The organism is Dyella sp. BiH032 (assembly GCF_031954525.1).
Lineage (GTDB): Bacteria > Pseudomonadota > Gammaproteobacteria > Xanthomonadales > Rhodanobacteraceae > Dyella_D.
Window position 1 is genome coordinate 1533997 of the sequence record NZ_CP134867.1, and the last position, 54456, is coordinate 1588452.

Genomic DNA, 54456 nt, shown 5'->3' on the forward strand with positions numbered 1-54456 from the left:
CACGTGCCAGCCCTGGCGTTCGGCATAGCGCGCGTACATGCGGAAGATGTCGCCGGCGAAGATCGCCGCTTCATCGCCGCCGGCACCTGCGCGCACCTCCAGGAAGAGGTTGGCTTCGTCGCGCGGGTCGCGGGGGAGCAGCAGGATCTGCAATGCGCCGTCGAGTTCGGCGAGGCGGCCTTCCAGCCGCGCCACGTCATCGGCGGCCAGTTCGCGCATGTCCGGATCGGCCAGCATGGCGCGCGATTCGGCCAGCTCGCGTTCGGCCTGGTCATGTTCGCGCAGCGCCGTGGCCAGCGGCTCGAGCTGGGCGTACTCGCGCGAGAGGTCGCGGAAGCGCGCGCCGTCGGCGAGCACATCCGGCTGGGCCAGCAGCAGGCCGACTTCTTCGTGGCGTTCGGCGAGGGAAGCGAGTTTGTGGCGGATGGATGGCGTCATCGGAACGGGAAGGCGAGTGACCGGAGCGTGGCCTGAGGCCGGTGTGGGGCGGGGGCGGGCCCGCTAGGCTCCGGTATTCGGGTCCTTCTCGTCCAGCCCGTAGAGGCGACCGGCTGCGTGCAGCAGATCCATGTCGCCGGCGAGCGCGGCCTCGCGCAGGCGGGCGCTGGGGTGGTGCAGCAGCTTGTTGGTGAGCGTATTGGCGAGGAAGGCCAGGGCCTCGTCCGGCGATTTGCCGCGGGCCAGCATGGCGCGCGCCTTCTCCAATACTTCGTCGCGGTAGGTTTCCGCATGCTGGCGCATGTCCACGGCCGGGTTGCGCAACGTGAGCGCGCGGCGCCAGGCCATGTAGCGTTCCACCTGCAGGTCGATGATGGCGTCGGCCTCGCGGGCGGCGGCTTCGCGCGAGCGGCGGTTGTCGTCGATCACCTGGCGCAGGTCGTCGATGCCATACAGATAGACGTCTTCCAGCTCACCCACGGCCGGCTCGATGTCGCGCGGCACCGCGATATCCACCATGAACATCGGCTTGCGGCGGCGTGCGCCGATGGCTTTCTCCACCATCGGGCGCGTGACGATCGGTTGGCGGGCCGCCGTGGACGAAATGACGATATCGGCTTCCGCCAGGTGCTGGGGCAGGTCGTGCAGGCCAATGGCGTAGCCGCCGTGGCGGCTGGCCAGTTCCTGGGCGTTTTCCAGCGTGCGGTTGGCGACGATGAGCCGCCGGACCTGCTTGTCGGCCAGGTGGCGCGCGGCCAGTTCGATGGTGTCGCCGGCGCCGACGAGCAGCACGCAGGCCTGCTTGAGGTCGGCAAAGACCTGTTCGGCCAGGCGCACGGCGGTGAATGCCACCGACACGGTATGCGCGCCGATGCGCGTATCGGTGCGCACGCGCTTGGCCACGGCGAAGGTGTGCTGGAGCAGGCGGTCCATCGGCGCGCGCAGGGCCTGTGCGTCGCGCGCGAGCTGATACGCGTCCTTCACCTGGCCGAGGATCTGCGGTTCGCCCAGCACCATCGAGTCCAGGCCGGTCGCCACGCGGAACATGTGGCGGACGGCGTCGTCCTCGTCATGGCGGTAGAGGAACTCGTCGAGCCTGCCGGGAGTCAGCTGATGGTGTCGCCCGAGCCATGCCTGGGGCACGCCTTCGGCGCCGGCGGCGACGCTGACGTAAAGCTCGGTGCGGTTGCAGGTGGAAAGGATCATCGCCTCTTCCACGCCGGGCTCGCGGGTCAGCTCCTGCAAGGCGTGTTCGGCGCTCGACGCGTCGAACGCCACTTGCTCTCGCAACTGGACCGGCGCTGTGAGGTGATTGAGCCCTAGGGCGATCAGCGGCATGGTGAGAGGCGTTTGGAAGCGGCAGGCACCCGGCGGCGTACACTAGCCGCGGCACCGGCCGTTCCCCAGGCGACGACGGCTGTAAATGACGGATGAACGGAGAATAGTGTGCTGAGCAGGTTGGCCAAGTTCAAGCAACTGCGGCATTTTGCGGTTTATGGGGTGGTTCTGGCGACAGTCGCCGGCTGTGCCACCGTGACCCCGGGACGCGAGGCCGCCAAGCCGGCGCCGGCGCAGCCCCTGGACCACCTGACCGTGGTCACGCCGGATGCGGACCACGACCTGACGGCCCAACTGCTGGCCGGAGAGATGGCGATCGCGCGCAGCGACCTCAAGGCCGCGGCCGAAGCCTATGGCAAGGCCATGCGTCTCAGTGCCGACCCCCGCGTCGCCGGGCAGGCCGCTGAGCTCGCGACCGCCCTGCACGATAGTCAGCTCGCGGACCAGGCCATCGAGCGCTGGCAGCAGCTCGGCGCCAAGCCGGCCGACCTCGCCATGGCCCGGGCCCAGGTGGCCCTGGACCAGGGCAATACCGAGGAAGCCCGCAGGCAGCTCGAAAAGCTCGTGTCCAGCGGCGACCCCGATGCCTGGCGCCAGTTCGGCCGCGCCCTGCTGGGCAGCCGCGACTCGGCCGTGGCCGCGCAACTGCTCGAATCGCTGGCCACGCCGCAACGCCTGCCGGCCGATCCGCAGGCCTGGCTGGCCATGAGCGAACTGGGCGACAAACTGGGCCGGCATGCTTATGCGCAGCAGCTGGCCGATGCGGCGATCAAGCGCTTTAACAGCGCAGAAACCTACGCTTGGGCCGGCCAGTTGAAGTACCGCAACGGCGACCGCGCCGGCGCGCAGGCCCTGTTCCAGAAGGCGCTCGGGCGCGAGCCGAAGAATGTCGGGTTGCGGCTGGCGTACGCGACGCTGCTGGGGCAGACCGGCGATTACGCGGCCGCGTCCAAGGTGCTCGACGGCGGTCCGCAGAACGCGGACACCTACAGCCTGCGCGCGACCCTGGCCGCGCGCGCCAACGACACCAAGGCGATCGGCCGCATCTACGCCCAACTGCAGCGCGCGCCGCATGACGTGCGCGACTCCAATGCGTTCCTCCTGGGCACGCTGGCCGAGATGCTCGACAAGGACGACGAGGCCCTGGACTGGTACAGCCAGGTGGCCGACGAAGACGAGCATGCCTTCGATGCCGACCTGCGCAGTGCCGTGTTGCTGCACAAGATGGGGCGCACGCCGGAGTCGCACGAACTGCTGTCGCAGATGCAGACCGATTACCTCGATCAGCCGGCGCAGCTGCGCCGCGCCTATGAGGTCGATGCCAGCCTGTACATGAACGAGCAGAAGTTCGCTCAGGCCGAGGCCGCGTTCAGTCGAGCTCTCCAGGTGGTGCCGGACGATCCGCAGCTGCTGTACGGACGCGGCCTGGCGTATGCCGAAACCGGCCAGATCGACAAGGCAGTGGCCGACTTCCGTCGCCTGTTGCAGATCAAGCCGGACGATATCGATGCCACCAATGCCCTGGGCTACACGCTGGCCGATGCCAATCGCGACCTTCCCGAGGCGGAGCGCCTGATCCAGACGGCGCGCGCGGCCAAGCCGGACGACCCGGCCATCGCCGACTCCTGGGGCTGGCTGCAGTATCGATTGGGCCACCTCGATCAGGCGGAGCAAACGCTGCGCGCCGCCTGGCAGACGCGCAAGGACGCCGACGTCGGCGTCCACCTTGGCGAGGTGCTGTGGAAGCAGGGCCGCCAGGCCGACGCGAAGCGCCTGTTCGACGAGGTGCGCCGTATCGATCCCCAGAGCGAAACGCTCCGCGACACGCTGAAGCGGTTGAGTCCATGAAGGCATGTCTGCGCATCCTCGCGGCGGCCTTGCCGCTGCTGCTTGCCGCCTGCGTGCCTGCGCCGGTGGTCCGGGTCAAGGGCGATGCCGCACTCCTGCAGGAGCAGGAAGCCCGGGAACGCCTGCTGTCGGGCGCCGATCACTGGGTCCTGCAAGGCAAGCTCGGGGTGTCCGACGGCAAGGACGGCGGCAGTGGCACGCTCAACTGGTCCCAGGATGGCGAGCGCTACGAGTTCACCGTTCGTTCGCCGGTGGTCGGCAAGAGCTTCCGGCTGAGCGGCGGGCCGGAAGGCGCGTTGCTGGAAGGGTTGGACGGCGGGCCGCTGCGCGGGCCGGATGCCGAATCCCTGATGTCGAAGGCATTGGGTTGGGAGGTGCCGCTGCGCGATCTGCGCGCCTGGGTGCTGGGCCTGCGCGCCGATGGCGGCCCGGCCGAACTCAGCTTCGGCGCGGATCGCTTGCCGTCGCTGCTGCAGCAGGACGGCTGGAGCGTCGATTACCGCGAGTGGGATGCCGTCCGGCAGCCGCCTGTTCCCAAGAAGGTCTTCGCAGAGAAGCCGCCGTACCGGGTGCGGTTGTCGATCGAGTCTTGGGCGTTCCAGTGAAATCCCGCCGCGGCTGCTTGGGGTAGGCTTTGCCGCCCCGCGGCCGCACGGCTGCCAGCCGGAACCGACATGAGCTATCACATCGCCCGCGCCGAACCCGGGCAGGCCGAGGCGCTCTGCGCCATCGAGCGCGCCGCCATGGAGCTGTTCCGGGGGCACCGCGCCTGGCCGTTCTATGCCCGGGTGACCATGCCGCCTGAGGCGGTGCGGATGGGCATCGAGCGCGGGCTGGTCTGGGTGGCATGCGATGACGCCTCCGGGGCGCCAGTGGGTTTCGTGTGGCTGGACACCGAGAGCGGCGTCGACATCGGGGTGGCGGAGATCGACGTGCTGCCGGCCTGGGGGCGCAGGGGCATCGGCGCGGCGCTGCTGGAGCACGCCTGCGCCTGGGCCCGTGCCGCGGGCTACCGGCGGATCACGCTGGGTACCCTGGGCGATGTGCCCTGGAATGCGCCGTTCTATGCGAAGCATGGCTTCGTTGAGGTGGACAAGCGCGAGCCGGCTTTCGCCTTCGCACGCGATCGCGATCGGGAGAACGGCTTTCCCGACGACCTGCGGGTATTCATGAGCCGCCCGTTGCCGCCGCCCGGCGCAGCGGACTGGACGGTCTGGCCGGCGCCGGCCAAGTTGAACCTGTTCCTGCGCATCACCGGGCGGCGCCCGGACGGATATCACGAGCTGCAGACGGTCTTCCGGCTGCTCGATTGGGGCGACGAGATCCGGTTGCGGGTCCGGAATGACGGCGAGATCCGCCGGCCGACCGAGGTGCCGGGCGTGCCGGAGGAGGCCGACCTGGTCGTTCGCGCCGCGCGCCTGCTACAGCCGCATGCGCCGGCGGGCGCCGGCGTGGACATCGAGGTGGAGAAGCGCATCCCCATGGGCGGCGGCCTGGGTGGCGGCAGCTCGGATGCGGCCTCGGTGCTGGTGGCGCTCGACCACCTCTGGGGTACGGGCCTGCCGGAGGACGAGCTGGCCGAGCTGGGGCGGCGCCTTGGCGCGGATGTCCCGGTGTTCGTCCGGGGACGCTCGGCCTGGGCCGAAGGCGTGGGGGAGCGGCTGCAGCCGATCGCGTTACCTAGGCGTTGGTACGTGGTAGTGGATCCGCACGAGCACGTGCCTACCGCGGCGCTTTTTCAAGCGTCTGAATTGACACGAAATGCTCCGCCAGCCACAATTTCGTCCTTTGCTTCGGGCGAAACAGCCGAAAACGTCTTCGAGCCGGTCGTACGCACGCGCCATCCACGGGTCGCTGCAGCGTTGGATTGGCTCGGTCGGTTCGGCCAGGCGAGGCTTTCCGGCAGCGGCGGTTGCGTGTTCCTCGAAACACGGTCGCCGGACCGCGCGGAAGCCGTAGCCGAGCAGTGCCCGCCGGAATTCACGGCCTGTGTGGCCGCCGGCGTGGCGCTTTCCCCGTTGCAGGAGGCACTGGCGCGCCACCGCGGCGGCGCCTGAGCCGGAAGGTCGGATTCCGTGCGGCGGCGAAAGCGGCCGGTCGGAGCCAAAGAACACACTGGGGCGTCGCCAAGCTGGTTAAGGCACGGGATTTTGATTCCCGCATGCGTAGGTTCGAATCCTACCGCCCCAGCCATTGATAACGAGATGGCCAAAGGCTCACCGCAATGACCGTGGACACGTCCACCCCGATGCTCTTCACCGGTAACGCGCATCGCGCCTTGGCCGAAGATGTGGCCCAGCGGCTGGGCGTGCCGCTAGGCAAGGCGCTGGTCGGTCGCTTCAGCGACGGCGAGACGCAGATCGAGATCGAGGAGAACGTCCGTCGGCAGGAAGTGTTCGTGATCCAGCCGACGGGCGCGCCGAGCGCGGAGAACCTGTTCGAGCTGCTGACCCTGGTGGACGCGCTCAAGCGCGCCTCGGCGGCCAGCGTGACGGCGGTGATGCCTTACTTCGGCTACGCCCGGCAGGATCGTCGCCCGCGTTCGGCGCGTGTGCCGATCACGGCCAAGATGGTCGCCAAGATGATCGGCACCATCGGCGTGGACCGCGTGCTCACGGTGGACCTGCACGCGGACCAGATCCAAGGCTTCTTCGACATTCCGGTGGACAACGTCTATGCCTCGCCGCTGCTGCTGGCGGACATCTGGCGCAACCACTCGATGGACAACCTGATTGTGGTGAGCCCGGACGTCGGCGGCGTGGTGCGCGCCCGCGCGCTGGCCAAGCGGCTGGACGATGCGGACCTGGCGATCATCGACAAGCGCCGCCCGAAGGCCAACGTGGCCACGGTGATGAACATCATCGGCGACGTCGATGGCAAGACCTGCGTGCTGGTCGATGACATTGTCGATACCGCCGGCACCCTGTGCGCCGCTGCGGCAGCGCTCAAGGAGCGCGGCGCGCGCAAGGTGGTGGCGTACTGCGTGCATCCGGTGCTGTCCGGCGCCGCCATCAGCAACATCGAAGGCTCCCAGCTCGACCAGCTGGTCGTCACCAACACCTTGCCGCTGCGCCCGGAAGCCCAGGCCTGCGCCAAGATCCGCCAGCTGTCGGTGGCCGAGCTGCTGGCGGAGACCATCCGCCGCATCGCGTTCGGCGAATCGGTCAGCTCGCTTTACGTGGATTGATTGGACGGGGATCGGGGACAGAGAAATAGAGAATCGGACAAGCCAAAGCGCAACCTCGATTCCCTATTCCCTATTCCCTATTCCCTATTCACTCGAAAGTTTCCGGCTCCCTTGGTCGCGAGGGAGTCAACCCAGCCGCCGCGAGGCGGATCACAACCTGAAGTAGGAATCGCCAACATGGCACAGATTCATGAAATCAAGGCCGAGAGCCGCAAGGACGAGGGGAAAGGTGCGAGCCGCCGCCTGCGTCGTGCGGACTTCGTGCCGGCCGTCGTCTACGGCGCGGGCCAGCCCCCGCAGAGCATCCAGATCTTCCACAACACCATCCTGCTTGCCGCCAAGAACGAGTGGTTCTTCTCCTCGGTGCTCGACTTGAACATCGATGGCAAGGTGCAGAAGGTGCTGGTGCGCGATTGGCAGAAGCATCCGTTCAAGCAGCAGATGCTGCACATGGACTTCCTGCGCATCAATGAGAACGAGGCCGTTCGCGTCAACGTTCCGCTGCACTTCCTGAACCAGGAGAAGTCCCCGGCCGGCAAGACCTCCGGCGTGGTGATCTCGCACAACCTGACCGAAGTGGAAGTGTCCTGCCTGCCGAAGGACCTGCCGGAGTTCATCGAGCTCGACCTGGCTGCACTGAAGCCGGGCGAGATCGTGCACCTGTCGCAGCTGAAGCTGCCGAAGGGCGTGGAAATCCCGGCCCTGCACCTGGGTGCCGATCACGACATCGCCGTGGTCACTGCCAACACGGTGAAGGAAGAAGTCGAAGAGGCTCCGGCCGAAGGCGAGGCCGCCCCGGCCGAGGCCAGCAAGGACGCCAAGAAGTAAGTCGCACGTCCGCCCGCGCCTTCCCGGTGCGGGCGGACGCCGCGTGCTTGCCGGCTATCCATGGCGGGTCTGCGCCTCATTGTCGGACTGGGTAACCCTGGTGCCGAATATCTCCGAACCCGGCACAACGCCGGGTTCTGGTTTGTTGACGCCCTGGCAGCGGCGCAAGGCGAGCGCTGGGGCTTCGACGGCAAGCTGCACGGCGAAACCTGCAAGGTGCGCATCGGCGGCGAGCCGGTATGGCTGCTCAAGCCTGCCACCTTCATGAACAAGAGCGGCATCGCCGTGGCTTCGGCGCTGCGCTACTACAAGATCGAGCCGGCCGAATGCCTGGTCGCCCACGACGAGCTGGACCTGGATCCCGGCATCGTGCGGCTGAAGTTCGACGGCGGCCATGGCGGACAGAACGGCCTGCGCGACATCATTGCCCACCTCGGGCATGCCAAGTTCCACCGCCTGCGCGTCGGCATCGGCCACCCGGGGCACAAGGACAAGGTGACGCCCTGGGTGCTCGGTCGCCCGTCCGCCAAGGACGAGGATGCCATCCTGGACGGCGTCGGGCGCGCGCTGGACGTGCTGCCGCTGGCCGTGTCCGGCCAGTTCGACAAGGCCATGCAACAGTTGCATACGCCGGCCAGGTAAGGCCGCAGGGCCTGGCTCCAGGCCTTACAATCTCCCGTTTCCATTCCCCAATCGCGGATCTTCCATGGGCATCAAATGCGGCATCGTCGGCCTGCCTAACGTCGGCAAGTCCACCCTGTTCAACGCGCTGACCAAGGCGGGCATCGCCGCTGCCAACTTCCCGTTCTGCACCATCGAGCCGAACGTGGGCGTCGTGCCGGTGCCGGACCAGCGCCTGCAGGCGCTGTCGGACATCGTCAATCCGCAGAAGGTCATTCCCACGGCGGTGGAGTTCGTGGATATCGCGGGCCTGGTCGCGGGCGCTTCGAAGGGCGAGGGGTTGGGTAACAAGTTCCTCGCGCACATCCGCGAGGTCGATGCGATCGCCCACGTGGTGCGCTGCTTCGAGCACAGCGACATCGTGCACGTGGCAGGCAAGGTCGATCCGATCGCCGACATCGACACCATCGACACCGAGCTAGCCCTGGCCGACCTGGATTCGGTGGAAAAGGCGCTGAACCGCGCCGAGCGCGCTGCCAAGGCGAACGACAAAGAGGCGCTGGCCAAGAAGCCGGTGCTGCAGAAGCTTGCCGCTGGCCTCAATGAGGGCAAGACCGCACGCAGCCTGGGGCTGGACGAGGAGGAGAAGGCGCTGGTGCGCGACCTGTTCCTGCTCACCCTCAAGCCGCTGATGTACATCGCGAACGTTCGCGAAGACGGCTTCGAGAACAACCCGCACCTGGACGCCGTGCGGGCTCGCGCGATGGATGAAGGTGCGGAGGTCGTGCCGGTCTGTGCGGCCATCGAAGAGGAGCTCTCGCAGCTCGACGACGCCGACCGCGACGAATTCCTGAAGGATCTGGGGCTGGAAGAGCCGGGCCTGAACCGGGTGATCCGAGCGGGCTACAAGCTGCTCAATCTGCAGACCTATTTCACGGCGGGTGTGAAGGAAGTCCGTGCGTGGACGATCAAGCGCGGCTTCACGGCGCCGCAGGCGGCTGGTGTGATCCATACCGACTTCGAGCGCGGATTCATTCGTGCCGAAACCGTCTCCTACGACGATTTCATCCAGTACAAGGGCGAGGCGGGCGCCGCGGCTGCCGGCCGGCTCCGCAAGGAAGGTAAGGATTACATCGTCAAGGATGGCGATGTGCTGCACTTCCTGTTTAACGTCTGACGCGGCCAGCTGGCTGGGCTGGCTCAGGGGCGGCGGCACCGACGGGTAGCCGCCGCTTTTTTGTGCCTGCCGACAGGGCACCTCGCGGTGGCAGACTGCGGCTCCATGTGCGGAGAGGGGTGGGCAAATGTCCGGAAGGGCTGGTGCGCTGCGCTTGCGGTTGGGGCGTCCCCAGGACGCTGCGGCTATCGGGGTGCTGGTCAGGCGGGTGGCGCGTCGATGGGTGCTGCCGGACCAGCCCCAGTCAGCCGGACGGGCGTTGCTGAAAAGGCTCGGCGCTCGGGCAATTCGTGCGCGAATGGAGGAGGGACAGCGCTTTCATCTGGCCTATATGGGGATGACGCTGGTCGGCGTTGCCGCCATGCGGGATGACTGCCATCTCGTCCAGCTTTTTGTCGGGACGCGACATCAGGGGCAGGGCATTGGGCGCAGGCTTTGGATGTGCGCCATGCGCGACGCCGTGCGGCGTGCGGGAACCCGGCGCTTTACCTTGAACGCGTCGCGGTGCGCCGTACCCATCTACCTGCAACTTGGCTTTTCGCCCGTCGGTGCCGAGCGTCCCTCGCCTGGCGGCATGCTGACCACACCTATGGTGTTTACGCGAGGTGGCAGCCGGCACTGGCGCCGGAGTGGGCATAATGAGCGCCCCTGAACCGTCGGAGTGCCCATGCCAGGCCTGCAGCACGAAGTGAACTTCCGTTTCCTCGCCCAGCCGACCGATGTGAATTTCGGCGGCAAGGTCCACGGCGGTATGGCGATGAAATGGATCGATCAGGCGGGCTATGCCTGCGCCGTGGCTTGGAGCGGAGCGTATTGCGTTACCGCGTCGGTAAGCGGCATCCAGTTCGTCGCGCCGATCCTCATCGGCGACCTGGTGACGGTGCGCGCGCGCCTGATTCATACGGGACGTTCGAGCATGCACATGGCGGTCGACGTCCTGGCGCGCGACCTGCGCAAGGGGGAGCATCGCCTGGCAACGAGTTGCGTGATGGTGTTCGTGGCCCTGGATAGCCCGGACGGCAAGCCCACGCCCGTGCCCACATGGGAACCCCGCAACGACGCAGAACGCCAGCTTCAGGCTCAGGCAAAGCGATTGATGGATCTATCCAAGGAGATGGAGCAGCTCATCGACGCCGGACATGTTTCGGATGCCTGAGCGCTCTCGCGCCATAGCGTAAAATGCGCGCTTTCGATGCGTAGATTTTCGGTGTTCAGGTGTTGACAGATCGAGGCCTGATACACACAATAGCCGTTCTTTGTTGGAGGGATACCCAAGCGGCCAACGGGGGCAGACTGTAAATCTGCTGGCTTACGCCTTCGGTGGTTCGAATCCACCTCCCTCCACCAGACGAGTTCCGCGCAGGGCGGGAGTAGTTCAATGGTAGAACCTCAGCCTTCCAAGCTGATGGTGCGGGTTCGATTCCCGTCTCCCGCTCCATTGATCTCGTTCTGGGTGATTCGTGCTCATGTAGCTCAGTCGGTAGAGCACTTCCTTGGTAAGGAAGAGGTCGCTGGTTCGATTCCAGTCATGAGCACCACTTCGCTGGTCTCCGCGGTTATCGCCTTCCTTTTTTTCTTTATCTGACTCCATCGGGGTTTAGCGCGTATGGCAAAGGGTAAGTTCGAACGCACCAAGCCGCACGTCAACGTGGGCACGATTGGCCACGTGGACCACGGCAAGACGACGCTGACGGCGGCGCTGACGAAGGTGGGTGCTGAGCGTTTCGGCGGCGAGTTCAAGGCGTACGACGCGATTGACGCGGCGCCGGAAGAGAAGGCACGTGGCATCACGATCTCGACGGCGCACGTGGAATACGAATCGCCGACGCGCCATTACGCGCACGTGGACTGCCCGGGCCACGCCGACTACGTGAAGAACATGATCACGGGTGCGGCGCAGATGGACGGCGCGATTCTGGTGTGCTCGGCCGCTGACGGCCCGATGCCGCAGACGCGTGAACACATCCTGCTGTCGCGCCAGGTCGGCGTGCCGTACATCGTGGTCTTCCTGAACAAGGCGGACATGGTGGACGACAAGGAGCTGCTCGAGCTGGTCGAGATGGAAGTGCGCGAGCTGCTGTCGAAGTACGAGTTCCCGGGCGACGACACCCCGATCATCGTGGGTTCGGCGCGTGCGGCGCTGGAAGGCGACCAGTCGGACATTGGCGTGCCGGCGATCATCAAGCTGGTGGAAGCGCTGGACACGTACATTCCGGAGCCGGTGCGTACGCTGGACAAGCCGTTCCTGATGCCGGTGGAAGACGTGTTCTCGATCTCGGGCCGTGGCACGGTGGTGACCGGTCGCGTGGAGACGGGCATCATCAAGGTGGGCGAGGAAATCGAGATCGTCGGTATCCGTCCGACGACCAAGACGACCGTGACCGGCGTGGAGATGTTCCGCAAGCTGCTGGATCAGGGCCAGGCGGGCGACAACGTGGGTCTGCTGCTGCGCGGCACGAAGCGTGACGACGTGGAGCGTGGCCAGGTGCTGGCCAAGCCGGGTTCGATCACGCCGCACACGGAGTTCGAGGCCGAGGTGTACGTGCTGTCGAAGGACGAGGGTGGCCGTCATACGCCGTTCTTCAAGGGTTACCGCCCGCAGTTCTACTTCCGCACCACCGACGTGACCGGCGCGATCGAGCTGCCGGAAGGCGTGGAGATGGTGATGCCGGGTGACAACGTGAAGATGAAGGTCACCCTGATCGCGCCGATCGCGATGACGGACGGCCTGCGCTTCGCGATCCGCGAAGGTGGCCGCACCGTCGGTGCCGGCGTCGTCGCCAAGATCACCAAGTAAGTAGTACGATTGGAAGTCGCCCGCTGCGCGGGCTGCGGGATATGGGAGGAGGGATTCCTTCCTCTCGTGATGCGAAGGCGTCATCTCGCGGCACGCAAGCGTGCGGCTTCATCGATTTCATCAAACGTACGCCAGTAGCTCAATTGGCAGAGCAGCGGTCTCCAAAACCGCAGGTTGGGGGTTCGAGTCCCTCCTGGCGTGCCACCTTCCCGAGGACCTAAGACGGGTGGCGAGTGACAACGGGGGCTTCGGGGCCCGGTTGTCTGCTCCTATCCGATCGCTGCGCATGAATACCAAGGCAGAACAGCCCAAGGGTGCCAACGTCAAGGAGGCGGGTGCCGCCGACATCGCCAAACTGGTGCTGGCCGCGCTGGTGCTGGTTGGTGGCGTTTTCGCCTATTCCTGGTTCAGCAACGACGCTAACGTCCCTTCCTCGGTCCGCCTGATCGGCGTGCTGGTCGCTCTCGTGGTGGCGCTGGCCATCGCGGCGACGACCGCCCTGGGGCGCCGGGTGCGCAGTTTCCTGGGCGAGTCTCAGTTCGAAATGCGCAAGGTGGTCTGGCCGGCGCGTGATGAGACGCTGAAGACCACCGGCATCATCATCGTCGTGGTGATCGTTCTTTCGCTGCTGCTTGGCGTGATCGATCTCATCCTCAAGTCGGTCGTGCTCGACTGGCTGCTCAAGCTAGGTTCGTGAGGTCAAGGGCATGAGCAAGCGTTGGTATGTAGTACACGCCTATTCGGGCTTCGAAAATCAGGTTCGCAAGTCGCTCGTCGAGCGCATCCAGCGAGCCGGTATGGAAGAGAAGTTCGGCGAGGTGTTGGTGCCTACCGAGGAAGTGATCGAAATGCGCGGTGGACAGAAGCGCCGCAGCGATCGCAAGTTCTTCCCCGGCTACGTGCTGGTCCAGATCGAGACCGATACCGAGGGCAAGGCACCTCGCATCGACGACGAGTGCTGGCATCTCGTGAAGGAGACGCCCAAGGTCATGGGCTTTATCGGCGGTACGGCCGATCGTCCCTTGCCCATCCGCGACAGCGAAGCCGATGCCATTCTTAGCCGCGTCCGCGAGGGTGTGGAGAAGCCGAAGCCCAAAGTTCTGTTTGAGCCGGGTGAAATGGTTCGCGTCACTGACGGTCCGTTTAACGACTTCAACGGCGTGGTCGAGGAAGTCAACTACGAGAAGAGCCGGCTGCGCGTCGCGGTCCTGATCTTCGGTCGCTCGACCCCGGTCGAGCTGGAATTCGGACAGGTCGAGAAGGCCTGATCCCTGGCCCCGGCACGGGGCTTGCTTAAAATTTGATCGCTCCTTAAACTATGCGGTTCACGCCGGGCGTCTGGCTCGGCGTGTCCGTTTTTCAGGGTCCGCTGGAGCGCGGGCTTCCCCACATCCATGGAACGTGCACTGCGAGGAGCCGCAAGGCGCTCGAACTCGCGAGGAAAATCCAATGGCAAAGAAAGTCGTCGGTTATATCAAGCTGCAGGTCAAGGCCGGCCAGGCCAACCCGTCGCCGCCGGTGGGCCCCGCCCTCGGTCAGCGCGGCCTGAATATCATGGAATTCTGCAAGGCGTTCAATGCCGCCACGCAGAAGATGGAGCCGGGTCTGCCGATTCCCGTGATCATCACGGCTTATTCGGACCGTAGCTTCACCTTTATCACCAAGACCCCGCCGGCCTCCGTGCTCATCAAGAAGGTCACGGGTGTCGCCAAGGGTTCGTCCAAGCCGAACACCGACAAGGTCGGCAAGATCACCCGCAAGCAGCTGGAAGACGTTGCGAAGCAGAAGGAGCCGGATCTGACGGCTGCTGATCTGGACGCTGCGGTGCGCACCATTGCCGGTAGCGCGCGCAGCATGGGCCTGGTGGTGGAGGGCTAAGACATGGCAAAGCTCACGAAGCGTATGAAGGCCGCCCAGGCGGCAGTGCAGCCGGGCAAAGTGTATGGCCTGGAAGAAGCCCTGAAGATCGTCAAGGACAACGCCAAGGCCAAGTTCGCCGAGTCGGTGGACGTGGCGGTGCGTCTGGGCATCGATGCGAAGAAGTCCGACCAGGGTGTGCGCGGCTCCTCGCTGCTGCCGCATGGCACCGGCAAGACCATCAAGGTCGCCGTGTTCGTGCCCGCCGGTGAGAAGGCTGAAGCCGCCAAGGCTGCCGGCGCCGATGCCGTCGGCATGGACGACCTGGCCGAGCGCATGCAGGCGGGTGAACTCGACTTCGGTCGTGTGATCGCCACGCCGGACGCCATGCGCGTGGTCGGTAAGCTGGGTCAGCTGCTTGGCCCCCGTGGCCTGATGCCGAATCCGAAGGACGGCTCGGTCACGGCCGACGTCGTTACCGCGGTGAAGAACGCCAAGGCGGGCCAGGTGAAGTTCCGCAACGACAAGGCGGGCATCATCCACGCCACCATTGGCAAGGCCAACTTCGAGGCCGCGCAGCTCGCCGACAACCTCAATGCGTTGATCGCCGACCTGCTGAAGGCCAAGCCGGCCACGGCGAAGGGCCAGTATCTGCAGAAGGTCGCCCTGTCCAGCACCATGGGCGTGGGCGTTCCGGTCGATACCGCCTCCCTGGCGGCCTCGGCCAAGTAAGTCATTAGTCCCGTGCCGGTACGTCCGGCACGGGCATGTTTTTGAGGGCAGGCATCGGTCGACGATCGGTTGCCGCCGTCAAAGACCGCAGGCGCAATCAGCGCGCGACGACGACGAGCAGGGAGCTCGTATTGGCAAGGAACCGCCGTCGTCGCTAGCGGGGTCGCTTAATCGGGTTCCTGGCGAATCTGGCCTGCGTAGATGGTGCTGCCTTCTGGAATGATTCTGTTCTGGAATGGCCAACACCCGGGGCTTTCCGGCCCCCGACGTCAAGGACGGCGTCGCCCAGGACCGCCGGCGGCAGGAGCCGCAAGCGGAGTTCAATTGGAGGAGTGCAATGGCTCTCAATCTGTCTCAGAAGCAAGAAGTAGTCGCCGAACTGGCAGAGATCGCCGCGAAGGCTCACTCCTTGGTCGCCGCCGAGTACGCGGGCACCACGGTCGAACAGATGACCGCGATGCGCAAGAAGGCCCGCGAAACCGGCGTGTATCTGAAGGTCGTCAAGAACACGCTCGCTTCGCGAGCCGTGGCTGGTACTGAGTTCGAGGTCGTCAAGGACGCCCTGACCGGTCCGCTGCTGTATGCGTTCTCGACCGAGGAGCCCGGTGCTGCCGGGCGCCTGATCAAGGAATTCGCCAAGAGCAACGAGAAGCTCAAGGCCAAGGTGGTCTCCGTGGAAGGCAAGCTGTTTCCGGCCGCCCACGTGGACGTGCTGGCCTCGCTTCCGACTCGCGAAGAAGCTCTCGCCATGCTGGCCCGTGTGCTGGCCGAGCCCGCCGCCATGTTCGCCCGTGCTGTCAAGGCCGTGGCCGACAAGCAGGGTGGCGGCGAAGCGGCGGCCCCGGCTCCGGCCGAAGCTTGATCGCCCAGTTCGACGCTTTTTCACACTGAATCTATTTCCAGAGGTAAATCAACATGTCCCTGACCAACGAACAGATCGTTGAAGCCGTCGCCGCCAAGTCGCTCATGGAAGTGATGGAGCTGGTGAAGGCCATCGAAGAGAAGTTTGGCGTGTCCGCCGCTGCCCCGGTCATGATGGCCGCCGGCCCGGCCGCCGCTGGCCCGGCTGCCGAAGCGCAGACCGAGTTCGACGTCATCCTGAAGAGCGCCGGCGAGAAGAAGGTCGACGTGATCAAGGCTGTCCGCGCGATCACCGGCCTGGGCCTGAAGGAAGCCAAGGACCTCACCGAGGCCGGTGGCGTTCTGAAGGAGCAGGTCTCGAAGGACGACGCCGAGAAGTTCAAGAAGGATCTGGAAGCCGTCGGCGCCACGGTCGAACTGAAGTAATCGGCGCTCTTGCGCGCCGTCAGTTTGACCTAGCGTCAAGCAAGCCTGGGAGCGAAAGCTCCCGGGCTTTGCCTGCTTTAGCAGGCGAGGGAGAGGAATGGAGCATGGAGAGTCGGAAAACCGGGCTGCTGTGCCGCTTTGACGAATCTCTATCCTCGATTCCTTGAATCCAAGCATTTTCCATTCAGCCGGTGTGTGCACCACCGGCGTCACTGCGAACCGAGGCGGTACCCACCATGACCTACTCGTTTACCGAGAAGAAGCGCATCCGCAAGGATTTCGGCAAGCGTCCCCCTGTACTGGGCGTGCCGAACCTGCTGACCATCCAGACCGATTCCTATCGAGAGTTCCTCCAGGAATTCGTCGCTCCGAAGCAGCGCGACGATAAGGGTCTGCACGCCGCGCTGAAGTCGGTCTTTCCGATCGTCAGCTATTCCGGCAACGCGGCGCTGGAGTACGTCGACTATCGTCTGGGCGAACCCGCGTTCGATGAGCGCGAATGCCGCAACCGCGGCATGACCTTCGGCGCGCCGTTGCGCGTGACCGTGCGCCTGGTCATCTATGACAAGGACAGCCCGGCTTCCAAGAAGGCCGTCAAGTATGTGAAGGAGCAGGAGGTCTACATGGGCGAGATTCCGCTCATGACCGAGACCGGCACCTTCATCATCAACGGCACCGAACGCGTTATCGTTTCCCAGCTGCATCGTTCGCCGGGCGTGTTCTTCGACCATGATCGCGGCAAGACGCACAGCTCAGGCAAGCTGCTGTTCTCCGCCCGCGTGATTCCCTACCGTGGTTCGTGGCTGGACTTCGAGTTCGACCCGAAGGACGCGCTGTACACCCGTATCGACCGTCGCCGCAAGCTGCCGGTGACGGTACTGCTGCGCGCGCTCGGTTACACGAACGAGGAGATGCTGAGCATCTTCTTCGAGCACAATGTGTTCCATCTGGGCAAGAAGGGCGGCACCACGCTGGAGCTGGTCGCTGAGCGCCTTCGCGGCGAGACGCTGACCTTTGACCTGGTCGTGGGCGACAAGGTGCTGGTCGAGGCTGGCAAGCGCATCACCGCACGCCATGTGCGCCAGCTGGCGGCCGAGAACATCACGGCGCTCGAAGTGCCGGATGACTATCCGGTCGGCCGTATCCTGGCCGTGGACATCGTCGATTCGAAGACGGGCGAGCTGCTTGCTTCCGCCAATGACGAGATCACCGCAGAGCAGCTGGAGAACTTCCGCAAGGCGGGCATCGAGACGGTGCCGACGCTGTACGTGAACGATCTGGATCGCGGTGCGTACATCTCGCACACCCTGCGCATCGACAACACCAAGACGCAGCTCGAAGCGCTGGTGGAAATCTACCGCATGATGCGCCCGGGCGAGCCGCCGACGAAGGACGCGGCGCAGAACTTGTTCTATAACCTGTTCTTCACTTTCGACCGTTACGACCTGTCGGCGGTCGGCCGTATGAAGTTCAATCGCCGCGTGGGCCGCAAGGAAATCGTCGGCCCGGGCGTGCTGTACGACTTCAAGTACTTCGGCGAGCGCAAGGAAGAGGAAGCCCAGGCTCTGGTGCAGTCGCAGGGTGACAGCTCCGACATCCTGGACGTGCTGAAGGTGCTGATCGATATCAAGAACGGCCATGGCACCGTGGACGACATCGACCACCTCGGCAATCGCCGCGTGCGTTCGGTGGGCGAAATGGCGGAGAACACCTTCCGCATCGGCCTCGTGCGCGTCGAGCGCGCAGTGCGCGAACGTCTGTCGCTCGCCGAGTCCGAAGGGTTGACTCCGCAGGAACTGATCAACGCCAAGCCCGTGGCGGCTGCGGTGAAGGAGTTCTTCGGATCTTCGCAGCTCAGCCAGTTCATGGATCAGAACAATCCGCTGTCCGAAGTGACTCACAAGCGCCGCGTCTCGGCCCTGGGGCCGGGCGGTCTGACGCGCGAGCGCGCGGGCTTCGAAGTCCGCGACGTGCACCCGACGCATTACGGTCGCGTCTGCACCATCGAAACGCCGGAAGGTCCGAACATCGGTCTGATCAACTCGCTGGCCGTGTACGCCCGCACCAACGAGTACGGCTTCCTCGAGACGCCGTACCGCAAGGTCGAGAACGGCAAGGTCACCGACAAGGTGGACTACTTGTCGGCGATCGAGGAGGGCGACCATGTGATCGCCCAGGCGAACTCGCCGCTCAACAAGGACGGCAGCTTCGTCGAAGATTTCGTGTCGTGCCGCTTCCGTGGCGAATCCGAGCTGCGCCCTGCCTCGGACATCGGCTACATGGACGTCTCGCCGATGCAGACCGTGTCGGTCGCGGCGGCGCTGGTGCCGTTCCTCGAGCACGATGATGCGAACCGCGCGCTGATGGGCGCGAACATGCAGCGCCAGGCGGTGCCGACGCTGCGCTCGCAGACGCCGCTGGTGGGCACTGGCATCGAGCGCGCTGTGGCGCGTGACTCGGGCGTCATCGTCACGGCCAAGCGCGGTGGCGTGATCGATCAGGTTGATGCCGGCCGTATCGTGGTGCGCGTAAACGAGAAGGAAGTCGGTGACAACGATGCCGGCGTCGACATCTACACGCTGACCAAGTACACGCGCTCCAACCAGAACACCAACCTCAACCAGCGCCCGCTGGTGAACGTCGGCGACGTGGTGGCGAAGGGCGACACGCTGGCCGACGGTTCGTCGACCGACCTGGGCGAGCTCGCGCTCGGCCAGAACATGCTGATCGCCTTCATGCCGTGGAACGGCTACAACTTCGAAGACTCGATCCTGCTCTCCGAGCGTGTCGTTCAGGAAGATCGCTACACCTCGATCCATATCGAGGAGCTGGCCTGCATTGCGCGCGACACGAAGCTGGGCGCCGAGGAAATCACGGCGGACATCCCGAACGTGGGCGAGCAGGCGCTGGCGCGCCTGGACGAGTCCGGCATCGTGTACATCGGCGCCGAGGTGAAGGCTGGCGACATCCTGGTCGGCAAGGTCACGCCGAAGGGCGAAAGCCAGCTGACGCCGGAAGAAAAGCTGCTGCGCGCGATCTTCGGCGAGAAGGCGTCGGACGTTAAGGACAGCTCGCTGCGCGTGCCGCCTGGCATGGACGGCACGGTCATCGACGTGCAGGTCTTCACCCGCGACGGTATCGAGAAAGACAAGCGCGCCAAGCAGATCGAAGAAATGGAAGTCAAGCGGATCCGCAAGGACCTTGATGACCAGTTCCGCATCCTGGAAGGCGCCATCTACAACCGTATGCGTACGCAGCTGGTCGGCAAAGTCGCCAACAGCGGCCCGGGCGGTCTCAAGCGCGGTACGGAGATCAACGACGCCTATCTCGATGGGCTCAAGAAGGACGACTGGTTCAAGATCAACGTCAAGGACGAGGACGTCACTGAGTTCCTCGAGCGCGCGGCTGATCAGATCAAGCGCCACAAGGAAGAGTTCGACAAGCGCTTCAAGGAGAAGCAGGGCAAGATCACCCAGGGTGACGACCTCGCGCCGGGCGTGCTGAAGATGGTCAAGGTCTTCCTGGCCGTGAAGCGTCGCATCCAGCCGGGCGACAAGATGGCCGGCCGTCACGGTAACAAGGGTGTAGTGTCCAACGTGGTGCCGGTCGAAGACATGCCGTTCATGGCGGACGGCACCTCGGTCGACATCGTGCTGAACCCGCTGGGCGTACCGTCGCGTATGAACATCGGTCAGATTCTGGAAGTGCACCTTGGCTGGGCTGCAAAGGGCCTGGGCAAGAAGATCCAGAAGATGCTCGAAGCTCAGGCCAAGGTGGCGCAGATCCGCGAGTTCCTCGACCAGATCTACAACCATCATGTCGCTGGCGCCGTACAGCACGTTGACCTCAAGTCGCTGACGGACGAGGAAATCCTCACCCTGGCGAACAATCTGCAGGAAGGCGTGCCCATGGCTACGCCGGTGTTCGACGGCGCGGAAGAGGCTGAGCTGAAGGCAATGCTGCGGCTTGCGGATCTGCCCGAGTCGGGCCAGACCACGCTGTTCGACGGCCGTACCGGCGAAGCATTCGATCGCCCGGTGACCGTGGGCTATATGCACTACCTGAAGCTGAACCACCTGGTCGACGACAAGATGCACGCGCGCTCCACGGGTCCTTACTCGCTCGTCACCCAGCAGCCGCTGGGCGGCAAGGCGCAGTTCGGCGGTCAGCGTTTCGGCGAAATGGAAGTCTGGGCGCTCGAGGCCTACGGCGCGGCTTACACCCTGCAGGAAATGTTGACGGTGAAGTCCGACGACGTGCAGGGCCGTAATCAGATGTACAAGAACATCGTCGACGGCAACCACGAGATGGCGGCGGGCATGCCGGAGTCCTTCAACGTGCTCGTGAAGGAAATCCGCTCGCTCGGTATCGACATCGACCTGGAAGAGATCAAGTAACCCACGGGTTACAGGAGCTTATGCAATGAAAGATTTGCTCAATCTGTTCAACCAGCAGCGCACGACGCCGGACTTCGATTCGATCAAGATCGCGTTGGCGTCGCCGGAGCTGATCCGTTCCTGGTCGTACGGTGAGGTCAAGAAGCCCGAGACCATCAACTACCGCACCTTCAAGCCGGAGCGCGACGGCCTGTTCTGTGCCGCCATCTTCGGTCCCGTGAAGGACTACGAGTGCCTGTGCGGCAAGTACAAGCGCATGAAGCATCGCGGCGTGGTCTGCGAGAAGTGCGGCACGGAAGTGACGCTGGCCAAGGTGCGCCGCGAGCGCATGGGCCACATCGAACTGGCTAGCCCGACCGCGCATATCTGGTTCCTCAAGTCGCTGCCGTCCCGCATCGGCCTGATGCTGGACATGACGCTGCGTGACATCGAGCGCATCCTGTATTTCGAGGCTTTCGTGGTGATCGACCCGGGCCTGACCGCGCTGGAGCGCGGCCAGCTGCTCAGCGAGGACCAGTACCTCGAAGCGGTTGAGGAGCACGGCGACGAGTTCGACGCGCGCATGGGCGCCGAGGCGGTGTACGAGCTGTTGAAGTCGCTCGACCTGCCGGGCGAAGTGGTGCGTCTGAAGGAAGAGATCGCTTCTACCAATTCCGAGACCAAGCTCAAGCGCCTCACCAAGCGCGTGAAGCTGATCGAGGCGTTCCTGGAGTCTGGCAACCGTCCGGAGTGGATGGTGCTGACTGTGCTGCCCGTGCTGCCGCCGGACCTGCGCCCGCTGGTCCCGCTGGACGGTGGCCGCTTCGCGACCTCCGACCTCAATGACCTGTACCGCCGCGTCATCAACCGTAACAACCGCCTGAAGCGTCTGCTCGAGCTCAATGCGCCCGACATTATCGTGCGCAACGAGAAGCGCATGCTGCAGGAGTCGGTCGATGCGCTGCTCGACAACGGCCGCCGCGGCCGTGCCATTACCGGCACGAACAAGCGCGCGCTGAAGTCGCTGGCCGACATGATCAAGGGCAAGCAGGGCCGCTTCCGCCAGAACCTGCTCGGCAAGCGCGTGGACTACTCCGGTCGTTCGGTGATCGTGGTGGGCCCGACGCTGCGTCTGCATCAGTGCGGCCTGCCCAAGAAGATGGCGCTTGAGCTGTTCAAGCCCTTCATCTTCGCCAAGCTGCAGGCACGCGGCGAAGCGACCACCATCAAGGCTGCCAAGAAGCTGGTCGAGCGCGAAGAATCGCAGGTGTGGGACATTCTCGAGGACGTGATCCGCGAGCATCCCGTGCTGCTCAATCGTGCGCCGACGCTGCACCGCCTGGGCATCCAGGCGTTCGAGCCGGTGCTGATCGAAGGCAAGGCGATTCAGCTGCATCCGTTGGTTTGTACCGCGTTCAACGCGGACTTCGACGGTGACCAGATGGCTGTGCACGTCCCGCTGTCCATCGAGGCACAGCTGGAAGCCCGTGCCTTGATGATGTCGTCGAACAACATCCTGTCGCCTGCCAACGGTGAACCGATCATCGTGCCGACCCAGGACGTGGTGCTGGGCCTGTACTACATGACCCGCGAGCTCGTGAATGCGAAGGGCACCGGCATGGTGTTCTCCAGCATCTCCGAGGTGCGTCGCGCCTATGACAACCGTGCAGTCGAGCTGCACGCGAAGGTCAAGGTGCGCATGAAGCAGGCGCATATTGCCGAGGACGGTACGCGCAGCAGCTCCTTGTCCCTGGTCGATACGACCGTGGGGCGTGCGCTGCTGGCCGAGATTCTCCCCGAGGGGCTGCCGTTCACGCTGGCCAACACCGAGCTGACCAAGAAGGCCATCTCGCGCCTGATCAACTCCAGCTACCGCCTGCTGGGCCTGAAGGACACCGTGGTCTTCGCGGACAAGCTGATGTACACCGGCTTCCGCTTCGCCACCCGCGCCGGTATCTCGATCGGCATCGATGACATGATCATCCCGGCTGAGAAGAAGGGCATCCTGGAAGAGGCCGAGAAGGAAGTCGTCGAGATCCAGGAGCAGTACCAGTCGGGCCTGGTGACCGCCGGTGAGCGCTACAACAAGGTGGTCGACATCTGGTCGCGCACCAACGAGCTCGTGGCCAAGGCGATGATCGACGGTATCGGTACCGAGAAGGTCGCCAATGCCAAGGGCGAGACTGTCGCGCAGAAGTCGATGAACTCGCTGTACATCATGGCTGACTCCGGCGCTCGTGGTTCGGTCGCCCAGATCCGTCAGTTGGCCGGTATGCGCGGTCTGATGGCCCGCCCGGACGGCTCGATCATCGAGACGCCGATCAAGGCCAACTTCCGCGAAGGCCTGAACGTGCTGCAGTACTTCAACTCGACGCACGGCGCCCGTAAGGGCTTGGCGGATACGGCGCTGAAGACTGCCAACTCGGGTTACCTGACCCGCCGTCTTGTCGACGTCGCCCAGGACGTGGTGATCACGTCCATGGACTGCGGTACGGAAGAGGGCGTCATGATGCAACCGATCGTGGAGGGCGGCGACGTGGTCGAGCCGCTGCGTGATCGTGTGCTGGGCCGTGTAGTGGTCGAGGACGTTTATGCCCCCGGCGATGACGATCAGCCGATCGTTACCCGCGACACCTTGCTGGACGAGGCGCTGGTCGAGAAGCTTGACAAGGCCGGCGTGCAGTCGATCAAGGTGCGTTCGCCGATCACCTGCCAGGCCTCCCATGGCGTGTGCGCGCTGTGCTATGGACGCGACCTGGCCCGTGGTCACCTGGTCAACATGGGCGAGGCCGTGGGTGTGGTTGCCGCGCAGTCCATCGGTGAGCCGGGTACCCAGCTGACGATGCGTACGTTCCACATCGGTGGCGCGGCTTCGCGAGCGGCTGCCGTGGACAACGTGACGGTGAAGACCACCGGCACGCTGAAGTTCAACAACCTCAAGACCGTGCAGCATGCCCAGGGTCACCTGGTGGCGGTGTCGCGTTCGGGCGAGGTCTCGGTCATCGACGCCAACGGCCGCGAGCGTGAGCGTTACAAGGTGCCGTACGGCGCCACGATCACCGTCAAGGACGGCGATCCGGTCAAGGCTGGCCAGACGGTCGCTAACTGGGATCCGCATACCCATCCGATCGTGTCGGAAGTGGCTGGTACCGTGCGCTTCATCGACTTTATCGATGGCGTCACCGTGCAGAGCCAGACCGACGAGCTGACCGGTCTGGAATCGGCGGTGGTGACGGATCCGAAGCGTCGCGGTACCGCGGCGAAGGATCTGCGTCCCATCGTCCGTCTGGAAGACAGCAAGGGGCGCGAGCTCAAGCTGCCGGGCACCGACGTGCCTGCGCAGTACATGCTGCCGGCCGGCGCGATCGTGTCGATCCAGAACGGCGCCGAGGTGGGCGTGGGCGACGTGGTGGCACGTATCCCGCAGGAAACGTCGAAGACCCGCGACATTACGGGTGGTCTGCCCCGCGTGGCCGACCTGTTCGAAGCCCGCAAGCCGAAGGAGCCGGCGATCTTGGCCGAGCGCTCCGGCGTGGTCAGCTTCGGCAAGGACACCAAGGGCAAGCAGCGCCTGATCATCAAGGACTCCGAGGGTAACGAGCACGAAGAGCTGATTCCCAAGTGGCGTCAGGTCATCGTGTTCGAAGGCGAGCACGTGGAGAAGGGCGAAACCGTGGTGGACGGCGAGCCGAATCCGCACGACATCCTGCGCCTGCTGGGTGTTGAGCCGCTGGCCTCGTACCTGGTCAAGGAAATCCAGGACGTCTATCGCCTGCAAGGTGTGAAGATCAACGACAAGCACATCGAAACGATCATTCGTCAGATGCTGCGTAAGGTCGAAATCACCGAGCCGGGTGAGAGTCACTATCTCCGCGGAGAGCAAGTCGAGCGTGTCCGTATCAGTGCGGAAAACGAGCGCGCCATGGCTCGCGGCGAGCGTCCGACGGAGTTCCAGTCGGTGCTGCTCGGCATTACCAAGGCATCGTTGGCAACTGAGTCCTTCATCTCGGCGGCCTCGTTCCAGGAGACGACCCGCGTCCTTACGGAAGCGGCCGTCCGTGGCACGCGCGACACCTTGCGGGGCCTGAAGGAAAATGTTATCGTCGGTCGTCTCATCCCGGCAGGTACGGGTCTGGCGTACCACGCGCAGCGTCGTCGCCAAGGCGGTCTGACCGCCGCGGAGCTGGAAACCCTTTCCGGCACCGCGTCCCCGGTCTCCTTCGCGGAAGCCACCGTCGGTAGCGACAATGGTGTGGAGTAAGCCCCGTCAGGGACTTGCTCGCTGACATACGAAATGAGGCGCAGGGATTGCGCCTCGTGTTCGAGTCATGGATGGCAGGGGCGTCAGCTTGTCTGTGGCAAGCTGCCCATGTTAAATTCCCGCTTCTTGGCAGACCGAGCTGGTTCGGTCTGCCTTTATGTTTCTCAGGAAAAGTACCGCATGTCGACTATCAACCAGTTGGTGCGCAAGTCCCGCAGCCCGAAGACCTATAAGAGTGCTTCGCCGGCTCTGCAGAATAGCCCGCAGCGTCGCGGCGTCTGCACGCGCGTTTACACGACCACCCCGAAGAAGCCGAACTCGGCCCTGCGTAAGGTTGCCAAGGTGCGCCTCACGAACGGTTACGAGGTCATCAGCTACATCGGTGGCGAAGGCCACAACCTGCAGGAGCACTCGGTGGTGCTCATTCGCGGCGGCCGTGTGAAGGATCTGCCGGGCGTGCGTTACCACACGGTGCGCGGCAGCCTCGACTGCGCCGGCGTCACCAAGCGCCGCCAGGCGCGCTCCAAGTACGGCGCCAAGCGCCCGAAGAGCTAAAAAGTTAGAGGACACGAGATATGTCGCGTAAAGGTTCCCATCCCGCCCGCCTGGTCCTGCCGGACCCGAAGCACGGCAGCCAGCTGATCGCCCGTTTCATCAACATGGTGATGAAGAGCGGCAAGAAGTCCGTGGCCGAAAGCATCGTCTACGGTGCACTTGACCACCTCGGCGAGAAGCACGCCGAGCCGGTGGCTCTGGTCGAAAAGGCGCTGAATAACATCGCCCCTGCGGTCGAAGTGAAGTCCCGCCGCGTGGGTGGTGCCACTTACCAGGTGCCGGTCGAAGTTCGCGCCGGTCGTCGTATGGCGCTGGCCATGCGCTGGGCCATCGAGTCCGCCCGCAAGCGTGGCGAGACCTCGATGCCGCGCAAGCTGGCCGCCGAGCTGCTCGAGGCTTCCGAGAATCGCGGTGGCGCGATCAAGAAGCGCGAAGAGACGCATCGTATGGCAGAGGCTAACAAGGCCTTCTCGCACTACCGCTGGTAAGCAAAGTACAGATTCGAGGTTACTACCGTGGCACGCACCACCCCCATCGAGCGCTACCGCAACTTCGGCATCATGGCCCACATCGATGCCGGTAAGACCACCACCACGGAGCGCATCCTGTTCTACACCGGCGTCAGTCACAAGATTGGCGAGGTGCATGACGGTGCGGCAACCATGGACTGGATGGAGCAGGAGCAGGAGCGCGGTATCACCATTACGTCGGCGGCGACGACGGCGTTCTGGAAGGGTATGGATCGGTCTCTGCCTGAGCATCGCTTCAATATCATCGATACCCCTGGGCACGTAGACTTCACCATCGAGGTGGAGCGTTCGTTGCGCGTGCTCGATGGTGCCGTGTTCGTGCTTTGTGCCGTGGGTGGTGTGCAGCCGCAGTCGGAAACCGTTTGGCGCCAGGCCAACAAGTACCATGTGCCGCGCCTTGCGTTCGTCAACAAGATGGATCGCACGGGTGCCAATTTCTACAAGGTGGTCGAGCAGCTGAAGGCGCGCCTGGGTGCGAACCCGGTGCCGATGCAGGTGCCGATCGGCGCCGAGGACAACTTCGAGGGCGTGATCGACCTGCTCAAGATGAAGTCCATCGTCTGGGACATGGAGTCCCAGGGCATGAAGTTTGAATACCAGGACATCCCCGCAAACCTGAAGGACAAGGCTGATGAGGCCCGTAGCTTCATGGTCGAGGCGGCTGCAGAGGCGACCGAAGATCTGATGAATAAGTACTTGGAGGAGGGCGACCTCTCCGAGGAAGAAATTGTCGGTGGTCTGCGTGCGCGTACGCTGTCCAGTGAGATCATCCCGGTCTATTGCGGTACGGCGTTCAAGAATAAGGGCGTCCAGGCGATGCTCGACGCGGTGGTGAACTTGCTGCCGTCGCCGGCTGATCGTCCCCCGGTTGCCGGCGTGGATGAGGACGAGAAGGAAGCGACTCGCAACGCCGATGACAACGCGCCGTTCTCCGCGCTGGCGTTCAAGATCATGACCGATCCGTTCGTCGGCTCGCTTACGTTTTTCCGCGTCTACTCGGGGACGCTCAATGCTGGTGACCAGGTGTATAACCCGGTCAAGTCACGCAAGGAGCGTATCGGCCGTATCCTGCAGATGCACGCGAACGAGCGTCAGGAAATCAAGGAAGTTCGCGCCGGCGATATCGCCGCAGCGGTCGGCCTGAAGGATGTGACGACGGGCGATACGCTGTGCTCGCAGGACCACGTGATCACCCTGGAGCGCATGACGTTCCCGGAGCCGGTGATTTCGATGGCCGTCGAGCCGAAGACCAAGTCCGACCAGGAAAAGATGGGTATCGCGCTGGGTCGTCTAGCTGCCGAGGATCCGTCTTTCCGGGTGCGTACCGATGAAGAGTCTGGTCAGACGATCATCTCCGGCATGGGTGAGCTGCATCTGGACATCATCGTTGACCGCATGAGGCGTGAGTTCAACGTCGAAGCCAACGTCGGCAAGCCGCAGGTCGCCTATCGCGAGACGATCCGCAAGAGCGACGTGAAGTCCGATTACAAGCATGCCAAGCAGTCGGGCGGTAAGGGCCAGTATGGCCACGTCGTGCTCGAGCTGTCGCCGATGACCGAGGAGGATAAGAAAGACTCCAACGTCAAGGACGATTTCCTCTTTGTCAACGAAATTACCGGCGGCGTTATTCCAAAGGAATTCATTCCGGCGGTCGAGAAGGGCTTGCGTGAGACCATCACGAGCGGCCCGCTCGCCGGCTTCCCGGTCGTGGGCATCAAGTGCAAGCTGGTGTTCGGTTCGTACCATGACGTTGACTCCTCCGAAACGGCGTTCAAGATTGCTGCTTCGATGGGCTTCAAGGAAGGCTTCCGCAAAGCAGATCCTGTTCTGCTCGAGCCGATCATGAAGGTCGAGGTGGTGACGCCGGAAGACTATGTCGGTGACGTCATGGGCGATCTGAGTCGCCGTCGTGGTCTGTTGCAGGGCCAGGACGACACGCCGTCGGGCAAGACCATTAATGCGATGGTGCCGCTTGGCGAGATGTTCGGCTATGCGACCACTATTCGCTCGCTGACCCAGGGTCGCGCAACGTTCACGATGGAGTTCGACCACTACGCTGAGGCGCCGAACAACATCGCCGAGCAGGTCATCAAGAAGGCCTGATAAGGTCTTCCTCCTTTACAACAACGTTCTTTCAGAGGTTTGAGACATGGCAAAGGGTAAGTTCGAACGCACCAAGCCGCACGTCAACGTGGGCACGATTGGCCACGTGGACCACGGCAAGACGACGCTGACGGCGGCGCTGACGAAGGTGGGTGCTGAGCGTTTCGGCGGCGAATTCAAGGCATACGACGCGATTGACGCGGCGCCGGAAGAGAAGGCACGTGGCATCACGATCTCGACGGCGCACGTGGAATACGAATCGCCGACGCGCCATTACGCGCACGTGGACTGCCCGGGCCACGCCGACTACGTGAAGAACATGATCACGGGTGCGGCGCAGATGGACGGCGCGATTCTGGTGTGCTCGGCCGCTGACGGCCCGATGCCGCAGACGCGTGAACACATCCTGCTGTCGCGCCAGGTCGGCGTGCCGTACATCGTGGTCTTCCTGAACAAGGCGGACATGGTGGACGACAAGGAGCTGCTCGAGCTGGTCGAGATGGAAGTGCGCGAGCTGCTGTCGAAGTACGAGTTCCCGGGCGACGACACCCCGATCATCGTGGGTTCGGCGCGTGCGGCGCTGGAAGGCGACCAGTCGGACATTGGCGTGCCGGCGATCATCAAGCTGGTGGAAGCGCTGGACACGTACATTCCGGAGCCGGTGCGTACGCTGGACAAGCCGTTCCTGATGCCGGTGGAAGACGTGTTCTCGATCTCGGGCCGTGGCACGGTGGTGACCGGTCGCGTGGAGACGGGCATCATCAAGGTGGGCGAGGAAATCGAGATCGTCGGTATCCGTCCGACGACCAAGACGACCGTGACCGGCGTGGAGATGTTCCGCAAGCTGCTGGATCAGGGCCAGGCGGGCGACAACGTGGGTCTGCTGCTGCGCGGCACGAAGCGTGACGACGTGGAGCGTGGCCAGGTGCTGGCCAAGCCGGGTTCGATCACGCCGCACACGGAGTTCGAGGCCGAGGTGTACGTGCTGTCGAAGGACGAGGGTGGCCGTCATACGCCGTTCTTCAAGGGTTACCGCCCGCAGTTCTACTTCCGCACCACCGACGTGACCGGCGCGATCGAGCTGCCGGAAGGCGTGGAGATGGTGATGCCGGGTGACAACGTGAAGATGAAGGTCACCCTGATCGCGCCGATCGCGATGACGGACGGCCTGCGCTTCGCGATCCGCGAAGGTGGCCGCACCGTCGGTGCCGGCGTCGTCGCCAAGATCACCAAGTAAGTAACCCGCCGTCGGGCGAGTGAAAGCTGGGATCAAAAAGCGGAGCGAAAGCTCCGCTTTTTTTTCGCCAGGGGCTTCCCGCAACTATGGAAATGGGTTATAGTCCATGAGTTATCCCTTTGCACTCGTGGGCGTAGATGCCCGGGGCACACAGCGAAATGAGGTGCAGGAAGCGCTTCGAGTTCGCGTACAAGGACGTTGCGGGATCGCATGACGGCAGAGTGACCGCTCTGTTGCCATTTGCGTTGTCGCGTTTTATACTTTTTTGTCTGGGCAGGCCGATATTGTCGGTCTGCCCGGTTGTTTAGGGGTCGAGTGTTCGGGGTTTCCGAGCGGTAGCCGACGCCTAGCGGTACCAGGTAACACCAAAGGGTTGTGCGGAATGGTGAGAAGCCATTCCGAATCACAGAATCGTTCTTTAGATAACAGGACACGGTTTATGGCGAACCAAAAGATTCGCATCCGGCTTAAGGCGTTCGATCATCGTCTGATCGACCGTTCGGCCAGCGAAATCGTCGAGACGGCCAAGCGCACCGGCGCCACGGTCCTCGGCCCGATTCCGCTGCCGACCAAGATCGAGCGCTACACCATTCTGGTGTCGCCGCACGTCGACAAAGATGCCCGCGACCAGTACGAAACCCGTACCCACAAGCGCGTGCTCGATATCGTTGATCCCAACGACAAGACCGTGGACGCGCTCATGAAGCTTGATCTCGCCGCTGGCGTCGATGTTCAGATCAAGCTCGGCTGAGCGATAGATAGGATACGAAGATGAGTATCGGACTGGTTGGCCGCAAGTGCGGCATGAGCCGACTCTTCACTGAAGACGGACGCTCGATTCCGGTGACGCTGATTGAAGCCACCCCGAATCGCGTCACCCAGCTGAAGACGGAAGATAATGATGGCTACAGCGCTGTGCAGGTCGCGGCGGGCGTCAAGCGCGCCAGCCTGCTGACCCAGCCGCTGAAGGGCCACTACGCGAAGGCGAAGGTCGAGCCGGGCCGTGGTCTGTGGGAGTTCCGCGTGACTGCCGACGAGCTCGGCAAGTACAGCGTGGGCGCCGAGATCAAGGCCGACGACGTGTTCCAGGTGGGTCAGATTGTTGACGTCGCCGGTGTGTCGAAGGGTAAGGGCTTCCAGGGCACCATCAAGCGCCACAACTTCACCATGGGCGACGCCACCCACGGTAACTCGCTGTCGCATCGCGCGCCGGGTTCTATCGGTCAGCGTCAGACCCCGGGTCGTGTGTTTCCTGGCAAGAAGATGTCCGGCCACATGGGTGCGGTGAACCGTACGCAGCAGGGTCTGGAAGTGGTCAAGGTCGACGCCGAGCGTCATCTGATCGCGGTCAAGGGCGCTGTCCCCGGTGCTACCGGTGGCGACGTCGTGATCCGTCCGACCACCAAGGGTTGAGGAGAGACGCCATGGAACTGAATGTCATTGGCGCCAAGCCACTCAATGTGTCGGACGAAGTGTTCGGCGGTGAGTTCAAGCAGGCCCTGGTCCACCAGGTGGTTGTCGCCTACCAGGCCGGCGGTCGCGCCGGTACCAAGGCGCAGCTGTCGCGTGGCGACTTGTCGGGTACCACGAAGAAGTTCAAGAAGCAGAAGGGTGGCGGCGCTCGTCACGGTGATTACCGCGCTCCAATCTTCGTCGGCGGTGGTGTCACCTTTGCTGCCAAGCCCCGCAACTACGAGCAGAAGGTCAACCGCAAGGCCTATCGCGTAGCGCTGCGCTCCATTCTTTCGGAGCTCAATCGCCAGGGTCGTCTGAAGGTGGTCGAGAGCTTCGGCATCGATACTCCGAAGACCAAGGCGATGGTCGCCAAGCTGGCTGAGCTGCAGGTTTCCGGCCGCGTGCTGCTGGTGTCGGAAGACGCCAACGAGGCTACCTTCCTGGCAGCGCGCAACATCCCGTACATCCACGTGGTGGACGTGTTGGCGCTGAACCCGGTGAGCCTGGTCGGTTCGGACCATGTCGTCGTGACCGTCGATGCGGTTAAGAAGATCGAGGAGTGGCTGGCATGAGCAACGAACGCATTCTCAACACGCTGCGCGCGCCGCACATTTCCGAGAAGGCGGCCCGTCTTGCCGAGGGCAACCAGTACGTTTTCGTGGTGGCCCCCGAGGCAACCAAGGCCGATGTCCGTGCGGCGGTGGAGCAGATGTTCGACGTCAAAGTTGAGCAGGTGAACCTCGTCAATGCCAAGGGCAAGGTCAAGTCCTTCCGTTTCCGCGCTGGCAACCGCCAGGGCAAGCGCAAGGCCTATGTGCGCCTGGCTGATGGTCAAACCATCGACGTGGCGGCCAAGGCCTGAGCCAGGAGTTGAATTGAGATGGCACTGATCACTCACAAGCCCACCTCCGCCGGACGTCGCGACGCGGTCAGCGTGCGTACGCCGGGCCTGCACAAGGGCGCGCCGTACGCGGCGTTGACCGAGTCGCAGACCAAGACTGGTGGCCGTAACCACTTCGGTCGCATCACCACGCGTCATCGTGGCGGCGGTCATAAGCAGCATTACCGCATCATCGACTTCAAGCGAGACAAGGAAGGCATTGCCGCCCGCGTCGAGCGTATTGAATACGATCCCAACCGCACCGCGCACATTGCGCTGCTGTGCTACGCCGACGGCGAGCGCCGCTACATCATCGCGCCGAAGGGTGTGCAGGTTGGCGATCGCTTGGTGTCGGGTCACGACGCGCCGATCAAGGCCGGTAACAGCCTGCCGCTGCGCAATATTCCGGTCGGCTCGACCGTGCACTGCATCGAGATGAAGCCCGGCAAGGGCGCGCAGATCGCTCGCAGCGCCGGCGCCTCGGTTCAGCTGGTCGCCCGCGAATCGGGTTACGCCACGCTTCGTCTGCGCTCCGGTGAAATGCGCCGGGTGCCGGTCGATTGCCGCGCCACCATCGGCGAAGTCGGCAACAGTGAGCATAGCCTGAAGAAGCTCGGCAAGGCCGGCGCCAAGCGTTGGCAGGGTATCCGCCCGACCGTTCGCGGTGTGGCAATGAACCCGGTCGACCATCCGCACGGTGGCGGTGAAGGTCGTACCTCCGGCGGCCGTCATCCGGTCAGCCCGTGGGGCACGCCGACCAAGGGCTACAAGACTCGTAACAACAAGCGCACGCAGCAGTTCATCGTGCGTCGTCGCAAGTAATAGGAAACCGACATGCCGCGTTCTTTGAAGAAAGGTCCGTTTGTCGACCTTCACCTCGTCAAGAAGGTGGAAGCTGCGGTTTCCACTAGCAACAAGCGTCCGATCAAGACTTGGTCGCGTCGCTCCATGATCCTGCCGGAAATGGTGGGATTGACCATCGCCATCCACAACGGTCGCCAGCACGTGCCGGTGCTCGTCAACGAGAACATGGTCGGGCATAAGCTCGGCGAGTTCGCGGTGACCCGCACCTTCAAGGGCCATGGCGGCGATAAGAAGGGCAAGTGATGAGCACTGAAGCCAAAGCGATCCTGCGTAGCGCCCGCATTTCGGCGCAGAAGGCACGCCTGGTGGCTGACCTGGTTCGCGGCATGCCCGTGGGCCGAGCCAGCGACGTGCTCCAGTTCACCAACAAGAAGGCCGCGCACATTGTCCGCAAGGTGTTGCTGTCGGCCGTCGCCAACGCCGAGAACAACCTCGGCGCTGATGTCGATGAGCTGAAGGTCTCGCGCATCTTCGTCGACGAAGGTCCGGCGATGAAGCGCATGTACGCCCGCGCCAAAGGCCGGGGATCTCGCATCCTGAAGCGCACGAGCCACATCACTGTGGTCGTTGGCAACTGACTGGGGATATAGACGATGGGTCATAAAGTTCATCCCACCGGTATCCGCCTCGGCATTGCCAAGGACTGGAACTCGAAGTGGTACGCCAATAAGGGCGAATACGCACAGTACCTCGCTGCCGACCTCAAGGTCCGCGAGATGCTGCGCAAGAAGCTGGCTCAGGCCGGCATCTCGAAGATCCAGATCGAGCGTCCGGCCAAGACGGCGCGCGTGACGATCCACACCGCCCGTCCGGGCGTGGTGATCGGCAAGAAGGGTGAGGACATCGAGAAGCTGCGCAAGGAAGTCAGCCAGCTCATGGGCGTCCCGGCGCACATCAACGTCAGCGAAGTGCGCAAGCCCGAGCTTGACGCCCAGCTGGTGGCTGAGTCGATCGCGCAGCAGCTCGAGCGTCGCATCATGTTCCGCCGCGCCATGAAGCGCTCGGTCGGCAACGCGATGCGCCTTGGTGCCCTGGGCATCAAGATCAACGTGTCCGGTCGTCTGAACGGCGCTGAGATCGCTCGTTCCGAGTGGGCCCGCGAAGGCCGCGTGCCGCTGCATACCCTGCGTGCGGACATCGACTACGGCTTCGCGGAAGCTCACACCACCTACGGTGTCATCGGCATCAAGGTGTGGATCTACAAGGGCGAAATCTTCGACCTGTCCCAGGTGGGCCAGGAAGCGAAGGAAGAGTCGTCGCAGCCGCGCCGCGAAGGTGGCGAGGGTCGTCGTGAATCGCGTCGCGAGGGCGGTGAAGGCCGCCGCGAGCGGACGGCGAAGTAAGGAGAGTTGCCATGTTGCAACCCAAGCGAACCAAATACCGCAAGCAGTTCAAGGGCCGTAATGACGGTCTGGCATTCAGCTCGAACCTCGTGAGCTTCGGCGAGTACGGCCTCAAGGCCACCACTCATGGCGCGCTGACCGCGCGCCAGATCGAAGCGGCACGTCGTTGCATCACCCGCTTCGTGAAGCGCGGCGGCAAGCTGTGGATCCGCGTGTTCCCGGACAAGCCGATCACCAAGAAGCCGATCGAAGTCCGAATGGGCGCAGGTAAGGGTGGCGTCGAATACTGGGTCGCTCCGATCCAGCCCGGCCGCATGCTCTATGAAATCGAGGGCGTCGACGAAGCTACGGCTCGCGAGGCGTTTCGCCTGGCTGCTGCCAAGCTGTCGGTGCAGACCCAGTTCGTATCCCGAGCGGTGATGTGATGGCCATGAAAGATCTGATCAACAAATCGGCCGACGAGCTGAAGCAGCACCTGCTGGACCTGCGCAAGGAGCAGTTCAATCTGCGCATGCAGAAAGGCACCGGCCAGCTCAACCAGCCGCACCAGCTGCGCCGTGTTCGGCGCGATATCGCCCGCGCGAAGTTCGCGCTCGGCGGCAAAAAGTAAGGACGGCGGACATGAGCGAAAACCAAAAGCAGGCGCGCACCCTTGAGGGCCGCGTCATCAGCAATAAGATGGACAAGACGGTGACCGTCCTGATCGAGCGCCAGGTGCAGCACGGCCTGCTGGGCAAGATCATTCGTCGGTCGACCAAGCTGCACGCTCAGGACGACCTCGGTGCAAACGAGGGCGACCTGGTGCGCATCGCGGAGTGCCGTCCGCTGTCGAAGACCAAGCATCACCGCGTGGTCGAAATCGTCACGCGCGCGGTCGGCTAAGGGGAGGGTGCAGACATGATCCAGATGCAAAGCACGCTTTCCGCGGCGGACAACAGCGGCGCGAAGGAACTGATGTGCATCAAGGTGCTCGGCGGTTCCAAGCGTCGTTACGCCGCGATCGGTGACGTGATCAAGGTCACCGTGAAGGATGCCATTCCGCGTGGCAAGGTGAAGAAGGGCGAGGTCTACAACGCCGTGGTGGTCCGTACCGCCAAGGGTGTGCGCCGTCCGGATGGCTCGCTGATCCGTTTCGACGGCAATGCAGCGGTCCTACTCAACAATAAGCTCGAGCCGATCGGTACCCGTATTTTCGGACCGGTCACCCGCGAGCTGCGTAGCGAGCGCTTCATGAAGATCGTCTCGCTTGCGCCCGAAGTGCTCTGAGCGGAGGCTAGACATGAACCGTATCCGCAAGGGTGATCAGGTCATCGTGATCACCGGCAAAAACAAGGGCCAGCGCGGCGACGTGCTGCGCGTTGAGGGCGACCGCGTGTTCGTCTCCAACGTGAACCTGGTCAAGCGCCACACCAAGCCGAACCCGCAGGCCAACCAGGCCGGCGGCATCGTCGAGCGTGAGGCCTCGATCCATATCTCCAATGTGCAGCTGTTCAACCCCGCCAAGAACAAGGGTGAACGCGTGGGCTTCAAGACGCTCGATGATGGGCGCAAGGTCCGCGTGTTCAGTTCTGGCGAGGTCGTGGACGCGTAAGGAACACAAGTCATGACGCGCCTTGAGAAGTTTTACAAAGACGAGGTAGTGAAGAAGCTCACCGAGCGCTTCGGCTACCAGAATGTGATGCAGGTTCCCCGCATCACCAAGATCACGCTGAACATGGGCGTGGGCGAAGCGGCGGGCAACAAGAAAGTGCTCGAGAACGCCGTGGCCGACATGGCCAAGATCTCCGGCCAGAAGCCGATCCAGACCAAGGCGCGCGTGTCCGTTGCCTCGTTCAAGATCCGCGACGGCTGGCCGATCGGTTGCAAGGTCACGCTGCGTCGCGCCCAGATGTGGGAGTTCCTGGATCGCCTGATCAATATCTCGCTGCCCCGTACCCGCGATTTCCGCGGTGTGTCGGGCCGCGCCTTCGATGGCCGTGGTAACTACAACTTCGGTATCAAGGAGCAGATCATCTTCCCGGAAATCGACTTCGACGCCGTCGACGCGATGCGCGGTATGGATATCTCCATCACCACCACCGCGAAGTCGGACGAAGAGGCCAAGGCACTGCTGGAAGCCTTCAGCTTCCCGTTCCGCAACTAAGAGAGCGCGAGAAATTTATGGCCAAGACCTCCATGATTAACCGCGACCTCAAGCGGACCAAGCTTGCCAAGAAGTATGCCGCCAAGCGCGCAGAGCTGAAGGCGATCGTGCTGAGCCCCAACGCGTCTTATGACGAGAAGATGGTGGCTCAGACCAAGCTGCAGAAGCTGCCGCGCGATGCCAGCCCGACCCGCCAGCGGACCCGCTGCGCTCTGACCGGCCGTCCGCGTGCCGTGTATGCCAAGTTTGGCCTCGGCCGCAACAAGCTACGCGAAGCCACCATGCGTGGTGACGTCCCCGGCCTGCGCAAGGCCAGCTGGTAAGCAACTGTAAACCGGCCCGCCTTGGAGTCGATCCAGGGCGAGCCTATCCCTCCGGGGGCGGCCCTTTGCTGGGGCGCCGTCGACGCGAAACGCGTGCCGTTATTCGCAAAATCGGAAAAGAGCTGTTATAGTCGTTCTTCTGCGCAAAGCAGATCGGCGCCTATGCCGGCTTACAACTCAATATTGATTTCCGGTTTTATCGGATATCGGTGCACTCTGAAGGATGTTTTTCATGAGCATGACTGATCCCATCGCCGATCTGTTTACGCGCATCCGCAATGCCCAGGCTACGGGCAAGCAGGCTGTGAGCGTGCCGTCGTCGAAGCTGAAGGTGGCCATCGCCAACCTTCTCAAGAACGAGGGCTACATCCTCGACGCCAAGACCTCCTCCCAGGAAGGCAAGCCGGTGCTCGAGATCAAGCTCAAGTATTTCGAGGGCCGCCCGGCCATCGAGAGCATTTCCCGCGTTAGCCGCTCGGGCCTCCGCGTGTACCGCGGCAAGGACCAGCTGCCGAAGGTCCTGGGTGGCCTGGGTATCTCGATCATTTCGACGTCCGCCGGTCTGCTGACCGATGCCCAGGCTCGCGCCAAGGGCCTCGGCGGTGAAGTCATCGGCCAGGTCGCCTAAGGAGCCGACGATGTCCCGTGTAGCCAAAAAGATCATCAATCTGCCGAAGGGCGTCGAGCTGAAGGCTGGCGCTGAAGGCATCTCCGTGAAGGGCCCGAAGGGCGCCCTGTCCACGCACAATCTCCCGGGCGTGTCCGTTGCCATCGATAACGGCAACGTGAGCATCCAGCTGGCCGAGGGCGCGGACCACAAGTTTGGCGGTACCGCGCGCGCGCTGCTGGCCAACATGGTCAAGGGCGTGTCCGAAGGGTACGAGCGCAAGCTAGAGCTGGTGGGCGTGGGTTACCGTGCCGCCATGCAGGGCAAAGCGCTGAATCTCAGCCTCGGTTTCTCCCATCCGGTTGTGTTCAACGCGCCGGAAGGCATCACGCTGGAAACCCCGTCGCAGACCGAAATCCTGATCAAGGGTTCGGACAAGCAGCTCGTGGGTGAAGTGGCGGCCAAGATTCGCGGCTATCGTCCGCCGGAACCCTATAAGGGCAAGGGCGTACGTTATGCCGGCGAGAAGATCACCCTGAAGGAAGCCAAGAAGGCCTAAGGCGCTGAAAAGCGCGTGCCTATCCGCTTCCTGGAGAGAACACGATGAACAAGAACGAATCCCGCCTGCGTCGCGCCAAAGCCACCCGTTCCCATATCCGGAAGCTCGGCGTGGCCCGTCTGTCCGTGCATCGCACTGGTCAGCACATCTACGCCCAGGTATTCGATGCCTCGGGCAAGACGGTGGTCGCGGCTGCCTCGACGTTGCAGAAGTCCGTCGCCGAGAGCCTGAAGGGCACGAAGAACGTGGAAGCCGCCGCGGCCGTGGGCAAGGCGATTGCCGAGCGCGCCAAGGCGGCCGGTATCGAGGCCGTGGCGTTTGATCGCTCCGGCTTCCGCTATCACGGTCGCATCAAGGCGCTTGCTGACGCAGCACGCGAAGCTGGCCTGAAGTTCTAAGCATTGGGCCGGGTGTCATCGTGACGCCCGGCCTGTTTCCGCAGTAACTACAACTCCAAGCGGCTCAGCCGCAAGCAAAGTCCCGGATATCCGGGCATGACGGAAAAGAATATGTCTTCTACCGATCGCGAAAATTCGGACGGCCTGCTGGAAAAGCTGATTGCCGTCAACCGCGTGGCCAAGACCGTGAAGGGTGGCCGCCAGATGAGCTTCACGGCGCTGACCGTCGTTGGTGATGGCGAAGGCCGCGTCGGCTTTGGTTACGGCAAGGCGCGTGAAGTGCCGGTTGCCATCTCCAAGGCGATGGATCGTGCGCGTCGCAACATGGTGACGGTCGATCTGAATAACGGCACGCTGTGGTACGCCATCAAGGCTAACCATGGTGCTGCCCGTGTGTTCATGCAGCCCGCTTCTGAAGGTACCGGCGTGATCGCTGGCGGCGCCATGCGTGCCGTGCTCGAAGTGGTCGGCGTGAAGAACGTGCTGGCCAAGGCTGTTGGTTCGCGCAACCCGATCAATCTGGTGCGCGCCACCATCAAGGGCCTGCAGGCTGTCGCCTCGCCGAAGCAGATCGCTGCCAAGCGTGGCAAGACCGTGGAAGAGGTGCTGGGCAATGGCTAATAACGAAAAGACCGTCCGCGTCCGCCTGGTGAAGGGCCTGCGCGGCGTGCAGAGCCGTCATCGCCTGAGCGTGAAGGCGCTCGGCCTGAACAAGCTCAACGACGTCCGTGAACTGAAGGACAGCCCGCAGGTGCGCGGCCTGATCAACACGGTCTATTACCTGGTCCGGGTCGAGGAGTAAGCAACATGCGTTTGAATGACATCAAGCCGGCCGCTGGTGCTCGCAAGACCCGTTTGCGTGTGGGTCGCGGTATCGGTTCGGGCCTGGGCAAGACCGCCGGTCGCGGTCACAAGGGTCAGCACGCCCGCGCTGGCGGTACCCATAAGTTCGGTTTCGAGGGCGGCCAGATGCCGCTGCAGCGTCGTCTTCCGAAGGTGGGCTTCCGCTCGAAGAAGAAGGCTGAGAACCAGGAAGTCTTCCTGTATCAGCTCGCAAATCTCAAGGCGGACGTGATCGACGTGGTCGTGCTGCATCAGGCCGGGCTGATCGATAGTCGTGCGAAGAAGGTCAAGGTCGTCGCCAAGGGCGAGATCGGTCGCGCGGTGAAGCTGTCGGGTGTGCTGGCTACGGTCGGCGCCAAGGCTGCGATCGAAGCTGCCGGCGGCAGCGTGGAGTAATCAAGTGGCGGCAGCCCAGGGCTCTTCGCTCGGATCGCTCGGCAAGCTGACCGAACTTCGTCAGCGCATCTTTTTCGTCATCGGTGCGCTGATCGTTTTCCGGCTCGGCTCGTTTATCCCGGTTCCGGGCGTCAATCCGGAAGCCATGACCAGCCTGATCGAATCGGGCGGCGGCCTGATGAATATGTTCAACATGTTCTCGGGTGGTTCGCTGGCGCGCTTTTCGGTGTTTGCGCTTGGCGTCGTGCCCTACATCTCTGCCTCCATCGTGGTGCAGATGATGGGTGCGGTGATTCCCAGTCTGCAGGCTTTGCGCAAAGAGGGTGAGGCGGGTCGTCGCAAGATGACAACCTACACTCGCTTCGGCACGGTGGGACTGGCGGCGTTTCAGGCCTTCGGCATCGCGGTAGCGCTGCAAAAGCAGGTTGCCAACGGCGGTGCGCCGGTCGTCTATACGCCGGGTATGGGCTTCATCATGGCATCTATTGTCGGCCTTACCGCCGGCACGATGTTCCTGATGTGGTTGGGTGAGCAGATCACCGAGCGAGGCATTGGCAACGGCATTTCGCTGCTGATCTTCGCGGGTATCGTGGCCGGACTGCCAGGTGCGGTCGGCCATACGCTGACTATGGCCAGTAATGGCGAGCTCAGCGTCATCCGCCTGATCATGGTCGTTGGCCTGATCTTGGCTGTAACCGCGTTTGTCGTGTTCATGGAGCGAGCTCAACGACGTATCACCGTGAATTACGCGCGGCGATCCGGCGGGCAGCGCGCCTACATGAACCAGACGTCGCATTTGCCGTTGAAGATCAATATGGCGGGCGTTATTCCGCCGATCTTCGCCTCGAGCCTGCTCATGTTCCCGGCGACGGCGGCCACTTGGTTCACCGCAGGTCATCAATCCCGTTGGTTGCAGGAGCTTACTCAGGCGCTTACGCCGGGCGAGCCGCTGTATGACATCGTCTTTGCGGTCCTAGTTATCACCTTCGCCTTCTTCTATACGGCGATCGTGTTCAATTCCCAGGAAACCGCGGACAACCTCAAGCGCTCGGGTGCCCTCATTCCGGGCATCCGGCCAGGTCGCTCGACGGCCGACTACATCGACAGCGTCATGACCCGTTTGACTGGTGTCGGCGCGCTGTATCTGGTGCTTGTCTGCCTGGTGCCGTCGTTCATGCAAAAGGCTTGGCACGTTCCGTTCTACTTCGGCGGCACCTCTCTGCTGATCGTCGTGGTCGTGGTGATGGACTTCACTGCCCAAGTGCAGGCGCACCTGGTCAGTCACCAATATGAAAGTCTGCTCAAGAAGGCCAATCTCCGTCGCAACTGAGGCTGCTGGGGCGTCGGAGATGGGTCTAAGTCGGAGGGCGGCGGCACAAGGTGCCGCAGGGCTTTCCTGTCGGGGTAATTCAGGTTAGAATTGCGCGTTTACCGCGCACGAAACGCATCGGAGAAAGTACATCATGGCGCGCATCGCGGGTGTCAATTTGCCGGTCCACAAGCACGTGTGGGTTGGCCTGCAAAGCATTTACGGCATCGGCCGCAGCCGGGCCAAGAAGGTCTGCGCGGACGCAGGCGTGGTTCCGACCACGCCGATCAAGTCCCTCAGCGAGGGCGAGGTGGAGAAGCTCCGCCAGGAAATCGGCAAATACGTCGTCGAAGGCGACCTGCGCCGTGAAGTCGGTATCGCGATCAAGCGCCTGATGGATCTTGGTTGCTACCGCGGTCTGCGCCACCGTCGTGGCCTGCCGGTGCGCGGCCAGCGCACGCGTACCAACGCTCGCACCCGCAAGGGCCCGCGTCGCGCGATCAAGAAGTAACGGATTCCTACTATGGCTAAGCCCGTCAAGACCAAGAAGAAGATCAAGCGCGTTGTCACGGATGCCGTGGCTCATGTGCAGGCCTCCTTCAACAACACCATCGTGACCATCACCGACCGCCAGGGTAACGCCCTGTCGTGGGCCACTGCCGGCGGCGCGGGTTTCCGCGGCTCCCGTAAGTCCACCCCGTTTGCCGCTCAGGTCGCCGCCGAGAAGGCTGGCCGCGCGGCCGGCGACTACGGTGTGAAGACCGTCGAAGTGCGCATCAAGGGTCCGGGCCCGGGTCGCGAGTCGGCGGTGCGTTCGCTGAACGCGCTGGGCTACAAGGTCCTGAACATCATTGACGTTACGCCGATTCCGCACAACGGCTGCCGTCCCCCCAAGAAGCGTCGCGTCTAAGGAGCACAGACCATGGCACGTTATCGTGGAGCTACCTGCAAACTCGCGCGTCGTGAGGGTTCGGATCTGAGCCTGAAGAGCCCGGCGCGCGCTATCGACTCCAAGTGCAAACTGGAGAACAAGCCCGGCCAACACGGCGCGAACAAGCGCATGCGCATGTCGGACTACGCGCTTCAGCTGCGTGAAAAGCAGAAGGTCAAGCGCATCTATGGTGTGCTTGAGCGTCAGTTCAGCAACTACTACTCCAAGGCTTCGACGCTGAAAGGCAACACGGGCGAGAACCTGCTGCGCCTGCTGGAGAGCCGCCTGGACAATGTCGTCTATCGCATGGGCTTTGCGGTCACCCGCGCTCAGGCTCGTCAGCTGGTCAGCCACAAGGCTGTCCTCGTGAACGGCAAGAAGGTGAACATCCCGTCGTACCAGGTGCGTCCGGGCGACCAGGTCGCGTTGACCGAGCGTGCGCGCACTCAGCTGCGTGTGCAGGAAGCGGCCACCGTGTTCGACACCATGGACCTCCGTCCGCAGTGGGTTGAAGTGGACGCCAAGAAGTTCGAGGGCACCTTCAAGGCCGTGCCGGATCGTGGCGACCTGCCGTCCGACATCAATGAAAGCCTGATCGTCGAGCTTTATTCGAAGTAATTTACCGGAGCACTGCATGGCAGTTTCGTCAACTAGCGTGCTGCGGCCTCGCGGCCTCAGCGTCGAGCAGCTCGGAGCGAACCGCGCCAAAGTGGTCGTCGAGCCGCTCGAGCGTGGTTTCGGCCACACCCTGGGCAACGCGCTGCGCCGCGTGTTGCTCTCTTCGATCCCCGGCAGCGCCATCGTCGAGGTCGAGATTGATGGCGTGCTTCATGAGTACACCACTCTGGAAGGTCTGCAGGAGGACGTGATCGAAGTCCTGCTGAACCTCAAGGAAGTGGCGATCCGTCAGCATACGGGCGACGAGGTCACGCTGACCCTTTCCAAGAAGGGCAAGGGCGTGGTCACCGCCGGCGATATCGCCGTCGACCACACGGTGGAGATCGTCAATCCCGAACACGTGATCTGCCACCTGACCAAGGACATCGCGCTGAACATGCGCCTGAAGGTGCGTCGTGGCGTCGGCTACCAGCCGGCCAGCGCGCGCCAGCATCCCGACGAGGAGGCCCGTCCGATCGGGCGCCTGCAGTTGGATGCCTCCTTCGCGCCGGTGCTGCGCGTGGCTTACGAAGTGGACGCCGCTCGCGTCGAGCAGCGCACCAACCTCGACAAGCTCGTGCTGGACATCGAGACCAATGGCACCATCGGTGCGGAAGACGCGGTCCGCAAGGCTGCCGAGATCCTCAACGATCAGCTGTCGGTGTTCGGTGACTTCTCGCGCCGCGAGAGCGCCACCGACAAGGCGGAGAAGGGCGGTTTCGACCCGCTCCTGCTGCGCCCGATCGACGATCTGGAGCTCACTGTGCGTTCGGCGAACTGCCTGAAGGCCGAGAGCATCTATTACATCGGCGATCTGGTGCAGAAGACCGAGGTCGAGCTGCTCAAGACTCCAAACCTGGGCAAGAAGTCCCTGACCGAAATCAAGGACGTCCTGGGTGGTCGTGGTCTCGCACTCGGCATGAAGCTCGAGAACTGGCCGCCGCCGGGTCTGTCGCACGGCATGCAGCTGGGCTGATGCAACACGGGGCGATCGGCATTCGATCGCCCCGCGCAGTTGGAAGATTCGGTGGATGCCGAGTGCAGTTCTGCCGGAAGCTGGAAGCGGCCCATAGAGGCCGCGCTCTTATAACAAGGCGTTTTTAGAGCCTTGAATAGCGGGTAACCGCGGGAAGCCGGATCATCCTGACCGGACTTTTCATAACAACAGACCAAAGAGAGTAATCACCATGCGCCACCAGAAATCCGGTCGCAAGCTCAACCGCACGAGCAGTCATCGCGAAGCGATGTTCAAGAACATGGCCGCGTCGCTGATCAAGCACGAGCTGATCCGCACCACGCTTCCGAAGGCCAAGGAACTCCGCCGCATCGCCGAGCCGCTCATCACGCTCGCGAAGACCGATGGCGTCGCCAACCGCCGCCTCGCATTCTCGCGTCTGCGCGACAAGCAGGCCGTGGGCAAGCTGTTCGTCGAGCTCGGCCCGCGCTACAGCCAGCGTCCCGGCGGTTACCTGCGTATCCTCAAGTGCGGCTTCCGTCCGGGCGACAACGCCCCGATGGCCTATGTCGAGCTGGTGGATCGTCCGCGTACCGAAGCCGCTGCCGACGCCGAATAAGCCAGGCGCAGTTTCAAGGAAATACCCAGACCCCGGTCGGTTACCCGACCGGGGTTTTTCTTTGGATGCAGAGATTTGGCCCGCAGAGGTGCTTCCTGCCAGGTAAATGGGAAAAGGCTCTGCTGACAGCGCCACGGGGAGCGGGTAATGTCGCCGTTCCGCATCGCAGCAAGCTCGAGCTATGAATCCTTTTCGTTGGTCGTATCGCGTCAGCTTCCTCGCCGGTTTTCTGGTCTGCGCCGCCCTGCTCGGTTTCGCCCTGTACGCGGAACACGTGCTCGGGATGGAGCCTTGCCCCCTGTGCATCTTTCAGCGCATCGCCTTCATGGTGATGGGCGTATTTTTCCTGCTGGGAGCACTTCATGCCCCGCGCGGCAAAAGCGGGCGCTGGGTTTATACCGGGGGTGTCCTGCTGGGTGCGGTGGGCGGCATCTTCACGGCGGGCCGCCACCTCTGGATCCAGTCGCTGCCGGCCGATCAGGTGCCGGCCTGCGGGCCCAATCTGGCGTACATGATGGACGCGTTCCCGCTGGCCAAGGTACTGAAGATGGTGTTCACCGGCTCGGGCGAGTGCGCGAAGGTCGAACCCATCCTCGGCTTGCCGATGCCGGCTTGGACGCTGTTCTGGTACCTGGTGCTGGTCCTGCTGGCGGTGCGTGCCGCAACCCGCTGGGAACGCCAGTGAGCCATCAAATGCCTATGCTTGCGCACAAGATAGAGGAGGGCGTTTCGTGAACGCCGACATGCAAAGGGTGGCCGCGCCGGCCGCCTGGACGCCGGAATCCTGGCAGTCCCGAACCGCCATGCAGCAACCGCTCTACGAAAGTGCGGACGAACTGGCGCGGGCCACCGCGCACCTGGCTCGACTGCCTCCCCTGGTCACCTCCTGGGAGGTTCTGGCGCTCAAGCAGGCGCTGGCCGAGGCGCAGGAGGGCCAGCGCTTTCTGCTCCAGGGCGGTGATTGCGCCGAGAGCTTCGCCGACTGCACTAGTCCCGTGATTTCCAATCGCCTCAAGGTGCTGCTGCAGATGAGCCTGGTGATGGTGCATGGACTCAAGAAGCCCGTGCTCCGGGTCGGCCGTTTTGCCGGCCAGTACGCCAAGCCCCGTTCGACGGATATGGAGACCCGTGACGGTGTGACTTTGCCGAGCTTCCGCGGCGACCTGGTCAATAGCCCCGAATTCACCCCGAACGCGCGCCGCGCCGATCCGCAGCGCCTGATCCAGGCGCACGCGCATTCGGCGCTGACGATGAACTTCGTCCGCGCTCTGATCGATGGCGGGTTCGCCGACCTGCACCATCCGGAATATTGGGATCTCGCCTGGGTGGAGCACTCCCCGCTGGCGGCGGAATACCGCCGCATGGTCGCCGGCATCGGCGACTCCCTGCGCTTCATGGAAACGCTCGCCGGCCCCATTGCCAGCTTCACGCGTGTCGATTTCTTCACCTCGCACGAGGCGCTGCTGCTGCATTACGAGCAGGCGCTGACTCGTCAGGTCCCGCGGCACCAGGGCTGGTTCAACCTGTCCACGCATTTCCCCTGGATCGGCATGCGCACGGCCGCACTCGATGGCGCCCACGTCGAGTATTTCCGCGGTATCCGCAATCCCATCGCGGTCAAGGTCGGCCCTTCGGTGACGCCGGAGCAGTTGTTGCCGCTGATCGACGCGCTCAATCCCGATGAAGAACCTGGCCGCCTCACGCTGATCCACCGCATGGGCAACGGCCAGATCGCCAAGGCTCTGCCGCCGCTGCTCGACGCGGTCAGGCGCGAAGGGCGCCGGGTGCTGTGGGTGGCCGATCCCATGCACGGCAACACCGAGAGCACGTCCAATGGCTACAAGACCCGCCGCTTCGACAACATCCGCGGCGAGCTGGATCAGGCCTTCGACATTCACGCCGCCGCCGGTACCCGGCTCGGTGGCGTCCATCTCGAACTCACCGGTGAGGATGTCACCGAGTGCATGGGCGGCGCGCGAGATCTCAGCGAGACGGATCTGGACCGCGCCTACAAGTCCACCGTCGACCCTCGGCTCAATTACGAGCAGTCGCTGGAACTGGCGATGCTGATCGTGCGGAAATCCCAGAAATCCGCGGGCTGAGTCCACCCATCCGTCCTTACGAAAAGGGGCGCCTCGGCGCCCCTTTCTCTTTCGCGAACCGTTGTCAGTTCGACGTGTCCCGATACACCGGCTTTCCGCCTACCGTGTCGAGGAATGTCGGCGCCCGCCACGCTTTCGCATGCTGCTCGAACCCGTAGGCAATCGAGATCAGCGTAGGCTCGCTCCATTTCGCGCCGAACCACACGATGCCCACTGGCAGATCATGCGCGAAGCCGGCCGGAACAGTGATGGACGGGTAGCCCGCTACCGCCGCCGGCTGCGAGGCGCCGCCGACGGTGGGGTCTCCACTGACCACGTGGTCGCCGAGTACGGGATCGGTCACGAACGTCGGCCCCCACGACGGGGCGAGCAGCGCGTCGAGGTGATCCTTCGCCAGCGCCGCGTCGATGCCTTCGGGTCCGGCGAGGCGCCTGGCTTTCGCCTGGGCTTCGACATACGCCTTCTCGGTCAGCGGGCCCTTGGCCTGCGCCTGCTCGAACAACTCCTGCCCGAACCAGGGCATCTCGCGCTCCGCCTCGCGCTTGTTGAACGCGATCAGATCGGCCAGTGATTTCATGCGCGTGCCGGTGCGCGTGGCGAGATAAGCCTGCATGTCGTGCTTGAGGTCATAGAGCAGCACGATGAGCTCAGGGTCGCCCAGCTCCTTGAGATGGGGAATCTCGACCGGGTCGACGATGATCGCGCCCTGGGCCTTCATCAGCGCGATGGATTGCTCGAGGATGCGATCGGCATTCGGCTCAGCGCCGGCAAGCTGGCGCACTACGCCAATACGCTTGCCTTTCAGCCCCTCGGGATCGAGGAAGCGCGTGTAGTCCGTGGCGTGCCGGTCGGCCTCGGCGGTGGCCGGATCGCGCGGGTCGCTTCCGGCGATCGCGCTCAATACTGCCGCCGCATCGGCCACGGTGCGCGCCATCGGGCCGGCAGTGTCCTGATTATGGCTGATGGGAATGATGCCGCTGCGGCTCACCAGGCCCACGGTGGGCTTGATGCCGACGATGCCGTTCGCCGCGGCGGGGCAGATGATCGAGCCATCGGTCTCCGAACCGATGGCAACGGTCGCCAGTCCGGCGGCGACGGCGGCGCCGGAACCCGCGCTGGAGCCACAGGGATTGCGGTCCAGTGCATAGGGGTTGCGCGTCTGGCCGCCACGCGCGCTCCAGCCGCTGCTGGCGTGGTTCGAACGCATGTTCGCCCACTCGCTGAGGTTGGTCTTGCCGAGGATCAGCGCGCCGCTCTTGCGCAGCCGTTCCGCCACACCCGCATCGCGCGGTGCGGGCGGGGCGTCCGCCAGAGCCAGCGAGCCGGCGGTGGTCAGCATGCGGTCACCGGTATCGATGTTGTCCTTCAGCAGCACGGGGATGCCGTGCAACGGGCCTTTCGACTTCCGCTTATCGAGCTCCGCGGCGAGCCGCAGCGCGTCCGGATTCGTTTCCAGCACCGAGCGCAGCGCCGGGCCCTCCTGGTCGATGCGCTTGATCCGCTCGAGAAAGAGCCGGGCCAGCGCCTCGCTGCGCAGCTGGCCCGCATCCATGCGCTGGTGCAGTTCCTTGATCGATGCCCAGGCCAGCACTGGATCGGCCTGCTGGGCGGACAGCGGCAGGCTGGCGGACAGCAGGGCGGCGAGCGAAAGCGAGAGTGGCAGGCGGGTCACGGCAGGTCTCCGGTCGTGCGGCATGATGTCGCGAGCCCGCATCGTAGCGGCATCCATCCGGGCGCGACGCAAGGTGGCGCATATAATCGGTCGATGAATACGAGAGCCAAGCTGTGCCAGGCCAGGCGTGCGGGGTCCGCCTTCCTGCTGTTGGTTGCCGCATGGTGCTTCGGTGCCGCGCATGCCCAGGCGGCGGGCGGCGCGCCGGCGGTGCCGGACACGCTCAAGCAGCGCATCGCCAGTTGCACCGGCTGCCATGGCGAGCACGGCGAAGGCACGCCAGAGAGCGGCTTCTTTCCGCGCCTGGCCGGCAAACCGGCCGGCTATCTGGCGCGCCAGCTGAAGGATTTCCAGGACGGCCTGCGCAAGTACGGCCCGATGGAATACACCGTGCGTTACCTCACTCCCGAATACATGCAGGAAATCGCCGCGTACTTCGCGGCGCAGGACGTGCCGTATGCGCGCTCGCCACTGCCGCGACTCTCGGCCGAGGCGCTCCGGCGCGGCGAGGAGCTGGCCACCAAGGGCGATCCCGCCCGCGAGATTCCGCCCTGCGCCGCGTGCCACGGCACGCAGTTCACCGGGGTGCAGCCGGATGTCCCCGGCCTGGTCGGCCTGCCGTATGACTACATCAGTTCGCAGCTGGGTTCCTGGCGCACCCGGACGCGCGCCACCGTGGCGCCCGATTGCATGGCGGACATCGCCAATCGCCTGAGCGCGGACGACATCAGCGCCGTGTCGGCATGGCTGGCCAGCCGCGAGCTGCCGTCGGACATGCACGCGCAACCTGCGGGTTCGATCACGCCGCCGCTGCACTGCGGTGTGCTGGGCGGAGGCACGGGCTCATGAAGATCTTCCGCATCGGTATCGCCGTCGCACTGGTGCTCGGCCTGCTGCTGGCCGGCTGGCTGTTCCTGCGCGGCGGGCCGTCGTCCGTGCCGCGCGAGGCGAGCAAGGTGGACGCCGCGGCGCTCAAGGACCCTGCGCTCGTCGCCAGAGGCGAATACCTCACCATCGTCGGCGACTGCGCTTCCTGCCATACGGAGCAGGGCGGGCCTCGCTTCGCGGGCGGCCGCGTGGTGGGTACGCCTTTCGGCGACGTCCCTGCCCCCAATCTCACCCCCGATCCGGCCACGGGATTGGGCGAGTGGAGTTTCGAGGCGTTCTGGCAGGCGCTGCACGCGGGCGTCGATCGTCACGGACAGTTCCTGTATCCGGCCTTCCCCTACACCTCGTACACCAAGGTGTCGCGCGACGACGCGCTAGCCATCTTTGCCTACCTGCAGTCGCTGCCGCCGGTGCGCCAGCCTGCCAAGCCGCTCGGCCTGGGCTTTCCGTACAGCGTTCGCAACACGCTCAAGGCGTGGCGCGCGCTGTACTTCAGGGAAGGCGAATACGTGCCTGACCCGGCCAAGTCCGCCGCGTGGAATCGCGGCGCGTACCTGGTGCAAGGCCTCGGCCATTGCAACGAGTGCCACGTAGCGCGCGATGCGCTCGGCGGCATGCGCAGCGACCAGTCGCTGTCGGGCGGACAGATTCCCGTGCAGAACTGGTACGCCCCCGACCTCAGCACACAGGCCAACGGTGGCCTCGACGGATGGAACGAGCAGGACATCGTCGCTCTGCTGAAGACCGGCCAGTCCGCCAAGGGTACCGCCTTCGGCCCGATGGCCGAAGTGGTGGCGCGCAGCACGCAGCACATGACCGACGAAGATCTGCGCGCGATCGCGACGTACCTGCAGTCGCTTCCCGCGCGGCCCCGCGTGTCGTACGAGACCTCGCCGCTCGACACCACGGCAATCCTCGCCCAGGGTGCCAAGGTCTATGACACCCGCTGCGCGGACTGCCACGGCAAGGACGGCCATGGCGTGACCGGCGTCTATCCGCCGCTGAGCGGCAATTCCTCGGTCAACGAGCCCACCGGCATCAATGCCATTCGCGTGGTGCTGCTGGGCGGCTTCCCGCCGGCGACCAAGGGCAATCCGCGGCCGTACTCGATGCCGCCGTTTGCCCAGCAGCTCAGCGATAGCGACGTCGCTGCGGTGGTGACCTACATCCGCCAGTCCTGGGGCAATACGGCGCCGCTGGTGCAGGAACGCGACGTGATCAAGTACCGGCACACGCCGATCGACTGACCTTCCCCATGCTTCCTGCACGCATCGCCCCGGGCATCGACCGGGGCGATGCCGTTTCCGCCATGCCGCTCAGTAGCTGCGGCCGTCGACCGGCACGCGCTTGAGGGCGGAAAGGTCCAGCCCTTCCAGGCAGCGCGCATTGATCGCCGCCATCGCCTTGCCATCCGGACCCGTGCCGGTGGCAAAAGGAGCGCAGCCGCAGTGCGCGCAGAAATGGTGGTCGATCACATGCCTGTTGAAGTGATACGTGCTGAGCTTGCCTTCGTCGGCATGCACGCGCGTCTGTTCGCGCGGAACGAACCAGAGCAGGTAGCCCTTGCGGCTGCAATGCGAGCAATTGCATTCCATGACCTGATCGGGCGATGCGTCGACTTCCAGCGTGATCGCGCCACAGTGGCAGCTGCCTTTGAGCATGACTTTTCTCTCCGTGTCGATGGGATAAATCGGACCCTACGGGCCGAATGGGCGATCGGCCATAAGCGACGCTGCGCGGACCGTCTCGACGAAGGCCGCCAGCGCCATCCACGGCGCGAGATCCCAATGCCCCCGTGCCTGGCCCGATGGCGACGGCAACACGAACAGGCGCGTGGTTCCGATGGTTTCCGGTTGTGGTCCATACCCGGCCGCGCGGCCTAGCGCGCCCCGTGCCGCGGCCTTGCTGGTGAACGCGACCACGCCCGGCGCGAACCGCTCGATCTTCGCGCGCAGCGCTGGGATGTCGAAAGCATCGCGCGGCAGTTCGTCATCATTGCCGACGTGGCGCTTGGCCAGGTCGGTCAGCCCCACGCCGTAAGCCGGCAGCAGCGGATATTCCGCCGGTGCCAACAGGCGCGGCGTCAGGCCCGCCGCGTGCAGCGCGCGCCAGAACATGTTGCCGGGGTGCGCATAGTAGGCACGCTCCGCGGCGGAGCGCTTGCCCGCTGCCGTGCCGCAGAACACCAGCCCCAGGCCGGGTTGCAGCACGTCGGGAAGGATGTGCGTGGTGTCAGTGCGGTCCATCGGCCAGCAGGAAATCGGTGTACTGGAAACGTCCGTCGCGCAGCGTGGATTCGCCCCGCCGCAGCGCCAGCGGCCGGCGGAACAGCGGTCCTCCGAAACAGAGCGTATGGAACTCCCCGCGCTCGCCGCAGGGATCGACGCCGGCGGGCAGGGTGTCCAGCAGCGCATTGTCGAAGGCCTGCCCGCAGAAGGATGGGTCCAGCTGTTGCGTATCGACACAGCAAAGCGCCGCGCGATGTCCCTCGCCGACAAAGCGGCGCGCGAGCGCCGTGGTGTCCTCGCCCCAGAGCGGAAAGACCGCCCGCCATCCTTCGCGGCCGAGCTGGCGCACGCGGTAGTCGCGCACGTCGGCGAGAAACAGATCGCCGAACGCGCAATGCCGCACGCCCGGCCAGAGCCTGCGAGCTTCGGCCAGCGCACGAGCCTGCGCCGCTTCGTAGGCCTCATTGGCGCCCGGCCAGTCCAGCTCCGCCTCGAGCAGCGGCAGGCCGAGGGCTTCCGCCTGTGCATGCAGCACATCGCGCCGGGTGCCGTGCATGGCGACGCGCTGATAGGTGCGGTTGACCGTCGCGAGTAGGCCCACGGGCTGCCAGCGCGGCTCCCGCAGCAGGTGCTGCAGGGCCATCAGGCAGTCCTTGCCGCCACTCCACGCCAGCAGGATGGGAACCGGTTGCATGGCGCTACTTTAGGGCCTGTTTCGCGCTTCCGCGTGGCGCCGCCTTAAGGTGCCGACCACGCGCCCTGGACATGGCCTGCGGCAGGGTAGGAGCGTCGTCGTCGCAGCACGGGCATGACCATCGATCTCGCCAGTTTCTGGAACGACCACCCCCTCGGCCGCCTGGGCATCACGCTGGCGGTCGCGCTGGCGATCGCCTTCGTGGTCCGCCGCGTGGCCTACGCGACGTTGCGGCGCCTGGCCCGACGGCACCCCGCCGTCTACGGCATGGTGAGCCGCGCCAGCGCCCCGATGGAATGGCTGGTGCCACTGCTGACGGTCGCGGTGGCGCTGCGCATCACGCCGGACGTGGACTCCCTGCGCGGGATCGGCGGCCTTCATCAACTGCTGTTGGTAGCGCTCATCGCCACGGTGACCTGGCTGGTAGTGCGCTGCATCGGGGCGCTGGAGGACCTGACCATCCGGCTGCACCCCATCGACTTGTCCGACAACCTGCGTGCGCGCAGCGTCGTCACGCAGGTGCGGGTGCTGAGCCGTTCGGCCATGGTGCTCGCCGTGCTGGCGGGGTTGGCCGCCGTGCTCATGACGATTCCCGGCGTGCGCCAGTTCGGCGCCAGCCTGCTGGCCTCCGCGGGCCTGGCCGGCCTGGCGCTCGGCATCGCCGCCAAGCCGGTGCTGAGCAATCTGATCGCGGGCCTGCAGATCGCCCTGGCGCAACCCATCCGGCTGGACGACGTGGTGATCGTGCAAGGGGAATGGGGGCGCATCGAAGAGATCACCGGCACCTACGTGGTCGTGCGCATCTGGGACGAGCGCCGGCTCATCGTGCCGCTGAACTATTTCATCGAGAACCCCTTCGAGAACTGGACGCGCCGCACCGCGCGGCTGATCGGCACCGTGTTCCTGTGGGTGGATTACCGCCTGCCGATGGCGCCGTTGCGCATGGAACTGGAGCGGCTCTGTCGCGAGGCGCCCGAATGGGACGGCCGCGTCTGCGTGCTGCAGGTGACGGACGCCAGCGAGCACGCCATGCAACTGCGCGCGCTGGTCAGTTCGGCCGACTCGAGCCGGGGCTGGGATCTGCGTTGTCGCATCCGCGAAGGACTGATTGCCTTCGTCCAGCGTGAATACCCGGATTACCTGCCCACCACGCGGATCCGCTGGGACGGCGCTCGCGACGGCCCCGCCGCGCCCGCCCCGGAAAGCGGCACCGGCACGGCTTGAATCAATCCCACGCCAGCTGCGCCTGCAGCCGCTGGTCCGGACCCAGCCGGAACGACAAGTGCATGCCCAGCGCCTCTGCCGCGGCGAGGGCGAGCGCCAGGCCCAGGCCGGCATGGCCGGGGTGCTCGGGCTGCTTGCGCCAGAAACGCTGGCCGAGGCTGGGAAGGTCTGCCGGCTGCAGGGTCGGGGCGGCGTTGTCGACGAGGATGGCGCGTGTGTCCGCCGTCAGGTGCACGGTGTCGCCTTCGGGGGAATAGGCACAGGCATTCCCGAGGAGGTTGGCCACCACGATCTCGAGCAGGCCGGGATCGGTGTCGATGATGCCGGCCTGGTCCAGGGCCAGCTCCAGCTGGACGCCGCGCGCCTGGGCCGCCTGGCGGTGGCGCAAGGCCAGCCGGCCGATCCACAGACCCAGGCTGAGCGGCTGCGGGCGCGGGCGCTCCAGGCCCGCCTGCAGGCGCGTCAGCAGCAGCAGGGCAGTCACCGTGGCTTCGAGCTCGGCGCTGATGTGCCCGACCTCCGCCATCAGCTCGGGCACGCCACGGCCAGTGGGATAGCGCGTCTCCACCTCGGTCAGGACGCGCAGCTCGGCCAGCCGGGTGCGCGTCTCGTGCGCCAGGCCGCTGGCGAACTGGCGTTCGCGTGCCAGGCCCTCGTCCATGCGCGCGAGCACTTCGTTGAAGCGGTCCACGAGCGGGTCCAGCTCGCGCAGCCCGCTGCGTTCCAGCCGCCCTCCCGGCGCGTTGGGGCCGATCGCGGCCATGCGCTCGACCAGGGCCCGGACCGGGCGCAGGCCGTGCCTCACGATCCACGGCACCGCCACCAGCGCGAGGCACAGGGCCAGTGCCGGGCCGAGCGCCAGGATCCAGTCCAGCGCCAGCAGGATCTGCTCGAACGGCCGGCGATCCTGCTGGTAGAGCAGGGCGCAGGTACGCAGGGGCATAGCTGCACGGCGGCCCGAGCCGCCGTTGCGGTCGCGGGCCACCCCCACCGACATGTCGAACGTGAACATCACGCTCCCGACCGGCAGGCCATGCGCCTCCATGCGGGTGAAGCGGGGCTCCGGGCGGGCGCCGGCAGGCCAGCCGGCCGGCACCTCGGTCGGGGCGGGGTCGCTGCGCAGCGGCGGGAGGCCCGGGCAGCGCAGTTCGTAGAACGCGGGCACCTCGCCCGCGAGCAGGCTGGCCCGGGCATAGCTGTCGGGGGTGTCCTGCTCCAGTTCGATCAGCGCCGCGAGCGTGCGCGCCTGGGCCAGCAGGGTCTGCTGGTACTTCGCCTCCAGCTCGTCGTCCATCCGCCAGTCCATCAGCAGCGCGCCGGCGCCCATCACGGCCAGGCCCGTCACCAGCAGCAGCAGCGTGATGCGGTTGGACAGCGAGCCCAGAGTCATGGGATGTGAGTCATGGGATGAGGTAGCCGGCCCCTCGCCGCGTCTCGATCAGACCCTCCAGGCCGGCCGCGTCCAGCTTGCGGCGCAGGCCGAACACCAGCACCTCCACGCTGCGGTCGGAGACGTCGGTATCGCTGCCGGCGGTGCGCTCGAGGATTTCCTGCCGCGTGAACGCCCGGCCCCGATGACGCAACAGCAGGCCCAGCACGGCGAACTCGCGCGGCGTCAGCGCCAGCGCCTCGTCGTTCACGCGGGCCAGGTGGGAGCGCGGATCCCAGGACAGCGGCCCGTGCGTCAGCACCGTGGGCTGGGCCTCCTGGGGGCGCCGCGCCAGGGCGTGCAGGCGCGCCACCAGCTCGTCGAACGAGAACGGCTTGATCAGATAGTCGTCGGCGCCCGCGTTGAGCGCCTCGATCCGGTCCGCGACCTGGTCGCGGGCCGACAGCACCAGCACGCGGGGACGCGGGCCGCCGCCGGGCAGGCTGTTGAGCACGGCGATGCCGTCCAGGCGGGGCAGCATCAGATCGAGCACCACCAGGTCGTAGGCGAAGCCGCCCAGGTAGTTCCGGGCCTCGACTCCGTCCTGGGCCGCGTCGACGGTGAAGCCCGCGCCCTGCAGGCCATGTCTCAGCGTGGCGCGCAGGCGCTCGGAGTCCTCTACCAGCAACAGCTTCATGGTTTCCCCTGTGGTCGGGCGGATCGTGTCAGGCGCGCAGCTTAGAGCCTGTCCGGGCCTTCCGCGTAGCCCCGCCCGCCGACAACGGGGCGGACGGAAAAAAATGCCGCCCGGATCATGCAACCTGG

Annotated in this window: 62 protein-coding genes and 5 tRNA genes (1 of these 67 only partly in view); 59 read left to right on the forward strand and 8 right to left on the reverse strand. The window is 64.5% G+C overall.

Translation table 11 applies throughout. The features are described from left to right. Both prfA and hemA read right to left on the reverse strand, forming a co-directional pair. Window positions 1-438, reverse strand: partial view of a peptide chain release factor 1 gene (gene prfA / locus RKE25_RS06715; protein ID WP_311841479.1) — the 5' portion only. 636 nt of this gene lie to the left of the window's left edge; 438 of the gene's 1074 nt are visible here — the first part of the coding sequence; its start codon is at window positions 436-438; the stop codon falls past the left edge of the window. A gap of 63 nt (window positions 439-501) precedes the next feature. After that, window positions 502-1776, reverse strand: a complete 1275-nt coding sequence (gene hemA, locus RKE25_RS06720; RefSeq protein WP_311841480.1) for a glutamyl-tRNA reductase — start codon at window positions 1774-1776, stop codon at window positions 502-504. Window positions 1777-1884: 108 nt separating this feature from the next. Here hemA and RKE25_RS06725 point away from each other — a divergent pair, with 108 nt between their 5' ends. The 56 genes from RKE25_RS06725 to RKE25_RS07000 all read left to right on the forward strand — a co-directional run bounded on the left by RKE25_RS06725 (window position 1885) and on the right by RKE25_RS07000 (window position 45556). Continuing rightward, a complete protein-coding gene (locus RKE25_RS06725) occupies window positions 1885-3624 on the forward strand; it encodes a tetratricopeptide repeat protein (protein WP_311841481.1) in 1740 nt (579 codons plus the stop codon). Further along, window positions 3621-4229 (forward strand): lipoprotein insertase outer membrane protein LolB, encoded by a 609-nt coding sequence (gene lolB / locus RKE25_RS06730; RefSeq protein WP_311841482.1) that lies wholly within the window; start codon window positions 3621-3623, stop codon window positions 4227-4229. The genes RKE25_RS06725 and lolB overlap by 4 nt, the downstream gene beginning before the upstream one ends. Window positions 4230-4298: 69 nt before the next feature. Continuing rightward, on the forward strand, window positions 4299-5681 hold the full coding sequence (gene ispE, locus RKE25_RS06735) for a 4-(cytidine 5'-diphospho)-2-C-methyl-D-erythritol kinase (RefSeq protein WP_311841483.1): 1383 nt from the start codon (window positions 4299-4301) through the stop codon (window positions 5679-5681). A 59-nt stretch (window positions 5682-5740) separates the two neighbouring features. Next, window positions 5741-5817: transfer RNA gene (locus RKE25_RS06740), tRNA-Gln, on the forward strand. Window positions 5818-5872: 55 nt separating this feature from the next. After that, complete coding sequence (locus RKE25_RS06745) at window positions 5873-6811, forward strand: ribose-phosphate diphosphokinase (protein WP_311842350.1); 939 nt, start codon at window positions 5873-5875, stop codon at window positions 6809-6811. A gap of 177 nt (window positions 6812-6988) precedes the next feature. Then, window positions 6989-7639, forward strand: a complete 651-nt coding sequence (locus RKE25_RS06750) for a 50S ribosomal protein L25/general stress protein Ctc (RefSeq protein ID WP_311841484.1) — start codon at window positions 6989-6991, stop codon at window positions 7637-7639. A 60-nt stretch (window positions 7640-7699) separates the two neighbouring features. Beyond that, window positions 7700-8281, forward strand: coding sequence for an aminoacyl-tRNA hydrolase (pth, locus tag RKE25_RS06755; protein WP_311841485.1), 582 nt, complete (start codon window positions 7700-7702; stop codon window positions 8279-8281). A gap of 64 nt (window positions 8282-8345) precedes the next feature. After that, entirely contained in the window at window positions 8346-9437 is a 1092-nt protein-coding gene (gene ychF / locus RKE25_RS06760) for a redox-regulated ATPase YchF (protein WP_311841486.1), read from the forward strand. A gap of 298 nt (window positions 9438-9735) precedes the next feature. Beyond that, complete coding sequence (locus RKE25_RS06765; RefSeq protein WP_343215237.1) at window positions 9736-10089, forward strand: GNAT family N-acetyltransferase; 354 nt, start codon at window positions 9736-9738, stop codon at window positions 10087-10089. A 15-nt stretch (window positions 10090-10104) separates the two neighbouring features. Then, window positions 10105-10593, forward strand: a complete 489-nt coding sequence (locus tag RKE25_RS06770; RefSeq protein WP_311841488.1) for an acyl-CoA thioesterase — start codon at window positions 10105-10107, stop codon at window positions 10591-10593. 105 nt (window positions 10594-10698) lie between these two features. Beyond that, window positions 10699-10784 (forward strand) — tRNA-Tyr (locus RKE25_RS06775). A gap of 17 nt (window positions 10785-10801) precedes the next feature. Beyond that, window positions 10802-10875, forward strand: a tRNA-Gly gene (locus RKE25_RS06780). Between the two features lie 24 nt (window positions 10876-10899). After that, window positions 10900-10975 (forward strand) — tRNA-Thr (locus tag RKE25_RS06785). Window positions 10976-11043: 68 nt separating this feature from the next. Then, on the forward strand, window positions 11044-12234 hold the full coding sequence (gene tuf / locus RKE25_RS06790; RefSeq protein ID WP_311841489.1) for an elongation factor Tu: 1191 nt from the start codon (window positions 11044-11046) through the stop codon (window positions 12232-12234). A 128-nt stretch (window positions 12235-12362) separates the two neighbouring features. After that, window positions 12363-12438: transfer RNA gene (locus tag RKE25_RS06795), tRNA-Trp, on the forward strand. A gap of 82 nt (window positions 12439-12520) precedes the next feature. Then, a complete protein-coding gene (gene secE, locus RKE25_RS06800) occupies window positions 12521-12931 on the forward strand; it encodes a preprotein translocase subunit SecE (RefSeq protein ID WP_311841490.1) in 411 nt (136 codons plus the stop codon). 10 nt (window positions 12932-12941) lie between these two features. After that, the gene (nusG, locus tag RKE25_RS06805) at window positions 12942-13502 is read left to right on the forward strand and encodes a transcription termination/antitermination protein NusG (RefSeq protein ID WP_311841491.1); all 561 of its coding nucleotides are present in this window, start codon (window positions 12942-12944) and stop codon (window positions 13500-13502) included. 181 nt (window positions 13503-13683) lie between these two features. Then, window positions 13684-14112 carry a 50S ribosomal protein L11 gene (rplK, locus tag RKE25_RS06810; RefSeq protein WP_115480003.1) on the forward strand — a complete coding sequence of 143 codons (429 nt, stop codon included), beginning with the start codon at window positions 13684-13686 and terminating at the stop codon, window positions 14110-14112. A 3-nt stretch (window positions 14113-14115) separates the two neighbouring features. Further along, window positions 14116-14823, forward strand: a complete 708-nt coding sequence (gene rplA / locus RKE25_RS06815; protein WP_311841492.1) for a 50S ribosomal protein L1 — start codon at window positions 14116-14118, stop codon at window positions 14821-14823. Window positions 14824-15160: 337 nt separating this feature from the next. Continuing rightward, entirely contained in the window at window positions 15161-15685 is a 525-nt protein-coding gene (rplJ, locus tag RKE25_RS06820; protein WP_311842351.1) for a 50S ribosomal protein L10, read from the forward strand. Window positions 15686-15738: 53 nt separating this feature from the next. Next, a complete protein-coding gene (rplL, locus tag RKE25_RS06825; protein ID WP_311841493.1) occupies window positions 15739-16110 on the forward strand; it encodes a 50S ribosomal protein L7/L12 in 372 nt (123 codons plus the stop codon). Window positions 16111-16346: 236 nt separating this feature from the next. Then, window positions 16347-20507 carry a DNA-directed RNA polymerase subunit beta gene (rpoB, locus tag RKE25_RS06830; RefSeq protein ID WP_311841494.1) on the forward strand — a complete coding sequence of 1387 codons (4161 nt, stop codon included), beginning with the start codon at window positions 16347-16349 and terminating at the stop codon, window positions 20505-20507. Between the two features lie 25 nt (window positions 20508-20532). After that, a complete protein-coding gene (gene rpoC / locus RKE25_RS06835) occupies window positions 20533-24747 on the forward strand; it encodes a DNA-directed RNA polymerase subunit beta' (protein WP_311841495.1) in 4215 nt (1404 codons plus the stop codon). A 180-nt stretch (window positions 24748-24927) separates the two neighbouring features. After that, entirely contained in the window at window positions 24928-25302 is a 375-nt protein-coding gene (gene rpsL / locus RKE25_RS06840) for a 30S ribosomal protein S12 (protein WP_311841496.1), read from the forward strand. A 20-nt stretch (window positions 25303-25322) separates the two neighbouring features. Beyond that, on the forward strand, window positions 25323-25790 hold the full coding sequence (gene rpsG / locus RKE25_RS06845) for a 30S ribosomal protein S7 (protein ID WP_311841497.1): 468 nt from the start codon (window positions 25323-25325) through the stop codon (window positions 25788-25790). A 27-nt stretch (window positions 25791-25817) separates the two neighbouring features. Next, window positions 25818-27935 (forward strand): elongation factor G, encoded by a 2118-nt coding sequence (fusA, locus tag RKE25_RS06850; protein WP_311841498.1) that lies wholly within the window; start codon window positions 25818-25820, stop codon window positions 27933-27935. Between the two features lie 46 nt (window positions 27936-27981). Further along, window positions 27982-29172: an elongation factor Tu gene (gene tuf, locus RKE25_RS06855; RefSeq protein ID WP_311841489.1), complete on the forward strand. Its 1191-nt coding sequence runs from the start codon at window positions 27982-27984 to the stop codon at window positions 29170-29172. 439 nt (window positions 29173-29611) lie between these two features. Beyond that, complete coding sequence (gene rpsJ / locus RKE25_RS06860; protein WP_014402136.1) at window positions 29612-29923, forward strand: 30S ribosomal protein S10; 312 nt, start codon at window positions 29612-29614, stop codon at window positions 29921-29923. 20 nt (window positions 29924-29943) lie between these two features. Further along, the gene (gene rplC, locus RKE25_RS06865) at window positions 29944-30585 is read left to right on the forward strand and encodes a 50S ribosomal protein L3 (protein WP_311841499.1); all 642 of its coding nucleotides are present in this window, start codon (window positions 29944-29946) and stop codon (window positions 30583-30585) included. An 11-nt stretch (window positions 30586-30596) separates the two neighbouring features. Next, complete coding sequence (rplD, locus tag RKE25_RS06870) at window positions 30597-31199, forward strand: 50S ribosomal protein L4 (protein WP_311841500.1); 603 nt, start codon at window positions 30597-30599, stop codon at window positions 31197-31199. Further along, window positions 31196-31489, forward strand: coding sequence for a 50S ribosomal protein L23 (gene rplW / locus RKE25_RS06875; protein ID WP_131149493.1), 294 nt, complete (start codon window positions 31196-31198; stop codon window positions 31487-31489). The genes rplD and rplW overlap by 4 nt, the downstream gene beginning before the upstream one ends. A gap of 18 nt (window positions 31490-31507) precedes the next feature. Then, window positions 31508-32329, forward strand: coding sequence for a 50S ribosomal protein L2 (gene rplB / locus RKE25_RS06880; protein ID WP_311841501.1), 822 nt, complete (start codon window positions 31508-31510; stop codon window positions 32327-32329). Between the two features lie 12 nt (window positions 32330-32341). Continuing rightward, window positions 32342-32614, forward strand: a complete 273-nt coding sequence (rpsS, locus tag RKE25_RS06885) for a 30S ribosomal protein S19 (RefSeq protein WP_311841502.1) — start codon at window positions 32342-32344, stop codon at window positions 32612-32614. Then, window positions 32614-32949: a 50S ribosomal protein L22 gene (rplV, locus tag RKE25_RS06890; RefSeq protein ID WP_074547432.1), complete on the forward strand. Its 336-nt coding sequence runs from the start codon at window positions 32614-32616 to the stop codon at window positions 32947-32949. Before rpsS ends, rplV begins: the two co-directional genes overlap by 1 nt. Before the next feature lie 15 nt (window positions 32950-32964). Then, window positions 32965-33714 (forward strand): 30S ribosomal protein S3, encoded by a 750-nt coding sequence (gene rpsC, locus RKE25_RS06895; protein WP_311841503.1) that lies wholly within the window; start codon window positions 32965-32967, stop codon window positions 33712-33714. 11 nt (window positions 33715-33725) lie between these two features. Continuing rightward, window positions 33726-34139, forward strand: coding sequence for a 50S ribosomal protein L16 (gene rplP / locus RKE25_RS06900; protein ID WP_126673170.1), 414 nt, complete (start codon window positions 33726-33728; stop codon window positions 34137-34139). Beyond that, a complete protein-coding gene (gene rpmC / locus RKE25_RS06905; RefSeq protein ID WP_311841504.1) occupies window positions 34139-34324 on the forward strand; it encodes a 50S ribosomal protein L29 in 186 nt (61 codons plus the stop codon). Before rplP ends, rpmC begins: the two co-directional genes overlap by 1 nt. Before the next feature lie 11 nt (window positions 34325-34335). Beyond that, window positions 34336-34596, forward strand: coding sequence for a 30S ribosomal protein S17 (gene rpsQ, locus RKE25_RS06910; protein WP_311841505.1), 261 nt, complete (start codon window positions 34336-34338; stop codon window positions 34594-34596). A gap of 15 nt (window positions 34597-34611) precedes the next feature. After that, complete coding sequence (rplN, locus tag RKE25_RS06915; protein ID WP_026635841.1) at window positions 34612-34980, forward strand: 50S ribosomal protein L14; 369 nt, start codon at window positions 34612-34614, stop codon at window positions 34978-34980. 13 nt (window positions 34981-34993) lie between these two features. Beyond that, the gene (rplX, locus tag RKE25_RS06920) at window positions 34994-35305 is read left to right on the forward strand and encodes a 50S ribosomal protein L24 (RefSeq protein WP_311841506.1); all 312 of its coding nucleotides are present in this window, start codon (window positions 34994-34996) and stop codon (window positions 35303-35305) included. 12 nt (window positions 35306-35317) lie between these two features. Next, entirely contained in the window at window positions 35318-35857 is a 540-nt protein-coding gene (gene rplE, locus RKE25_RS06925) for a 50S ribosomal protein L5 (RefSeq protein WP_311841507.1), read from the forward strand. A 17-nt stretch (window positions 35858-35874) separates the two neighbouring features. Further along, a complete protein-coding gene (gene rpsN, locus RKE25_RS06930) occupies window positions 35875-36180 on the forward strand; it encodes a 30S ribosomal protein S14 (RefSeq protein WP_311841508.1) in 306 nt (101 codons plus the stop codon). Window positions 36181-36412: 232 nt separating this feature from the next. Continuing rightward, window positions 36413-36808 (forward strand): 30S ribosomal protein S8, encoded by a 396-nt coding sequence (gene rpsH / locus RKE25_RS06935; RefSeq protein ID WP_167257921.1) that lies wholly within the window; start codon window positions 36413-36415, stop codon window positions 36806-36808. Between the two features lie 10 nt (window positions 36809-36818). Further along, on the forward strand, window positions 36819-37346 hold the full coding sequence (rplF, locus tag RKE25_RS06940) for a 50S ribosomal protein L6 (protein WP_311841509.1): 528 nt from the start codon (window positions 36819-36821) through the stop codon (window positions 37344-37346). A gap of 44 nt (window positions 37347-37390) precedes the next feature. Continuing rightward, window positions 37391-37744, forward strand: coding sequence for a 50S ribosomal protein L18 (gene rplR / locus RKE25_RS06945; protein WP_311841510.1), 354 nt, complete (start codon window positions 37391-37393; stop codon window positions 37742-37744). Between the two features lie 111 nt (window positions 37745-37855). After that, the gene (gene rpsE, locus RKE25_RS06950) at window positions 37856-38365 is read left to right on the forward strand and encodes a 30S ribosomal protein S5 (protein WP_311841511.1); all 510 of its coding nucleotides are present in this window, start codon (window positions 37856-37858) and stop codon (window positions 38363-38365) included. Next, window positions 38358-38546, forward strand: coding sequence for a 50S ribosomal protein L30 (rpmD, locus tag RKE25_RS06955; RefSeq protein WP_026635849.1), 189 nt, complete (start codon window positions 38358-38360; stop codon window positions 38544-38546). Before rpsE ends, rpmD begins: the two co-directional genes overlap by 8 nt. A 5-nt stretch (window positions 38547-38551) precedes the next feature. Beyond that, window positions 38552-38983, forward strand: a complete 432-nt coding sequence (gene rplO, locus RKE25_RS06960; RefSeq protein WP_311841512.1) for a 50S ribosomal protein L15 — start codon at window positions 38552-38554, stop codon at window positions 38981-38983. A 4-nt stretch (window positions 38984-38987) separates the two neighbouring features. After that, window positions 38988-40313, forward strand: a complete 1326-nt coding sequence (secY, locus tag RKE25_RS06965; protein ID WP_311841513.1) for a preprotein translocase subunit SecY — start codon at window positions 38988-38990, stop codon at window positions 40311-40313. A gap of 133 nt (window positions 40314-40446) precedes the next feature. Beyond that, window positions 40447-40803: a 30S ribosomal protein S13 gene (rpsM, locus tag RKE25_RS06970; RefSeq protein WP_167257911.1), complete on the forward strand. Its 357-nt coding sequence runs from the start codon at window positions 40447-40449 to the stop codon at window positions 40801-40803. A 12-nt stretch (window positions 40804-40815) separates the two neighbouring features. Then, entirely contained in the window at window positions 40816-41202 is a 387-nt protein-coding gene (gene rpsK / locus RKE25_RS06975; protein WP_007513384.1) for a 30S ribosomal protein S11, read from the forward strand. Between the two features lie 12 nt (window positions 41203-41214). Beyond that, complete coding sequence (rpsD, locus tag RKE25_RS06980; RefSeq protein WP_026635853.1) at window positions 41215-41841, forward strand: 30S ribosomal protein S4; 627 nt, start codon at window positions 41215-41217, stop codon at window positions 41839-41841. Between the two features lie 16 nt (window positions 41842-41857). Further along, a complete protein-coding gene (gene rpoA / locus RKE25_RS06985) occupies window positions 41858-42856 on the forward strand; it encodes a DNA-directed RNA polymerase subunit alpha (RefSeq protein WP_311841514.1) in 999 nt (332 codons plus the stop codon). Between the two features lie 211 nt (window positions 42857-43067). Further along, a complete protein-coding gene (gene rplQ / locus RKE25_RS06990; RefSeq protein ID WP_311841515.1) occupies window positions 43068-43454 on the forward strand; it encodes a 50S ribosomal protein L17 in 387 nt (128 codons plus the stop codon). A gap of 181 nt (window positions 43455-43635) precedes the next feature. After that, on the forward strand, window positions 43636-44139 hold the full coding sequence (locus RKE25_RS06995) for a disulfide bond formation protein B (protein ID WP_311841516.1): 504 nt from the start codon (window positions 43636-43638) through the stop codon (window positions 44137-44139). A 58-nt stretch (window positions 44140-44197) separates the two neighbouring features. Further along, on the forward strand, window positions 44198-45556 hold the full coding sequence (locus RKE25_RS07000; protein ID WP_311842352.1) for a 3-deoxy-7-phosphoheptulonate synthase class II: 1359 nt from the start codon (window positions 44198-44200) through the stop codon (window positions 45554-45556). Window positions 45557-45620: 64 nt separating this feature from the next. Here the strand turns inward: RKE25_RS07000 and RKE25_RS07005 are convergent, their stop codons facing one another. After that, a complete protein-coding gene (locus RKE25_RS07005) occupies window positions 45621-47411 on the reverse strand; it encodes an amidase (protein ID WP_311841517.1) in 1791 nt (596 codons plus the stop codon). Here RKE25_RS07005 and RKE25_RS07010 point away from each other — a divergent pair. Then, on the forward strand, window positions 47379-48077 hold the full coding sequence (locus RKE25_RS07010) for a c-type cytochrome (RefSeq protein WP_311841518.1): 699 nt from the start codon (window positions 47379-47381) through the stop codon (window positions 48075-48077). The genes RKE25_RS07005 and RKE25_RS07010 overlap by 33 nt on opposite strands. Then, entirely contained in the window at window positions 48074-49363 is a 1290-nt protein-coding gene (locus RKE25_RS07015; protein ID WP_311841519.1) for a cytochrome c, read from the forward strand. Before RKE25_RS07010 ends, RKE25_RS07015 begins: the two co-directional genes overlap by 4 nt. A gap of 69 nt (window positions 49364-49432) precedes the next feature. Here RKE25_RS07015 and RKE25_RS07020 read toward each other — a convergent pair whose 3' ends face one another. Genes RKE25_RS07020 through RKE25_RS07030 form a run of 3 tightly spaced genes read right to left on the reverse strand, consistent with a single transcriptional unit; the run spans window position 49433 to window position 51038 of the window. Further along, a complete protein-coding gene (locus tag RKE25_RS07020; RefSeq protein ID WP_311841520.1) occupies window positions 49433-49777 on the reverse strand; it encodes a GFA family protein in 345 nt (114 codons plus the stop codon). Between the two features lie 36 nt (window positions 49778-49813). Further along, the gene (locus RKE25_RS07025) at window positions 49814-50362 is read right to left on the reverse strand and encodes a mismatch-specific DNA-glycosylase (RefSeq protein ID WP_311841521.1); all 549 of its coding nucleotides are present in this window, start codon (window positions 50360-50362) and stop codon (window positions 49814-49816) included. Further along, window positions 50349-51038, reverse strand: coding sequence for an ATP-binding protein (locus RKE25_RS07030; protein WP_311841522.1), 690 nt, complete (start codon window positions 51036-51038; stop codon window positions 50349-50351). The genes RKE25_RS07025 and RKE25_RS07030 overlap by 14 nt, the downstream gene beginning before the upstream one ends. Before the next feature lie 114 nt (window positions 51039-51152). Here RKE25_RS07030 and RKE25_RS07035 point away from each other — a divergent pair, with 114 nt between their 5' ends. Then, entirely contained in the window at window positions 51153-52262 is a 1110-nt protein-coding gene (locus RKE25_RS07035) for a mechanosensitive ion channel domain-containing protein (RefSeq protein ID WP_311841523.1), read from the forward strand. 1 nt (window position 52263) lies between these two features. Here RKE25_RS07035 and RKE25_RS07040 read toward each other — a convergent pair whose 3' ends face one another. Next, complete coding sequence (locus RKE25_RS07040; RefSeq protein WP_311841524.1) at window positions 52264-53652, reverse strand: ATP-binding protein; 1389 nt, start codon at window positions 53650-53652, stop codon at window positions 52264-52266. 10 nt (window positions 53653-53662) lie between these two features. Then, complete coding sequence (locus RKE25_RS07045) at window positions 53663-54328, reverse strand: response regulator transcription factor (protein WP_311841525.1); 666 nt, start codon at window positions 54326-54328, stop codon at window positions 53663-53665. Between the last annotated feature and the right edge of the window lie 128 nt (window positions 54329-54456).

Excerpts from the sequence above, each read along its gene's own strand:
- rplV (WP_074547432.1), top strand. The coding sequence starts at position 32,614 with ATGAGCACTGAAGCCAAAGCGATCCTGCGTAGCGCCCGCATTTCGGCG.
- rpsM (WP_167257911.1), top strand. The coding sequence starts at position 40,447 with ATGGCGCGCATCGCGGGTGTCAATTTGCCGGTCCACAAGCACGTGTGG.
- rplQ (WP_311841515.1), top strand. The coding sequence starts at position 43,068 with ATGCGCCACCAGAAATCCGGTCGCAAGCTCAACCGCACGAGCAGTCAT.
- rplD (WP_311841500.1), top strand. The coding sequence starts at position 30,597 with ATGGAACTGAATGTCATTGGCGCCAAGCCACTCAATGTGTCGGACGAA.
- rplO (WP_311841512.1), top strand. The coding sequence starts at position 38,552 with ATGCGTTTGAATGACATCAAGCCGGCCGCTGGTGCTCGCAAGACCCGT.
- rplK (WP_115480003.1), top strand. The coding sequence starts at position 13,684 with ATGGCAAAGAAAGTCGTCGGTTATATCAAGCTGCAGGTCAAGGCCGGC.
- RKE25_RS06995 (WP_311841516.1), top strand. The coding sequence starts at position 43,636 with ATGAATCCTTTTCGTTGGTCGTATCGCGTCAGCTTCCTCGCCGGTTTT.
- rpmC (WP_311841504.1), top strand. The coding sequence starts at position 34,139 with ATGGCCATGAAAGATCTGATCAACAAATCGGCCGACGAGCTGAAGCAG.
- pth (WP_311841485.1), top strand. The coding sequence starts at position 7,700 with ATGGCGGGTCTGCGCCTCATTGTCGGACTGGGTAACCCTGGTGCCGAA.
- tuf (WP_311841489.1), top strand. The coding sequence starts at position 27,982 with ATGGCAAAGGGTAAGTTCGAACGCACCAAGCCGCACGTCAACGTGGGC.
- nusG (WP_311841491.1), top strand. The coding sequence starts at position 12,942 with ATGAGCAAGCGTTGGTATGTAGTACACGCCTATTCGGGCTTCGAAAAT.
- ychF (WP_311841486.1), top strand. The coding sequence starts at position 8,346 with ATGGGCATCAAATGCGGCATCGTCGGCCTGCCTAACGTCGGCAAGTCC.
- RKE25_RS06750 (WP_311841484.1), top strand. The coding sequence starts at position 6,989 with ATGGCACAGATTCATGAAATCAAGGCCGAGAGCCGCAAGGACGAGGGG.
- RKE25_RS06745 (WP_311842350.1), top strand. The coding sequence starts at position 5,873 with ATGCTCTTCACCGGTAACGCGCATCGCGCCTTGGCCGAAGATGTGGCC.
- rpsS (WP_311841502.1), top strand. The coding sequence starts at position 32,342 with ATGCCGCGTTCTTTGAAGAAAGGTCCGTTTGTCGACCTTCACCTCGTC.
- rplW (WP_131149493.1), top strand. The coding sequence starts at position 31,196 with ATGAGCAACGAACGCATTCTCAACACGCTGCGCGCGCCGCACATTTCC.
- rpoC (WP_311841495.1), top strand. The coding sequence starts at position 20,533 with ATGAAAGATTTGCTCAATCTGTTCAACCAGCAGCGCACGACGCCGGAC.
- rpsK (WP_007513384.1), top strand. The coding sequence starts at position 40,816 with ATGGCTAAGCCCGTCAAGACCAAGAAGAAGATCAAGCGCGTTGTCACG.
- rpsE (WP_311841511.1), top strand. The coding sequence starts at position 37,856 with ATGTCTTCTACCGATCGCGAAAATTCGGACGGCCTGCTGGAAAAGCTG.
- RKE25_RS07020 (WP_311841520.1), bottom strand. The coding sequence starts at position 49,777 with ATGCTCAAAGGCAGCTGCCACTGTGGCGCGATCACGCTGGAAGTCGAC.
- rpmD (WP_026635849.1), top strand. The coding sequence starts at position 38,358 with ATGGCTAATAACGAAAAGACCGTCCGCGTCCGCCTGGTGAAGGGCCTG.
- tuf (WP_311841489.1), top strand. The coding sequence starts at position 11,044 with ATGGCAAAGGGTAAGTTCGAACGCACCAAGCCGCACGTCAACGTGGGC.
- rplC (WP_311841499.1), top strand. The coding sequence starts at position 29,944 with ATGAGTATCGGACTGGTTGGCCGCAAGTGCGGCATGAGCCGACTCTTC.
- secE (WP_311841490.1), top strand. The coding sequence starts at position 12,521 with ATGAATACCAAGGCAGAACAGCCCAAGGGTGCCAACGTCAAGGAGGCG.
- rpsQ (WP_311841505.1), top strand. The coding sequence starts at position 34,336 with ATGAGCGAAAACCAAAAGCAGGCGCGCACCCTTGAGGGCCGCGTCATC.
- rplA (WP_311841492.1), top strand. The coding sequence starts at position 14,116 with ATGGCAAAGCTCACGAAGCGTATGAAGGCCGCCCAGGCGGCAGTGCAG.
- RKE25_RS07030 (WP_311841522.1), bottom strand. The coding sequence starts at position 51,038 with ATGCAACCGGTTCCCATCCTGCTGGCGTGGAGTGGCGGCAAGGACTGC.
- rpsC (WP_311841503.1), top strand. The coding sequence starts at position 32,965 with ATGGGTCATAAAGTTCATCCCACCGGTATCCGCCTCGGCATTGCCAAG.
- rplB (WP_311841501.1), top strand. The coding sequence starts at position 31,508 with ATGGCACTGATCACTCACAAGCCCACCTCCGCCGGACGTCGCGACGCG.
- RKE25_RS07025 (WP_311841521.1), bottom strand. The coding sequence starts at position 50,362 with ATGGACCGCACTGACACCACGCACATCCTTCCCGACGTGCTGCAACCC.
- rplE (WP_311841507.1), top strand. The coding sequence starts at position 35,318 with ATGACGCGCCTTGAGAAGTTTTACAAAGACGAGGTAGTGAAGAAGCTC.
- RKE25_RS07015 (WP_311841519.1), top strand. The coding sequence starts at position 48,074 with ATGAAGATCTTCCGCATCGGTATCGCCGTCGCACTGGTGCTCGGCCTG.
- rpsH (WP_167257921.1), top strand. The coding sequence starts at position 36,413 with ATGAGCATGACTGATCCCATCGCCGATCTGTTTACGCGCATCCGCAAT.
- RKE25_RS07000 (WP_311842352.1), top strand. The coding sequence starts at position 44,198 with ATGCAAAGGGTGGCCGCGCCGGCCGCCTGGACGCCGGAATCCTGGCAG.
- rpsD (WP_026635853.1), top strand. The coding sequence starts at position 41,215 with ATGGCACGTTATCGTGGAGCTACCTGCAAACTCGCGCGTCGTGAGGGT.
- rpoA (WP_311841514.1), top strand. The coding sequence starts at position 41,858 with ATGGCAGTTTCGTCAACTAGCGTGCTGCGGCCTCGCGGCCTCAGCGTC.
- rplL (WP_311841493.1), top strand. The coding sequence starts at position 15,739 with ATGTCCCTGACCAACGAACAGATCGTTGAAGCCGTCGCCGCCAAGTCG.
- rplF (WP_311841509.1), top strand. The coding sequence starts at position 36,819 with ATGTCCCGTGTAGCCAAAAAGATCATCAATCTGCCGAAGGGCGTCGAG.
- rplX (WP_311841506.1), top strand. The coding sequence starts at position 34,994 with ATGAACCGTATCCGCAAGGGTGATCAGGTCATCGTGATCACCGGCAAA.
- RKE25_RS07040 (WP_311841524.1), bottom strand. The coding sequence starts at position 53,652 with ATGACTCTGGGCTCGCTGTCCAACCGCATCACGCTGCTGCTGCTGGTG.
- RKE25_RS07045 (WP_311841525.1), bottom strand. The coding sequence starts at position 54,328 with ATGAAGCTGTTGCTGGTAGAGGACTCCGAGCGCCTGCGCGCCACGCTG.
- hemA (WP_311841480.1), bottom strand. The coding sequence starts at position 1,776 with ATGCCGCTGATCGCCCTAGGGCTCAATCACCTCACAGCGCCGGTCCAG.
- RKE25_RS07005 (WP_311841517.1), bottom strand. The coding sequence starts at position 47,411 with ATGCGCGGCACCGAAGCACCATGCGGCAACCAACAGCAGGAAGGCGGA.
- rplJ (WP_311842351.1), top strand. The coding sequence starts at position 15,161 with ATGGCTCTCAATCTGTCTCAGAAGCAAGAAGTAGTCGCCGAACTGGCA.
- rpsN (WP_311841508.1), top strand. The coding sequence starts at position 35,875 with ATGGCCAAGACCTCCATGATTAACCGCGACCTCAAGCGGACCAAGCTT.
- rplP (WP_126673170.1), top strand. The coding sequence starts at position 33,726 with ATGTTGCAACCCAAGCGAACCAAATACCGCAAGCAGTTCAAGGGCCGT.
- RKE25_RS06765 (WP_343215237.1), top strand. The coding sequence starts at position 9,736 with ATGGAGGAGGGACAGCGCTTTCATCTGGCCTATATGGGGATGACGCTG.
- ispE (WP_311841483.1), top strand. The coding sequence starts at position 4,299 with ATGAGCTATCACATCGCCCGCGCCGAACCCGGGCAGGCCGAGGCGCTC.
- RKE25_RS06770 (WP_311841488.1), top strand. The coding sequence starts at position 10,105 with ATGCCAGGCCTGCAGCACGAAGTGAACTTCCGTTTCCTCGCCCAGCCG.
- lolB (WP_311841482.1), top strand. The coding sequence starts at position 3,621 with ATGAAGGCATGTCTGCGCATCCTCGCGGCGGCCTTGCCGCTGCTGCTT.
- rplN (WP_026635841.1), top strand. The coding sequence starts at position 34,612 with ATGATCCAGATGCAAAGCACGCTTTCCGCGGCGGACAACAGCGGCGCG.
- rpsL (WP_311841496.1), top strand. The coding sequence starts at position 24,928 with ATGTCGACTATCAACCAGTTGGTGCGCAAGTCCCGCAGCCCGAAGACC.
- rpsJ (WP_014402136.1), top strand. The coding sequence starts at position 29,612 with ATGGCGAACCAAAAGATTCGCATCCGGCTTAAGGCGTTCGATCATCGT.
- RKE25_RS07035 (WP_311841523.1), top strand. The coding sequence starts at position 51,153 with ATGACCATCGATCTCGCCAGTTTCTGGAACGACCACCCCCTCGGCCGC.
- rplR (WP_311841510.1), top strand. The coding sequence starts at position 37,391 with ATGAACAAGAACGAATCCCGCCTGCGTCGCGCCAAAGCCACCCGTTCC.
- rpsG (WP_311841497.1), top strand. The coding sequence starts at position 25,323 with ATGTCGCGTAAAGGTTCCCATCCCGCCCGCCTGGTCCTGCCGGACCCG.
- rpoB (WP_311841494.1), top strand. The coding sequence starts at position 16,347 with ATGACCTACTCGTTTACCGAGAAGAAGCGCATCCGCAAGGATTTCGGC.